Annotated in this window: 65 protein-coding genes (1 of these 65 only partly in view); 29 read left to right on the top strand and 36 right to left on the bottom strand. The window is 65.1% G+C overall.

Features of this window, described 5'->3' with window-relative positions:
- From V7066_RS18050 to V7066_RS18040, 3 genes are all read right to left on the bottom strand, one after another.
- On the bottom strand, nucleotides 1-442 hold the 5' portion of the coding sequence (locus V7066_RS18050) for a 3-deoxy-manno-octulosonate cytidylyltransferase family protein (RefSeq protein ID WP_334184371.1). The gene continues 368 nt to the left of window position 1, outside the view; only the first 442 of its 810 coding nucleotides appear in the window; it begins with the start codon at nucleotides 440-442; its stop codon lies beyond the left edge, outside the window.
- Between the two features lie 7 nt (nucleotides 443-449).
- Entirely contained in the window at nucleotides 450-1,487 is a 1,038-nt protein-coding gene (locus V7066_RS18045; protein ID WP_334184370.1) for a KpsF/GutQ family sugar-phosphate isomerase, read from the bottom strand.
- Between the two features lie 270 nt (nucleotides 1,488-1,757).
- Nucleotides 1,758-2,795, bottom strand: coding sequence for a phytanoyl-CoA dioxygenase family protein (locus tag V7066_RS18040; protein WP_334184369.1), 1,038 nt, complete (start codon nucleotides 2,793-2,795; stop codon nucleotides 1,758-1,760).
- A gap of 137 nt (nucleotides 2,796-2,932) precedes the next feature.
- Here V7066_RS18040 and V7066_RS18035 point away from each other — a divergent pair, with 137 nt between their 5' ends.
- From V7066_RS18035 to V7066_RS18025, 3 genes are read left to right on the top strand one after another with little or no spacing between them, the layout of a single operon-like run.
- Nucleotides 2,933-4,051, top strand: coding sequence for a DUF2279 domain-containing protein (locus tag V7066_RS18035; RefSeq protein WP_334184368.1), 1,119 nt, complete (start codon nucleotides 2,933-2,935; stop codon nucleotides 4,049-4,051).
- Nucleotides 4,052-4,090: 39 nt separating this feature from the next.
- The gene (locus V7066_RS18030) at nucleotides 4,091-4,939 is read left to right on the top strand and encodes an inositol monophosphatase family protein (RefSeq protein ID WP_334184367.1); all 849 of its coding nucleotides are present in this window, start codon (nucleotides 4,091-4,093) and stop codon (nucleotides 4,937-4,939) included.
- Entirely contained in the window at nucleotides 4,936-6,546 is a 1,611-nt protein-coding gene (locus V7066_RS18025) for a capsular polysaccharide export protein, LipB/KpsS family (protein WP_334184366.1), read from the top strand. Before V7066_RS18030 ends, V7066_RS18025 begins: the two co-directional genes overlap by 4 nt.
- 9 nt (nucleotides 6,547-6,555) lie before the next feature.
- Here the strand turns inward: V7066_RS18025 and V7066_RS18020 are convergent, their stop codons facing one another.
- Nucleotides 6,556-7,107, bottom strand: a complete 552-nt coding sequence (locus tag V7066_RS18020) for a hypothetical protein (RefSeq protein ID WP_334184365.1) — start codon at nucleotides 7,105-7,107, stop codon at nucleotides 6,556-6,558.
- A 95-nt stretch (nucleotides 7,108-7,202) separates the two neighbouring features.
- Nucleotides 7,203-7,514, bottom strand: coding sequence for a hypothetical protein (locus V7066_RS18015; protein WP_147219515.1), 312 nt, complete (start codon nucleotides 7,512-7,514; stop codon nucleotides 7,203-7,205).
- 700 nt (nucleotides 7,515-8,214) lie between these two features.
- Between V7066_RS18015 and V7066_RS18010 the strand changes: the two genes are divergently transcribed.
- The 3 genes from V7066_RS18010 (at nucleotide 8,215) to V7066_RS18000 (ending at nucleotide 9,462) form a co-directional block, all read left to right on the top strand.
- Nucleotides 8,215-8,445 (top strand): DUF2061 domain-containing protein, encoded by a 231-nt coding sequence (locus tag V7066_RS18010; protein WP_334184364.1) that lies wholly within the window; start codon nucleotides 8,215-8,217, stop codon nucleotides 8,443-8,445.
- A gap of 126 nt (nucleotides 8,446-8,571) precedes the next feature.
- Nucleotides 8,572-9,000 (top strand): OsmC family protein, encoded by a 429-nt coding sequence (locus V7066_RS18005; RefSeq protein WP_334184363.1) that lies wholly within the window; start codon nucleotides 8,572-8,574, stop codon nucleotides 8,998-9,000.
- 153 nt (nucleotides 9,001-9,153) lie between these two features.
- Nucleotides 9,154-9,462, top strand: a complete 309-nt coding sequence (locus V7066_RS18000; RefSeq protein ID WP_334184362.1) for an alkylphosphonate utilization protein — start codon at nucleotides 9,154-9,156, stop codon at nucleotides 9,460-9,462.
- A 237-nt stretch (nucleotides 9,463-9,699) separates the two neighbouring features.
- On the opposite strand, the gene V7066_RS17995 is transcribed toward V7066_RS18000, so the two are convergent.
- The gene (locus tag V7066_RS17995; RefSeq protein ID WP_334184361.1) at nucleotides 9,700-10,185 is read right to left on the bottom strand and encodes a COG3650 family protein; all 486 of its coding nucleotides are present in this window, start codon (nucleotides 10,183-10,185) and stop codon (nucleotides 9,700-9,702) included.
- 324 nt (nucleotides 10,186-10,509) lie between these two features.
- On the opposite strand from V7066_RS17995, the gene V7066_RS17990 reads away from it, so the two are divergent.
- Entirely contained in the window at nucleotides 10,510-10,791 is a 282-nt protein-coding gene (locus tag V7066_RS17990; protein ID WP_334184360.1) for a hypothetical protein, read from the top strand.
- 85 nt (nucleotides 10,792-10,876) lie between these two features.
- Here the strand turns inward: V7066_RS17990 and V7066_RS17985 are convergent, their stop codons facing one another.
- Entirely contained in the window at nucleotides 10,877-11,275 is a 399-nt protein-coding gene (locus V7066_RS17985) for a hypothetical protein (RefSeq protein WP_334184359.1), read from the bottom strand.
- A 160-nt stretch (nucleotides 11,276-11,435) separates the two neighbouring features.
- Between V7066_RS17985 and V7066_RS17980 the strand changes: the two genes are divergently transcribed.
- Nucleotides 11,436-11,957, top strand: a complete 522-nt coding sequence (locus V7066_RS17980) for a hypothetical protein (RefSeq protein ID WP_334184358.1) — start codon at nucleotides 11,436-11,438, stop codon at nucleotides 11,955-11,957.
- An 18-nt stretch (nucleotides 11,958-11,975) separates the two neighbouring features.
- On the opposite strand, the gene V7066_RS17975 is transcribed toward V7066_RS17980, so the two are convergent.
- From V7066_RS17975 to thiC, 7 genes are all read right to left on the bottom strand, one after another.
- Nucleotides 11,976-12,362 (bottom strand): YybH family protein, encoded by a 387-nt coding sequence (locus tag V7066_RS17975; protein ID WP_334184357.1) that lies wholly within the window; start codon nucleotides 12,360-12,362, stop codon nucleotides 11,976-11,978.
- Nucleotides 12,359-12,673 carry a YciI-like protein gene (locus tag V7066_RS17970; RefSeq protein WP_334184356.1) on the bottom strand — a complete coding sequence of 105 codons (315 nt, stop codon included), beginning with the start codon at nucleotides 12,671-12,673 and terminating at the stop codon, nucleotides 12,359-12,361. The genes V7066_RS17975 and V7066_RS17970 overlap by 4 nt, the downstream gene beginning before the upstream one ends.
- A 73-nt stretch (nucleotides 12,674-12,746) precedes the next feature.
- Entirely contained in the window at nucleotides 12,747-13,181 is a 435-nt protein-coding gene (locus tag V7066_RS17965; RefSeq protein WP_334184355.1) for a hypothetical protein, read from the bottom strand.
- 101 nt (nucleotides 13,182-13,282) lie between these two features.
- Nucleotides 13,283-13,891, bottom strand: coding sequence for a hypothetical protein (locus V7066_RS17960; protein WP_334184354.1), 609 nt, complete (start codon nucleotides 13,889-13,891; stop codon nucleotides 13,283-13,285).
- Nucleotides 13,892-15,061: 1,170 nt separating this feature from the next.
- Nucleotides 15,062-15,829 (bottom strand): DUF72 domain-containing protein, encoded by a 768-nt coding sequence (locus tag V7066_RS17955; protein WP_334184353.1) that lies wholly within the window; start codon nucleotides 15,827-15,829, stop codon nucleotides 15,062-15,064.
- Entirely contained in the window at nucleotides 15,826-16,122 is a 297-nt protein-coding gene (locus V7066_RS17950) for a hypothetical protein (RefSeq protein WP_334184352.1), read from the bottom strand. The genes V7066_RS17955 and V7066_RS17950 overlap by 4 nt, the downstream gene beginning before the upstream one ends.
- Nucleotides 16,123-16,249: 127 nt before the next feature.
- Nucleotides 16,250-18,133 carry a phosphomethylpyrimidine synthase ThiC gene (gene thiC / locus V7066_RS17945; RefSeq protein WP_334184351.1) on the bottom strand — a complete coding sequence of 628 codons (1,884 nt, stop codon included), beginning with the start codon at nucleotides 18,131-18,133 and terminating at the stop codon, nucleotides 16,250-16,252.
- A 233-nt stretch (nucleotides 18,134-18,366) separates the two neighbouring features.
- Between thiC and V7066_RS17940 the strand changes: the two genes are divergently transcribed.
- Complete coding sequence (locus tag V7066_RS17940) at nucleotides 18,367-18,996, top strand: SOS response-associated peptidase family protein (RefSeq protein WP_334184350.1); 630 nt, start codon at nucleotides 18,367-18,369, stop codon at nucleotides 18,994-18,996.
- 170 nt (nucleotides 18,997-19,166) lie between these two features.
- Entirely contained in the window at nucleotides 19,167-20,477 is a 1,311-nt protein-coding gene (locus tag V7066_RS17935; protein ID WP_334184349.1) for a sensor domain-containing diguanylate cyclase, read from the top strand.
- Between the two features lie 246 nt (nucleotides 20,478-20,723).
- Here V7066_RS17935 and pnp read toward each other — a convergent pair whose 3' ends face one another.
- The 5 genes from pnp to V7066_RS17910 form a co-directional block, all read right to left on the bottom strand.
- Nucleotides 20,724-23,039: a polyribonucleotide nucleotidyltransferase gene (gene pnp, locus V7066_RS17930; protein WP_334184348.1), complete on the bottom strand. Its 2,316-nt coding sequence runs from the start codon at nucleotides 23,037-23,039 to the stop codon at nucleotides 20,724-20,726.
- 231 nt (nucleotides 23,040-23,270) lie between these two features.
- On the bottom strand, nucleotides 23,271-23,540 hold the full coding sequence (gene rpsO / locus V7066_RS17925; RefSeq protein ID WP_132265086.1) for a 30S ribosomal protein S15: 270 nt from the start codon (nucleotides 23,538-23,540) through the stop codon (nucleotides 23,271-23,273).
- A 6-nt stretch (nucleotides 23,541-23,546) separates the two neighbouring features.
- Nucleotides 23,547-24,503 (bottom strand): tRNA pseudouridine(55) synthase TruB, encoded by a 957-nt coding sequence (gene truB / locus V7066_RS17920; protein ID WP_334184347.1) that lies wholly within the window; start codon nucleotides 24,501-24,503, stop codon nucleotides 23,547-23,549.
- 56 nt (nucleotides 24,504-24,559) lie between these two features.
- A complete protein-coding gene (locus V7066_RS17915; protein ID WP_334184346.1) occupies nucleotides 24,560-25,246 on the bottom strand; it encodes a site-2 protease family protein in 687 nt (228 codons plus the stop codon).
- 53 nt (nucleotides 25,247-25,299) lie between these two features.
- The gene (locus V7066_RS17910; protein ID WP_334184345.1) at nucleotides 25,300-25,890 is read right to left on the bottom strand and encodes a thymidine kinase; all 591 of its coding nucleotides are present in this window, start codon (nucleotides 25,888-25,890) and stop codon (nucleotides 25,300-25,302) included.
- 177 nt (nucleotides 25,891-26,067) lie between these two features.
- Between V7066_RS17910 and V7066_RS17905 the strand changes: the two genes are divergently transcribed.
- Nucleotides 26,068-27,597 carry a DUF1963 domain-containing protein gene (locus V7066_RS17905; protein WP_334184344.1) on the top strand — a complete coding sequence of 510 codons (1,530 nt, stop codon included), beginning with the start codon at nucleotides 26,068-26,070 and terminating at the stop codon, nucleotides 27,595-27,597.
- 30 nt (nucleotides 27,598-27,627) lie between these two features.
- Here the strand turns inward: V7066_RS17905 and rbfA are convergent, their stop codons facing one another.
- The 11 genes from rbfA to pspF all read right to left on the bottom strand — a co-directional run bounded on the left by rbfA (nucleotide 27,628) and on the right by pspF (nucleotide 38,024).
- Nucleotides 27,628-28,023: a 30S ribosome-binding factor RbfA gene (gene rbfA, locus V7066_RS17900; protein WP_334184343.1), complete on the bottom strand. Its 396-nt coding sequence runs from the start codon at nucleotides 28,021-28,023 to the stop codon at nucleotides 27,628-27,630.
- 89 nt (nucleotides 28,024-28,112) lie between these two features.
- The gene (locus tag V7066_RS17895) at nucleotides 28,113-28,646 is read right to left on the bottom strand and encodes a DUF1697 domain-containing protein (protein WP_334184342.1); all 534 of its coding nucleotides are present in this window, start codon (nucleotides 28,644-28,646) and stop codon (nucleotides 28,113-28,115) included.
- Nucleotides 28,647-28,882: 236 nt separating this feature from the next.
- Nucleotides 28,883-31,699 carry a translation initiation factor IF-2 gene (gene infB, locus V7066_RS17890; RefSeq protein ID WP_334184341.1) on the bottom strand — a complete coding sequence of 939 codons (2,817 nt, stop codon included), beginning with the start codon at nucleotides 31,697-31,699 and terminating at the stop codon, nucleotides 28,883-28,885.
- A 23-nt stretch (nucleotides 31,700-31,722) separates the two neighbouring features.
- Nucleotides 31,723-32,451: a DUF448 domain-containing protein gene (locus tag V7066_RS17885; protein WP_334184340.1), complete on the bottom strand. Its 729-nt coding sequence runs from the start codon at nucleotides 32,449-32,451 to the stop codon at nucleotides 31,723-31,725.
- Entirely contained in the window at nucleotides 32,432-34,051 is a 1,620-nt protein-coding gene (gene nusA, locus V7066_RS17880; protein ID WP_334184339.1) for a transcription termination factor NusA, read from the bottom strand. Before nusA ends, V7066_RS17885 begins: the two co-directional genes overlap by 20 nt.
- Before the next feature lie 3 nt (nucleotides 34,052-34,054).
- Entirely contained in the window at nucleotides 34,055-34,615 is a 561-nt protein-coding gene (gene rimP, locus V7066_RS17875) for a ribosome maturation protein RimP (protein ID WP_334184338.1), read from the bottom strand.
- A gap of 396 nt (nucleotides 34,616-35,011) precedes the next feature.
- Nucleotides 35,012-35,359 carry a JAB domain-containing protein gene (locus V7066_RS17870; RefSeq protein WP_334184416.1) on the bottom strand — a complete coding sequence of 116 codons (348 nt, stop codon included), beginning with the start codon at nucleotides 35,357-35,359 and terminating at the stop codon, nucleotides 35,012-35,014.
- Complete coding sequence (locus V7066_RS17865) at nucleotides 35,359-35,862, bottom strand: hypothetical protein (protein ID WP_334184337.1); 504 nt, start codon at nucleotides 35,860-35,862, stop codon at nucleotides 35,359-35,361. Before V7066_RS17865 ends, V7066_RS17870 begins: the two co-directional genes overlap by 1 nt.
- 30 nt (nucleotides 35,863-35,892) lie before the next feature.
- Nucleotides 35,893-36,213 (bottom strand): hypothetical protein, encoded by a 321-nt coding sequence (locus V7066_RS17860; RefSeq protein WP_334184336.1) that lies wholly within the window; start codon nucleotides 36,211-36,213, stop codon nucleotides 35,893-35,895.
- 65 nt (nucleotides 36,214-36,278) lie between these two features.
- Nucleotides 36,279-36,812, bottom strand: coding sequence for a helix-turn-helix transcriptional regulator (locus V7066_RS17855; protein WP_334184335.1), 534 nt, complete (start codon nucleotides 36,810-36,812; stop codon nucleotides 36,279-36,281).
- Nucleotides 36,813-36,944: 132 nt separating this feature from the next.
- Nucleotides 36,945-38,024, bottom strand: a complete 1,080-nt coding sequence (pspF, locus tag V7066_RS17850; RefSeq protein ID WP_334184334.1) for a phage shock protein operon transcriptional activator — start codon at nucleotides 38,022-38,024, stop codon at nucleotides 36,945-36,947.
- A gap of 159 nt (nucleotides 38,025-38,183) precedes the next feature.
- Here pspF and V7066_RS17845 point away from each other — a divergent pair, with 159 nt between their 5' ends.
- The 7 genes from V7066_RS17845 to V7066_RS17815 all read left to right on the top strand — a co-directional run bounded on the left by V7066_RS17845 (nucleotide 38,184) and on the right by V7066_RS17815 (nucleotide 40,977).
- Nucleotides 38,184-38,378 carry a hypothetical protein gene (locus tag V7066_RS17845; RefSeq protein WP_334184333.1) on the top strand — a complete coding sequence of 65 codons (195 nt, stop codon included), beginning with the start codon at nucleotides 38,184-38,186 and terminating at the stop codon, nucleotides 38,376-38,378.
- Nucleotides 38,375-39,229 carry a phage shock protein PspA gene (gene pspA / locus V7066_RS17840; RefSeq protein ID WP_334184332.1) on the top strand — a complete coding sequence of 285 codons (855 nt, stop codon included), beginning with the start codon at nucleotides 38,375-38,377 and terminating at the stop codon, nucleotides 39,227-39,229. The genes V7066_RS17845 and pspA overlap by 4 nt, the downstream gene beginning before the upstream one ends.
- Nucleotides 39,230-39,371: 142 nt before the next feature.
- Nucleotides 39,372-39,776 carry a PspC domain-containing protein gene (locus V7066_RS17835; RefSeq protein WP_334184331.1) on the top strand — a complete coding sequence of 135 codons (405 nt, stop codon included), beginning with the start codon at nucleotides 39,372-39,374 and terminating at the stop codon, nucleotides 39,774-39,776.
- 47 nt (nucleotides 39,777-39,823) lie between these two features.
- Nucleotides 39,824-40,108, top strand: a complete 285-nt coding sequence (locus V7066_RS17830; protein ID WP_334184330.1) for a hypothetical protein — start codon at nucleotides 39,824-39,826, stop codon at nucleotides 40,106-40,108.
- Nucleotides 40,105-40,389 (top strand): hypothetical protein, encoded by a 285-nt coding sequence (locus V7066_RS17825; RefSeq protein WP_334184329.1) that lies wholly within the window; start codon nucleotides 40,105-40,107, stop codon nucleotides 40,387-40,389. Before V7066_RS17830 ends, V7066_RS17825 begins: the two co-directional genes overlap by 4 nt.
- Nucleotides 40,390-40,402: 13 nt before the next feature.
- Entirely contained in the window at nucleotides 40,403-40,741 is a 339-nt protein-coding gene (locus tag V7066_RS17820; RefSeq protein ID WP_334184328.1) for a hypothetical protein, read from the top strand.
- The gene (locus tag V7066_RS17815) at nucleotides 40,738-40,977 is read left to right on the top strand and encodes a hypothetical protein (protein ID WP_334184327.1); all 240 of its coding nucleotides are present in this window, start codon (nucleotides 40,738-40,740) and stop codon (nucleotides 40,975-40,977) included. The genes V7066_RS17820 and V7066_RS17815 overlap by 4 nt, the downstream gene beginning before the upstream one ends.
- A gap of 178 nt (nucleotides 40,978-41,155) precedes the next feature.
- Here the strand turns inward: V7066_RS17815 and V7066_RS17810 are convergent, their stop codons facing one another.
- The gene (locus V7066_RS17810; RefSeq protein ID WP_334184326.1) at nucleotides 41,156-43,204 is read right to left on the bottom strand and encodes an NAD(+) synthase; all 2,049 of its coding nucleotides are present in this window, start codon (nucleotides 43,202-43,204) and stop codon (nucleotides 41,156-41,158) included.
- Between the two features lie 78 nt (nucleotides 43,205-43,282).
- On the opposite strand from V7066_RS17810, the gene V7066_RS17805 reads away from it, so the two are divergent.
- A complete protein-coding gene (locus tag V7066_RS17805; RefSeq protein WP_334184325.1) occupies nucleotides 43,283-43,714 on the top strand; it encodes a SufE family protein in 432 nt (143 codons plus the stop codon).
- Nucleotides 43,711-44,070 (top strand): YbaN family protein, encoded by a 360-nt coding sequence (locus V7066_RS17800; protein ID WP_334184324.1) that lies wholly within the window; start codon nucleotides 43,711-43,713, stop codon nucleotides 44,068-44,070. Before V7066_RS17805 ends, V7066_RS17800 begins: the two co-directional genes overlap by 4 nt.
- Nucleotides 44,071-44,077: 7 nt before the next feature.
- Here the strand turns inward: V7066_RS17800 and V7066_RS17795 are convergent, their stop codons facing one another.
- Nucleotides 44,078-44,599, bottom strand: coding sequence for a sterol desaturase family protein (locus tag V7066_RS17795; protein WP_334184323.1), 522 nt, complete (start codon nucleotides 44,597-44,599; stop codon nucleotides 44,078-44,080).
- 300 nt (nucleotides 44,600-44,899) lie between these two features.
- Here V7066_RS17795 and V7066_RS17790 point away from each other — a divergent pair, with 300 nt between their 5' ends.
- The 8 genes from V7066_RS17790 to V7066_RS17755 all read left to right on the top strand — a co-directional run bounded on the left by V7066_RS17790 (nucleotide 44,900) and on the right by V7066_RS17755 (nucleotide 49,765).
- Nucleotides 44,900-45,274, top strand: a complete 375-nt coding sequence (locus V7066_RS17790; protein WP_334184322.1) for a hypothetical protein — start codon at nucleotides 44,900-44,902, stop codon at nucleotides 45,272-45,274.
- A 117-nt stretch (nucleotides 45,275-45,391) separates the two neighbouring features.
- A complete protein-coding gene (leuC, locus tag V7066_RS17785) occupies nucleotides 45,392-46,825 on the top strand; it encodes a 3-isopropylmalate dehydratase large subunit (protein ID WP_334184321.1) in 1,434 nt (477 codons plus the stop codon).
- 7 nt (nucleotides 46,826-46,832) lie between these two features.
- Complete coding sequence (locus tag V7066_RS17780; RefSeq protein WP_334184320.1) at nucleotides 46,833-46,997, top strand: hypothetical protein; 165 nt, start codon at nucleotides 46,833-46,835, stop codon at nucleotides 46,995-46,997.
- Nucleotides 46,997-47,596: a 3-isopropylmalate dehydratase small subunit gene (gene leuD, locus V7066_RS17775; RefSeq protein ID WP_334184319.1), complete on the top strand. Its 600-nt coding sequence runs from the start codon at nucleotides 46,997-46,999 to the stop codon at nucleotides 47,594-47,596. The genes V7066_RS17780 and leuD overlap by 1 nt, the downstream gene beginning before the upstream one ends.
- Nucleotides 47,597-47,705: 109 nt before the next feature.
- Entirely contained in the window at nucleotides 47,706-48,023 is a 318-nt protein-coding gene (locus tag V7066_RS17770) for a DUF1476 domain-containing protein (RefSeq protein WP_334184318.1), read from the top strand.
- An 18-nt stretch (nucleotides 48,024-48,041) separates the two neighbouring features.
- Complete coding sequence (locus tag V7066_RS17765) at nucleotides 48,042-48,275, top strand: BolA family transcriptional regulator (protein ID WP_334184317.1); 234 nt, start codon at nucleotides 48,042-48,044, stop codon at nucleotides 48,273-48,275.
- 29 nt (nucleotides 48,276-48,304) lie between these two features.
- Nucleotides 48,305-48,634, top strand: coding sequence for a Grx4 family monothiol glutaredoxin (gene grxD / locus V7066_RS17760; RefSeq protein WP_147219469.1), 330 nt, complete (start codon nucleotides 48,305-48,307; stop codon nucleotides 48,632-48,634).
- Between the two features lie 336 nt (nucleotides 48,635-48,970).
- Entirely contained in the window at nucleotides 48,971-49,765 is a 795-nt protein-coding gene (locus V7066_RS17755) for an NUDIX hydrolase (protein ID WP_334184316.1), read from the top strand.
- A 1-nt stretch (nucleotide 49,766) separates the two neighbouring features.
- Here the strand turns inward: V7066_RS17755 and V7066_RS17750 are convergent, their stop codons facing one another.
- The 3 genes from V7066_RS17750 to V7066_RS17740 all read right to left on the bottom strand — a co-directional run bounded on the left by V7066_RS17750 (nucleotide 49,767) and on the right by V7066_RS17740 (nucleotide 51,970).
- A complete protein-coding gene (locus V7066_RS17750) occupies nucleotides 49,767-50,096 on the bottom strand; it encodes a PilZ domain-containing protein (RefSeq protein WP_334184315.1) in 330 nt (109 codons plus the stop codon).
- Between the two features lie 52 nt (nucleotides 50,097-50,148).
- On the bottom strand, nucleotides 50,149-51,147 hold the full coding sequence (locus V7066_RS17745) for a bile acid:sodium symporter family protein (protein ID WP_334184314.1): 999 nt from the start codon (nucleotides 51,145-51,147) through the stop codon (nucleotides 50,149-50,151).
- 148 nt (nucleotides 51,148-51,295) lie between these two features.
- A complete protein-coding gene (locus V7066_RS17740) occupies nucleotides 51,296-51,970 on the bottom strand; it encodes a type 1 glutamine amidotransferase domain-containing protein (protein WP_334184313.1) in 675 nt (224 codons plus the stop codon).
- 394 nt (nucleotides 51,971-52,364) lie between these two features.
- Between V7066_RS17740 and V7066_RS17735 the strand changes: the two genes are divergently transcribed.
- A complete protein-coding gene (locus V7066_RS17735) occupies nucleotides 52,365-52,553 on the top strand; it encodes a hypothetical protein (RefSeq protein ID WP_334184312.1) in 189 nt (62 codons plus the stop codon).
- Between the two features lie 142 nt (nucleotides 52,554-52,695).
- Here V7066_RS17735 and V7066_RS17730 read toward each other — a convergent pair.
- Nucleotides 52,696-53,421, bottom strand: a 726-nt coding sequence (locus V7066_RS17730; protein WP_334184311.1) for an IS4 family transposase, incomplete at its 5' end; no start/stop codon positions are given.

The raw sequence follows: 53,421 nt of genomic DNA, 5'->3' as shown, positions 1-53,421 counted from the left end.
CCAGATGTTCGTAGACCGTGCGCGAGGCGCGCACTGCCGGCGTCGCCATGATCGCCTCGGGGTCTTCGAGCAGGCGCGCCACCAGCGCGGGCACGACACCTGCCGGTGACAGCGGTGCATCGCCCTGGAGATTCACGACGACATCCGCCACCGGGCCGAGCTTCGCAATGGCTTCGGCACAGCGTTCGGTGCCGTTGGCGCAATCGGGAGAGGTCATCACGACCTGCCCGCCGAAGCTCTCCACTTCCGCGGCAATCCGATCGTCGTCGGTGGCGACCCAGACGCCGGCGGAACCGGGTACGCCCATGGCGCAGTCCCAGCTACGCCGGATCAGGCTGCGTTCCTCGCCGGTGGCTCCGGCCAGGCGCACGAGCGGCTTGCCCGGATAACGGCTCGACGCGAAGCGCGCCGGGATGACGATGGCAAAACTGGTCGAAGTCACGGAAAGGTCAGCTCAGCCCTGCGCGGAGGAAGTCGTGCAGATGGATGATGCCGACAGGAATCTGGTTGATCGTGGCGACCATCTCGTCCTCGACCACGGCGCAGTTCGGGCCGTCTTCGCCGACCACGAAAGCGCAGGTGATCTGGGCGTCGTTGAGGAAGCGCAGGGCATCCTCGGCCGCCATGTCGGCCCGCAGCATCTTCGGGCGCGGCGTCATCACTTCGCGCGCGCAGACCTGATCGAGCATCTTGAAGTGGCGGCGCAAGTCACCGTCGGTGATGATCCCGGCCAGACGACCGGCGGGATCGACGACACCGGCGATGCCGAAGCCCATCGAGGTCATGCAGGTGATGACATCGTCCATCGGCAGGTCGAGTTCGACCAGCGGCAGCTTGTCGGCGCCGTGCATGATCTGGCTGACCGAGGCGAGGCGCAGGCCGATCGAACCGCCCGGATGAAGCGCCTTGAGACTCTCGCGCGAGACGCCCTGCATGTCCATCAGCACCATCGCGATCGCGTCGCCAAGGGCAAGTTGCTGCGTGGTCGAACTGGTGGGCGCGATGTTGGCCGAGCAGGCTTCGGTCGCGACGGGCAGCAGCACGCAGACGTCGGAACGGCGCTCGACCAGCGAATCGGCGTAGGAGGTCATGCCGACGACGGGAATCTCACAGCGCTCGGTATGGTCGAACAGCACCTGGAGTTCGGCGGTATTGCCGGAATTGGAGATGGCGAGCACCACGTCGCCCTCGACCACCATGCCGAGATCGCCATGCGCGGCCTCGCCGGGATGGAGGTACATGGCGGGAGAACCAGTGGCGGAAAGCGTCGCCGCGATCTTGCGGGCGATATGACCCGACTTGCCGACGCCGGCAACGACGATGCGGCCGGTGGCACCGGCCAGAAGCTGGCAGGCCTTGGTGAAGCTCGTGCCGAGCGAGGCACCGAGTTCGTCCAGCGTGCGCGCCTCGATATCGATGACTTCGCGGGCGCGAGAGACGATGAAATTGCTAGCCCCGACGGCTATCGGGACAACGGAATTCGGCAACTTTACCCCCCTGGTGGCATGCTTTCGATTGCTGCGCATCGCCTATACCTTGCTTGTCGCAGTGCACAACGCCTGAGTCCTGACATGTATTGTTAGGCATCGGCACAATCCGCGACGTTGTGCTACGCAGCATGGCCAAGTCTGTAAACTCCGCAGGCCGGCCGATTTCCTCCACTTGCCGCAAATCAAGCACAGGCTCCGGCCAGTAGAAAGGCGCTATAGTTGACGGAAATTAATCGTGACATTTTTGCCGCAAGAAATTCGACTGGTTCAGTCCTGCGCGTCTACAGGACGACGCTTGCCGACGCGCTGCCAGGGCTGACCCGCCACTTTCTCGAACCGGTCCCGGATTCCCCAGAGCCAGCCGATGCGGCGCTCGGCAAGGCCGGGCAGGCTCAGCAGATCGCCGCCCAGCCAGGGCAGAAACGGATTGCGCCGCGAATAGGACCAGATCTCGACACGCTCGATCGGCCGCACCGAAGCCCCGCGCGCGTGAAAGCCCAGCGTATCGGCCACGACCAGAGTATTGCCCGGAACCGCCAGCGGCTTGGGTTCAGGCAGCCGCATCTCGGTCAGATCGGCAGCCCTCACTCGCGGCGAACCGCGCGCGGATAGCCGGTCGATCGCGCGCGGATCGGCAAGGCTGCGGCGGTGCTCCCAGTCCAGCCGTTCGCGGGTCAGGCGATGCGACCCCGGCACGAACGTGAAAGGCGCTTCGTCGGCGGTGACGGGATTGAGAAAGAGCCAGGCCTTCAACGAGGAATGAAAGGCATCGGCATGGAGCGATTCCTGCGGATCGGCCTCGTTGCTGGCATCGTGGGTGACGATAGTCTGGATATAGTGCACCGGCCTGATGCGGAAACCGGCGACATATTCGAACAGCGCATTGAGATCGCTGCGATCGAGCAGGCCGCGCAACTGCGGAATCGCCTGCAGCATGGCCGGGTCGATGGCGAGGCGGCGCGTTATCGCATCGCCCTGCCGCATCTCGCGCGCGTCGCCCTCGTAAGACAGGATCGCCGCACGCAAGGCCGCAAACTGCTCGGGCGGGATCACGTTCTCGATCGCGACATATCCATCCCGGTCGAAAGCCTCGCGCCAGTCCGTGCGGACCTTCTTCGCCAGCCGCCAGCGTCGCCACGCACAGAGTGCCCCGGCCAGTCGGACCCTTCCGCGATGAAGACCCAGACGGTTGAGTCGCTGCGAGCCGATCAGGGGATTGTCGAGAAAACTTTTGGCCGATGTCCCTAGCTGAAAGAGCCAGACAGGTGACAGGAGTAGCAATTTTATCGACTTCGGAACTCTCATAGGAAGGGCGCTACCGATTTCCCCGGAGCAGGGCAACAGCCCGCTTGGGAGATCGTCGGCAACGGATTTCGTCTTCTTCGGGGCGCTGAACGGGCTTGGCCGAATAACCGGCTCAGCTTTTCAGGATGAGAAGATTCATGAGGATGGGTTCTTCCAGCGGCTTCGCCCTGGCACTGGCCATCTGCCTTTCAGCGACACCGGCACGGGCAGATGAGTGGGATGGTTCGCCGCCCTTTTCGGCACCGGAAATCCCCGTAGCCGACACCGCGATCGGGCCTTTGCCAATCACCGTATCGAAATGGAATCTCGTCGATATCCCTGCGCCGGCTCCCTCGTCCGCCCTGATCGACCTGACTCCGGCGACGCTTGCCGAGCCCCCCGAAGAAGCGACCGACGCCTACGGCCCCACCCAGCCTTTCTCGCCCGGCAGCCGTCTCGACGGTTCGGGCCATATCCCGCGCGCATACGCCCCCTATCGCGGCGTTTTCCAGCAAGCCGGGACGATCAGGACCGAACTCGCGATCCTGTTCGTCTACATGGGTGCGCAGAGCATTCCCAAGCTGTTCAAGAAAACCGCGCCGTTCCATTTCAAGGACGAAGGCTGGTTCGGCAAGGACACGGCCAACATCGGCATGGACAAGCTCACCCACGCCTTCAACACCTACCTCATCGCCGACATTCTCCATGCCCGTCTGCACCGCAACACGCAGGGTTCGGAAGGCGATGCCGTCACGGCGGGGGTCCTCGCCGCCGGGGTGATGGCGCTCAACGAGATATCGGACGGTATCGAAACCGACAGCGGCTATTCGATGCAGGACATCGCCATGAACTTGACCGGCGCGACGCTCTCCGTGCTGCGCAACACGGTTCCGGGCCTGAAGGACAAGTTCGCCTTCAAGATCGAGATCATGCCGAACGAGCGGATCTACAGCCACGTCGGCAAGAAGCACTACGCCCAGCAACGCTTTCTCTTCGCCCTGAAAGGCGCAGGCTTCGAGGGACTCCAGCGCAGTCCGCTGCGTTTCCTCGATCTCCAGATCGGCTACTACGCCACCGACTTCCTCAACAGCGACCGCGCCAAGGGGATCGAACCCAAGCGCCACCTGTTCTTCGGCCTCGGCCTGAATCTGGGCGAGCTGCTGTTCGGACGCTCGGAGTCCCGTTTCGGCAAGGCAGCCTATTCGGTGCTCGATCACGTCCAGCTTCCCTATACCTCGCTGCGTGTCGACACGCGCGGCGACTTCGGCCATTGGTGACCCTTCGCTCCCCGTTCCGACCCTCAAGGCCCGCCGATCATGAACCGACATCTCACGCCTGCCGTCGAGCAGGCGATGCGCGAGGCGGCGCGTCTCGCCATCCTCCCGCGTTTCGGCACCGCAGGCGCCGCGCCGGTAGAGGACAAGGCCGAGAACCCCGGTGACAGTGAGCCGGTAACCGCCGCCGACCGGGAATGCGAAGCGATCCTGTCCGATCGTCTCGCAGGCCTGATCCCCGGCGCCCATGTCGTCGGCGAGGAAGCCGTGCACCACCGGCCGGAGCTGCTGGATCATCTCGGCTCCGGCACCTGCTGGATCATCGACCCGCTCGACGGAACCGCCAATTTCGCGGCGGGAACCGGCCCCTTCGGCCTGCTTGTGGCCTTGGCGCAGGACGGGATTCCGATCGGCGGCTGGATACTCGATCCGCTGTCCGGCCGCTTCTGCGCGGCGTTCTCCGGTGAAGGCGCAACGATCGACGGTACGCCGTTCCGCACGCCCTCCGCCGAACCGGCACGCCCGCTGGTAGCGGTGACGCGGCTCATTCCCGACAAGGACAGGCGCGCGCGGCTGCTCACAGCTCTCGCCGAAGATGCCGAAGTGCTCGACAGCCCCCGCTGCGCCGCCGACCAGTACCCCCGCATCGCAACGGGCGGCAACCATGCGACCCTGTTCACCCGCACCCTGCCCTGGGACCATGCGGCAGGCGTGCTGTTCCTCAACGAGGCCGGAGGCCGCGCCACCCGCCCCGATGGCAGCCCCTATCGCTGCGACGACCGCCGCGAGGGCCTGATCGCGGCCACCACGGAAAAGACATGGAACTGGGCGGCAGGCCGCCTCTCCGCGCTTGGAGATTCGCTGACCGTGCGGCTAGAGACCACGCGATGACAGTTCCCTTCCTGCGCATCCCGCCCTTCCCGGGCCACCGCGCCGCGGCTCTCGCCGAAGCCTCGCCAAGTCACCACGCGGAGGTCGAAGGCCTCGCCACCGCCCTGCGCGAGGCACGCGTCGGCGGCGCTTATTGGGGAACGGCGGCTTCACTGCCCGAGGGTCGCACTATCGTCGTTTCTGCGGCAAATCCCGAGATAGCCGACGAAGCCACCCGGTACTTGCGTGCGGCCGACCTGGAAACGCAAGCCATCTCGCGCGACCGCCTGCCCGCCGATGCCGATCCCTGGGGCCTCTGCGCCGGAGCCGATCTCGTGATCGCCGGTGCCGACGACGAACTGCTCCTGGTCGCCGCCCTCTGCGGCTGCCGGGTTCAGCCGCTCGGCGCGGGCCGGTTCGCCGCTCTGGGCGACCCCGCCACTCTGGAAGCGACGCTTGCCGCCGAACTCGGACGCTGGACCTACCGCGATCCCTTCACCGGCGACGTGCTAGAGCCGCGACAAGCAATCGCCATGCTCGCCAGCTGGCGCCGCCTGATCGACGCGAACCGTTCCGTCGCCGCCATCTACGGCATCGCGTCGTGGAAGCGCATCACCGCCGACGCCCTGCTGTGGGACGGCTCTGCCCCGGTGCGCCACGCCAAGGCCGCCGAGCTTCCCGCCCCGTTACCCTCCGGGGCCTCGCAAGTGCTCGCCTGGATCGCGCGCAGCGATGCCCGCACCCTGTCGCAACTCGAAGCGCGCGGCGTGCGGATCGGCGAGATCGAGGACGGCATGATCCGTTCGACCGGCCTCGGCGCCAATTGCGTGCCGCCGCTTTCGATCGTCGTCGACGCGCACGGCCCGCACTTCGACCCGGCCCAGGCGAGCGAACTGGAAGTCCTCCTCGAAACCGCAACGATTTCCGAGGACATGCTCCGACGCGCGGCATCCTTGCGCGAACGCCTCGTTTCCGGCGGAATCAGCAAATACGGGCAGGACACCGAACGCCCGGTTGCGTCCAGAGAGAACAGCCGCAAGCAAGTGCTCGTGACCGGGCAGGTCGCAGACGACCGCTCGGTGCTGCGCGGCGGCGGCGGGCTGGACAACCTTGCACTGCTGCGCCGCGCCCGCGCCCATGAGCCGGACGCGCACATCGTCTTCAAACCCCACCCCGATGTCGAGGCCGGCCATCGCAAGGGCCATGTTCCCGATGCCCAGGCTCTGGAATATGCCGACGAAATCGACCGCACCTCGTCGATCGCTGCGCTGCTGGACCGGGTCGATACGGTCCATGTCCTGACTTCGCTGGCCGGGTTCGAGGCGCTGATGCGCGGGCGCGAAGTCGTCACCCACGGCGTGCCGTTCTACGCCGGATGGGGCCTGACCCACGATCTCGGCGCCGTGCCCGCCCGCCGTACCCGCCGGCGCACGCTCGATGAACTGGTGGCGGCCACGCTCATTCTCTACCCGCGCTATCTAGACCCGGTCACCCGCCTGCCCTGCGAGCCGGAAACCCTGGTGGAACGGATCGCGGGGGGACAGGCCGAAGTCCGCTCCGGCCTCATTCGCCTGCGTGAAGCGCAAGGCCGGATCAAGCGCGTGCTGGGGTGGATCATGGGCCGATGACGAGGAGAACTAGCCGACGGAGCAGCCGTCGCCCTCGCTGACTTTCGAACCGTCCGGCTTGTACCAGGTGGCGATCGGCCCGGCCTGCTCGTCGTAATAGCAGACGGAGGACACCCGGTTAGTCGTCGCATCGACGTGGATCGCGTAGTTGCGGGCGCCGCAGTCGTGCTGTTCGCACTGCGAGGCAGCAATGTCGTTGTCCTTGCGCATGACCGGGCCGACCGGCCCCTTTATCGCCGCAATGGCGGCGAGGACCTTGGGATCGGCCACGGCGCGGGACAGGCCTTCCTGCACCACCGGATGCTGGAAGAACGCATAGTCGCCCACTTTGTCGAGCGGGTATTTGCCGACATAGGCAGAGAGGCTGGCTACCGCGCCTGTCGGTGCGGCGGTAACGGCTTCTTCCGTTACGGCTCCCTCCGTGGCCGCAGCGGTGCGCTCGGCAAGAACGGAGGACGGCACCGCGTCGGGCTCGGCACCCTTGTTGCAGCCTGTCAGGCCGCCAAGAGCGAGAACGAGAGCACCGCCCGCCACCAAGGCGCGCCAGTCAGGGTCAAGCATCCGGTATCCTCCGTCACGTTCGACTCCTGTCGAATCGCATTGGAGCATCGCCGGTTCCCGCCGCTACTGCAATCGCGCCAGAGGCGATCAAAGCGTCAGCCGCGGATAGCCGGGCGCAAGCGCATCGCGAAGGACAGCACAAAGGGCCAGAACAGCGTGGCGATCACATCGCCGATCGTATCGTGCCAGGCCCAGGAACCATGCGCGAGCCGGTCGATATACTCGTTTCCGAGTTCGAAGATCACCACCATGGCCAGCGGCCAGTTGGAGCTGAGCTTCTTCTTCATCAAAATTGCGGTGAGAAGCCATATCGTCAGGCCCGCGTAAGTATGCGCGAACTTGTCGGGGGCCGGGCACTGCGCGACGATCCAGGTGATCGCGCGCTCGTATTGGTGGACGAATTCCATGCCGCCTTATGCTGCGCCGCATCACCCCGGTCCAGCCGGAACGCAGCCGTGCGGTGACAATCGGCAAAACCGCCGAAGCCGCAACATCAAGGCGCGGCCGACCTCGGGGCCGCCGCGCCTTGACCTTCTCCCTTCCCTCGGCCTCTTGCGGCACCTGCCTGCAACGCTGGCGTGAAACGCCGTACTGCAGCACCGGGGCCGCCTCCCTGTCGTCAGACCCGCTTGCGCCGAAGTCCGACCGAGGGGCGGTCGATCACGTCGCGCCCCGTATTGCTTACCTTCCCCGAAAGACGATCCGCCCTCATCCAGGAACCAAACCGTCGCCACGCCGTTGCAAAACGGTCGGGGTGAATCCCGGCTTGGATTGGATGAGGGCGAAATCGTCCGCTCGGGGAACCGGGCTATCCTGCATGAGAGCGGCACCGATCATGCTCGGTGTCATCGCGGCGTCTCCTGTCTGCCTGAACGTAGAAAATCGGCTTTGATCCGATCTGCCGCGAACGGGACAAGTTCTTCCCGCAATACCGCCATGAATTGCTTCACGACGCCTTTAATCCTGGCCCTCTTCCCAGTCGGTACCGTCTCTTGCGGCCCGCCTCTCTTCTGTCTGGACACATAGCAGCCGATCAAAGAAATCGGAAGCGATCATTGGCGCAAACGCGCGGAATTCCGTTATTTTGCACTGCGAAAGGAATTCACCATGTCCCGCGATCTCACCAAGACGCTGACGTACTTGTGCCTCCACCTGACGGTCGGCTTCACCGTTGCCTATGTAATGACAGGTTCGCTGGCCCTCGCGGGCGGGATCGCGCTTGTGGAACCGTGCATCAACGCGGTAGCCTTCTGGTTCCACGAACGCGCCTGGAAACGATTCGATGCTGCATCCGCTAACGTCGAGAATCCGGGCTTTCGGGCACTACACCCAGCCTGAGCATCCGTTTGCACCATGAATAACGTCCGCGAATCGGGAACGACATCCGCGGCTTCGCGTTTGCCCAGGTTCGCGGCCCAAGCGCCCGCCCCCACCTTCCCGTAGATCCATGAAAGGAACACCGGCATGACGACGAACTCCGCCTCCGCCCGCTACACAGGCCTCGGCAAGGAGGGCAAGGGCGCGATCACGACGCGTTCGGGCGTCCTCAGCGACCAGCCCTACGGCTTCGGCACCCGGTTCGAAGGCCAGCCGGGCACCAATCCCGAGGAACTCATCGCCGCCGCCCATGCTGCCTGCTTCACCATGGCCACCAGCTTCGCGCTGGCCAAGGCGGGTTTTGCCGACGGTACGCTGGACACCCAGTGCACGGTCACGCTCGACAGCGCCGACGGTGGCTTTGCAGTCACCAAGTCCGCGCTGACGCTAAAGGCCAGCGTTCCCGGCATCAGCGCGGAGGATTTCGAGCGACTGGCCGATGAAGCCAAAGCCGGCTGCCCGATCTCCAAGCTGCTGAATTGCGAGATCACGCTCGAAAAGTCGTTGGAAAACTAAAGTATTTTCTCATCGGGTGGAATCACCCGGTGTACCGGAAAATGCGGCAAATCAAAAGCCTATGGCAGTTGCCCCGATGCAGCCGGGTTAGAAACTGTTCTAGGAAAAGTCACCGTCGCCTGCCATGGCCGCCTCTCCAACGAAAGGACGATCATGGCAGGCGACGACGAGGATTACGTCTACGATGAGGACAGCGGCGAATGGATGCCCGCGTCCGAACTGGCAAGCAAACGCGCCGCCGCGAATACGGTCGAAGTGCGCGATGCGGTGGGCAATCTGCTGGCGGACGGCGACCAGGTCACGCTGATCAAGGACCTCGAGGTCAAGGGCGCGGGTCAGACGCTCAAGCAGGGTACGCTCATCAAGTCGATCCGCCTGACCGGTGATCCGCAGGAGATCGACTGCAAATATCCCGGTATCAAGGGCTTGGTCCTGCGCGCGGAATTCGTGCGCAAACGCTAAGCAGGCGCGATCGGAACAGCCAGGAATTTCAGGCGTTTGAATCCCGGAAGGGGGCAATCGGAGAACCGCATTGCCGATGAAGACGCCAATGAAGCCCCCTATGCTCGGCGCAGTGGTCGCCGCCATCGCGATTGGAGTTCTGGCGGGCGCTTGCCTGCCCGCCGGCTCTCATGCGGACGATCCGCCGACAGCGCCCCAAAAGCCCCGCGAAGCAGCCTCTTCGCGGAGTTCCGACGCTCAGCGCGGCCTTGAGGGGTCCGAAGTCTCCCCGCCGCTCGGCCGCTGACGATCCGTCCAGGCACAGCCATTCCGGGTTTCTGCACCAATTTTCAACATCACCGTAAAGGGATAGACACGATCCGACATCCCGTCGCTGCATTGTCCCGGCGCGACCGCCAATGTCAGTTCGGCACCGCCGCGCATCCCGGTGAACGACAGCCCGCCGCGCCCGGCAAAGCGCGAGACCGGGAAAACCTCGCCCGCCCGCGATTCCGGCGTGGAATACGTCATCCGCGTGCCGGTGACATCACCACCCCAGAACGGCTCCGTGCCGAGGAAGTGAATGGTATCCTCAGCACCAATTTCGTGGAACGGCGCATGGTCCCGCGCATCTCCCGGCATGTCCTTTGCGCCGCCATGGCAGGCCGCCATTGCCAAAGCAGATCCCAGAGCCGCTAAGTATCCAAGCCCGGCACGTCGCATGGCTGCATGAGCTTTCTTCATGTCACGACCCTATCGCTCTCACGCAAATCGCGCAATCGGCCTCCTCCGAAGTCTCTTTTCCTCTTAGCCGGCCATCGATTCGCCCGAAAGAGAACGCCGGTCCCACGCTGGAATGAAGAAATTTTACGTCAGAACCATTTTTTTCGGCATTTCGGTTACCGCTAACACAATCAATCGTCGCAGGAATTTGCCAAGTTGCACTTTCTGCAACACCGGTGGCAAGTAATGCCATTGCGACGGCAGCCCCCTACAGACATGTTGCACTGCAACAAGATAAGGGGTGCCCAAGGCAATCTCCTATCGTTTCAGACTAAGGATTTTGCCATGCTGAAGACCGTTTTTGCCGCTGGCGCCGCTTTCGCCGCCGTTGCCGCCACCACTGCCTACGCCGAAGACTCGCGTGATTTCTCGCACGACGGCGTGCACTACAACTACACGACCGAGCAGAAGGGCAAGGTTACCGTGATCTCCGGCACCGCCCAGGGCCAGGTTCCCTTCCGTCTCTACGTTTCGGGCAACCGCGTGACCGGCACCTACAACTCGCGCAACGTCAACTTCCGCCTCGCCGACGCCAAGGGTGCTCTGGCCCAGGCTGCTGCCGAGTAAGGCACCTCATCAAGGCTTAGGCCTGCACGAAAAAGGGCGCTCCCCAGCCGGGTGAGCGCCCTTTTTGGTATCTGGAAGCCGACTTTCAATGCCGCTTCTGGAGCACTTCCTCGTGCCGGATGAGGCGGATTTCCAGATCGCCGCCTTCCTCGAAGTCGTGCTTGGCCGCAATCACGGCGCGCATGTCCTCGATGGCGAGTTCGTCCGCATCGGGCGGCACCTTGTAGCGGGCCAGCACCATCCCCTCCTCCACATCGATCACGCTGAAATGGCTGGAAATGCAGGAGGCGGCCAGAGCATCGAGATCGAGACCGTCGGCGAGGTTCCAGGTCTTGCCCTCGCGCGATCGGATGCGTTTTCGGCAATAGCGGCACGTGCAAATCAGCGTTCCGTCGTCCTCCCGCTCCCGTCGTCCATCGGGTTCGTGGACGCGCGAGAACCAGCAGGGCGTGAGCGAGTAGGCGTCTGACCGTTTCGTAAACATGCGTTCACCATGTCACCGGGATATGAACGGTTTCTTTTCGCAGATATCGGTATAATCCCCATTGCCCAGAGCATTCGCTCGCAAAGCATTCACCTCACCGACATCGGACCTCGGATAGTCCTATATTAGGAAGGTCGGGCTGGCGTGACGTGGAGTTGAGATGGGTTTCGGCAAATGGTTCCTGGTGCTGGCCGCGGGCGGCGTGGGCGCAGGTGTGGTCGTCGCGGGCATGACGACCGGCCGGATGCAGAAGTATCCGGAAGGCTATGCCCTTGGCGGCGAGGCCCGCCATTCTTCGCGCGGCGATCGCGCCGATGCCGAACAGGAAGAGCGCGGCTATGCCCTCTCCGACGACGACTATACCGGCAGCGACCACTCCGGTTTCGGCCCTCCGCGTGGGCGCATGGTCGTGCTCGGCGCGCCCGGCTGGGTCGATGACGGGTACTCCGCTTCCCCACCGCGCTGGCACGACGAGGACGGCGACGGCGATGCTTCCCCGTTCATTGCCGCCCCGCAGCGTGCGCTGCCCGGGCCGCAGGGCTACACGTCGCAGCAGGCCGCGCCTCGGAACTCCACCTCGGCAGGCCCTTCGCAGCCCTCTCGCGATTCCGCTGCCGAATCCGCCGCCCGTGCCGCCGGCGCCGCCGCCGATGTCCTCGCCGCCGAACGCGACGGCGCCTGAGAGATCAGGCGCCAACAATCAGGCCAGCGTCAGGAAGACTTCCGCCTCGATCACCCACTGGCCGCCCAGTTCGCGCCACTTGGCCGTATAGGTCCCGGATGCCGCCAGCACGTCGGAGGTGCTGTCTATGCCCTCCCAGCGGCCATGCTCCATCGCGATCGGTTCGACCGGAGAGACCGTGACCTGCTCCGGCGTGCGCGTATAGAGCAGCCGCGCCGAGCCTGCGAACTCCCGCCGCCAGACTTTCACCTGCCCCATCCGCCCGGAGATCAGCGCGCTGTCGGTGCCGGTCACCATCACGCAGTCGCGCGCGAGGATCGGCCCGATAGCGGCGGCGTCGCCTTCGGCAATGGCCCGGTTGAACGCCGCACGTCGCGTGCGGATCGCGAGTTCCGCCGCGCTCACGCCGCTCCCCCGCCGCGCACCGGATGGGCCGCCCGCTCGCCAACGACCGTGGCCCAGCGCCGCACCGTCCAGCGCTCGACGATGCCCTCGGTCACGTAAGGATCGGCGCGGGCGAAAGCCTCCGCGGCTTCCGGTCCCTCGCCCGCAAAGAGCAGCAGCGCCGTATCCACCGGATCCTCCACCGCCCCGCCGAACACCAGCTCCCCGCGCTCCACCGCCGCCCAGGCCAGCGCGAGATGCGGCTCGCGGTACTGCGGGCGGCGCTCCAGATAGTCCGGCGCCAGGTGATAGGTCAGCAGGTAGTGGTTCATCGCAAGGCTTTCGTGCTTCGGCGTGTGACCCTCGGCTTTACACGAAACGTGCAGAAAGTGTCGCCCCGCCCGCTCATTCCCACACCTTCGCGTCGAACGGCGCACAAGCCCGGTCGAGCCGCGCCATCAGCCGCAAAAGCGCGGAATCCCGCGCGACGAGCAGGCACCCGGCGTAACGCCCACGCCGCATCCGCACCCGCAGAACGCACCCGAGCGCCAGAGCCGGAAGGTCGGTTCCCGTGAACTTCCGCTGAGCACGATCGTGCGCGCCGACCGATGCCGCGAAGTCCCACGCCGCCGCGAAATGCTCGGCCCCGGCCTTGCGCCGCAGCCGATAGGCGCTTTCCCGCGAGCATCCCACCCGCGTAGCCGCCTCGGCCACCGATCCCGTCTGCGCCAGCCAGCCGACGAACTCGCCCTGCCGTACCGGCGTCCAGCCGTCACTTCGCGACCGGACGGGCACGGGGAGAAAGTCGGGAATGCGAAGGTAGGCGGGCCAGCGGGTCATCGCGCCGGTTTACGCGAGGACGGGACTTGTAGGAAAACGAAGAAAGGGACGCCGGTCGCTTTCTTCGTCACTGCGGCCTTATCAATGCCGGAACCAAGGCCTCAGGAACACCCCTCGACATAGCCGAGCACCGGCATCATCCCGATGTGGACCAGCCCGACCTTGCCGTCCTGCCCGATCTCGAACCGCAAGGCCGGATCGCCGCTCCCGGCGTTGGGCGCGGTGAGGTATTTCGCCGGGGCGGCCTCATACTTGTGCGGCTCCTCGCGGAAGCCGGCGAACCACTTCTTCACGTCCGCCTCACTGGAGCCGACGCCGATCCCTTCCACCAGCGTCACCTCGGACCGCTTGCCGAGCGTGATGCGCTGGACCTTGCCCTTCTCCACGATGGCATAGACGCCCGGATAGTCCGGCGACGTCACCGTCCGGCAGGCATTGGACTCCTGCGCCCCGCGCTCGGCCCAATGCGAACCGGCGGGCACGGCCTGCCCGATCTTCAGATCGCCCAGCCCCTCCAGCGAAAGCACCTTGGGATCGGCGGGTTCGGAGGCGGGAGCCGGGGACGTAGCGGCAGGCGTTTCGGAGACGGTTTCGTCCGGAACGGCGGAAGAGGTCGCTGCGTCCCCCGGCTGCTCCGGCGCCTTGGCAGGCTCGGACGAACAGGCCGCGAGAGCGACGGCGAGAACCGATGCGGTAAGAAGGCTTTTCATGGCGGCTAAAACGAAAGGAAGGGCGAGAGGTTCCGGATGGCGACACATCCCCTCACACCTTGCCCCTAGCGAACAGGAAGAAGATCCGATGAATGGCAGTTTTCAGAGAACCCGCTCATCTAAGCTAATGACCGAATTGGGTGGTAAGCAGACGGTCTTCATGGATATGGGCCAGACGTCTTCCGCAAGACTGGCTCGCTGATAACTGCGTCCAGCAGAAACACGAATGGTTCTTTAGAACCGCTCGGCGTCGTAACCTCAACAGTCCCTGTAAACTTTGCATAAGGCCATCGCCCCGCATCATCAGGCAATAGGCCGATGCTACCGCTGGTTGGCTCCTCCACTACAATGCTCTTGTTGCGACAGTTTTCCGCCGACACCGCAAGCGCTTCTAATGAAGGCATTCGAAAAGCAGAGAACTCGACGGATTTGCTCTGAAACCGCTGCGGGTTCGCCAAAATATCGCAGACGCTCGTTTGCATTGGTGGCGCAGCGGACGCGCATCCTACCGCAGGAACCAGCATTAGAGCAGCACGAAGAATGCATTTTCGGATCATATGCTGACAGTGCGCCAAGGCTAGAAAGTCAGCAAGGTGCTGCATTCCACACTCTAACGACATTGGTTAGCCGGAAGTTCAAATGACTGGGCAATGAGCCGGATGGCGGCTCTTGAGGTATTTCCATTCTACCTCTGATGCGTGCGTGAGCAACTTCACCCCGAGCACGATCCACATACGCGGCTGCAATGTCGAGCAAGGCCGGGCCACCCTCATAAACGGTGATGGGGAACCTGCAGCCGTCCTGTTGCACTTCCACGCGGTCGTGAGCGTCGATCTGGACCAATGAGACATCCAACTCGATCTCTTCATTTTGCAGGTCAGTGGCCACCGAGAGGTCAATGCAATTGATAGCCGTCGTGGGCTGGACTGCCTGTAGCATCATGAAGGCTGGCAGATAGAAAGGTGGCACGGACAAATGCTACCGCTGGTTTCTGATGTCCGCAACGGGGCGTCTCCGGTCAGGCTGCATTTCTTCCCGAGCGGTGGGCACCGGACAGGCGGCTATTAAGCGCGACCTTCCGATTCCTGAGGGGTCGGAAGGGAGCGGTTCCGGAATGGCTGGCTTCAGCTAAAAATCTGAGATTGCGGCCGGATCAAAAAAGCTTCCGCCTCATCGATCCGCGAGCTTCCCGATCAACTTCATCGCTGCCGCAGGAGCCCTCTCCTTCGCGCCGTTGATGAAGAACGTGAACACGTCGCGTCCGGCCTCGGACCATTCCCGGACACGTCCGGCCCAGCGGTCCAGTTCGGCGTCCGGGTAGCCCTGCTCGATCTCGGATTGCGCGTTCTGGAGACGGGCATAGATGAAGGGGCCTGCCTCGGCCGCGTCTTCGAAGGCCGGATACTTGGGGCTGTCCGCCAGGATGACGGCGACACCGGCCTTTCGCACGAGGTCCAGGAAAGCCGGGTCACGGAAGCTCTCGTGTCGGGGTTCGATGGCGTGGCGCAGCGCGAGGCCCTCGTGCCTGGACGGCAACAGGGCAAGGAAGGCGGCGATCTCGTCGGGGTCGAACTGCTTGGTGGCGGCCAGTTGCCAGTTGATCGGCCCGAGCTTGTCGCCCAGTTCGACGATGCCCTGCTCGACGAAATTGGTGACGCTCTCGCCCGCCTCGGCCAGGTTCTTGCGGTTCGTGCAGTAGCGCGAACCCTTGAGCGCGAACCGGAAGCCCTCGGGCACGGTGTCGCGCCACTTGGCGAAGCTGGCCGGTTTCTGGCGGCCGTAGAAGGTGGCGTTGATCTCGGTGCCAGTGAGGTGCTTGCCCAGATATTCCAGTTCGCGCGCCTTGGAGACGCCCTTGGGATAGAAAGTCTCGCGCCAGGGGTCGTAGCTCCAGCCGCCGATGCCGACGTGGACCTCCCCGGGCGCGCCCGCGGTCACCGCGTCTTCTGCCGGGAAAGGCGGCGGCGGTTGGCGGTCACGCGCTTGCGGTAGTGGCGAACGGCCTTGTGCGCGGTCTTTTCAGGGGAGGTCAGGCCTCCGGTAGCCAGCTTGATCGCCAGCTCGGCATTGGCCTGGAGCTTCTCGGTGACCATGAGCACGTTTTCGCGGTTGCTGCCCCGTCCGGTCATCATGTCGGTGGTGCGCATGCCCATGACCATCATGGACTCGGCCCAGAGCCAGTAGCTGTCGTGGGCGAGTTTGATCCAATCGCCATTGGCATTGCGGGACATGCGAAGGAAGCCTCCTGTTGGAGCGCGATCCTAGCAGCGTAAACCATTCCTGCGAAGGAGATTCGCCCTCGGCAGGGAAGGCCGTCGCCCCGGAGAGATCTCGGGGCGACGGCCCGCTTCGCGAAACTCAGTCGTGCTCGCGGCCCCCCGCGCCCATGTAGAGTTCGCTGCCGGTTTCCTTGAACACCTTGCTCATCTCGGCCATGCCCGCCTCGGCCTCGACGATGGCCAGCTTGCCGCCTTCCTCGGCGGCGATGAAGCCGGTCGAGGGCTGGTTCTGCTTGGCGGCGAAGTCCCGCACTTCCTGGCTGATCTTCATCGAGCAGAACTTCGGCCCGCACATCGAGCAGAAATGCGCGGACTTGGCGCCCTCGGCCGGTAGCGTCTGGTCGTGGTACTGCTCGGCGGTGTCGGGATCGAGGCTGAGATTGAACTGGTCGCGCCAGCGGAACTCGAAACGGGCGCGCGAAAGCGCATCGTCGCGGACCTTGGCGGCGGGGTGTCCCTTGGCCAGATCGGCGGCATGGGCGGCCAGCTTGTAGGTGACGACGCCGACTTTCACGTCGTCGCGGTCCGGCAGGCCGAGGTGTTCCTTGGGCGTGACGTAGCAGAGCATCGCCGTGCCGTACCAGCCGATCATGGCCGCGCCGATGCCGCTGGTAATATGGTCGTAGCCCGGCGCGATGTCGGTGACGAGCGGCCCGAGGGTGTAGAACGGCGCTTCGCCGCAAGCCTCAAGCTGCTTTTCCATGTTCTCCTTCACCTTGTGCATCGGCACATGGCCCGGACCCTCGATCATCACCTGCACGTCCTGCGCCCAGGCGCGCTTGGTGAGTTCGCCCAGGGTGTAGAGTTCGGCAAACTGCGCCTCGTCATTGGCGTCGGCGATCGAGCCGGGGCGCAACCCGTCACCCAGCGAGTAGGCGACGTCGTAGACCTTCATGATCTCGGTGATCTCGTCGAAGCGTTCGTAGAGGAACGATTCCTTGTGATGGGCGAGGCACCACTTGGCCATGATCGAGCCGCCCCGGCTGACGATCCCGGTCACGCGCTTCGCCGCAAGCGGCACGAAGGGCAGGCGCACACCGGCGTGGATCGTGAAGTAGTCCACGCCCTGCTCGGCCTGTTCGATCAGGGTGTCGCGGAAGACTTCCCAGGTCAAGTCCTCGGCAATGCCGCCGACCTTCTCCAGCGCCTGATAGATCGGCACGGTGCCGATCGGCACGGGGCTATTGCGGATGATCCATTCGCGGGTGTCGTGGATGTTGCGGCCCGTGGAGAGATCCATCACCGTGTCCGCGCCCCAGCGGATCGACCAGACCATCTTGTCCACTTCGCTCGCCACGTCCGAGGCGACGGCGGAGTTGCCGATATTGGCGTTGATCTTGACCAGGAAATTGCGCCCGATCGCCATCGGCTCGCTTTCGGGGTGGTTGATGTTGGAGGGGATGATCGCCCGGCCGCGCGCCACTTCCTCGCGCACGAATTCGGGCGTCACGTAGTCGGGGATGGCGGCGCCCCAGTCCTGACCGTCGCGCGCATACTCCTTGAGCATCGCGCGGCCGAGGTTCTCCCGCTCGGCGACGTATTCCATCTCCGGCGTGATGATGCCCCGGCGGGCGTAGTGCATCTGGCTGACGTTCATGCCCGGCTTCGCACGCAGCGGGCGCTTCACGACGTTGGGGAATGCCGGGACGCCGCCCGAGCGGTCCGGGCCGAGCTGGCCGTTGTCTTCCGGCTTCACGGCGCGGGCGGCGTAGTCCTCCACATCGCCGCGTGCGAGAATCCAGTCGCGGCGCTTGGCGGCAAGACCAGCGGCGATATCGATGGTGACATTCGGATCGGTGTAGGGGCCGGAGGTGTCGTAGACACGCACAGGCGCCTCGCCCGACCCCGGCTCAAGATGAATTTCCCGCATGGCGACGCCGAGCGGCCCGACGTGAATCTTCTTCGACCCGCGAATGGGTCCGGTAGTAACGCCGATTTCCAATTTGGAATTGATGTCGGCCATAAGCGATTTTCCTTCGGCTTATGGACGAAAGAAAGGTCGCGACAGAAGTGTCCTGTGGCCCGCCCTTCCCTCCGCCCGTGTTAACGGGTTCAGGTTCAACGGGTCGGGCAGCGTGACCTGCCCCTCTCAGCCATTTGTTTCCGTCCGGCTTTTAAAAGCCTTGGGCACAAGCTCCCCGGGGATGGCCGAACGATAGACGTGGCTTGGCCACCCGTCTAGGGCCTGAAACAGACATGCCGATCATCTATCGCCTCGACGCCCCCGCCCGCGAAGTCGCCCGTGCCATGGGGGCCGAGGCGGGGAACGATCCCTGGCCCGGCGGTTCGGTCTCGGGCGGCGGCTTTGCGCCGGTCATCACCATGGGGCGCGAGTTCGTGGCGGGTCCCCGGCCGGAAAAGCGCCTGCCGCGCCGGATGATCCCGCGCCTCTGGGGCGTGCCGCCACCCCCTGCCGCCTTCGATCAGCGCCGCCACGGCATCCTCACCGTGCGCAATCTCGAAAGCCCGTTCTGGATCGGCAACTTGCGCAACAGCGAGTTCCGTTGCCTGGTGCCCGCCACCGCCTTCATGGAATGGGGCAGGACAAGCCCGACCGACGGCAAGCGCCGCCAGAACTGGTTCGGCACCGCCGACCAGCCCCTGTTCGCGATGGCGGGCGTGTGGAAGGACAGCGAAGTGCCCAGCTTCGCCCTGCTCACCTGCGAGGCCAACGCGGCGTTGCGCGCCGAAGGCCGCGACACGATGCCGGTGATCCTTCCGCCCGAGGCGCATGACCTCTGGCTGCGCGGCGACTGGAAGCGGGCTGCCGAGCTGGTCGCGCCTTACAGCTCTTCACGTATGACTTTGCGGGTCGCAGGCGCGTAGAAACGGTTCCAACAGACGAAAAAGAAACCGCCAAGCATACCAATCCAAGCCCACGCAATGACCCAATTACTTGAAGTTAATCGATAATAACTCCATCTTAATGCTGTTTGTTACGGTTCGTTAGCTGTCAGGCGATTACCTTGCCCGTTCCGAGCGGAAGCAGGGTGCAGATGGGGAATCTCGACAGTATAATATCGCCCGGCCCGGTATCGTCTGGCGGGGCGACGACCATGGCGCGGCGGATGGCGGTTCACGCGGTTCAGGTCGCCAGCGCGGTCTGTGCCGCCGGAAGCTTTCTGGCCGAGGGCACGCCCGCACGCGTTCTCGCAGGAATCGCCGCCATGACGGCGCTGTTCACGCTGGCTATCGGCATTCGCTATGGGCGGCGCGCCGTCGCCGAACTCGACGGACATCTCACCCTGGCGGCCGAAGCCAGCGCCGCGCGCAGCCAGGTCGAAGAGCTGTTCGCGATGACCGACATGCTGCAGGCCGCCGACGACCACGAGGATGCGGCAGCGGTGCTCATGGCCAGCGCGGAACGGCTGCTGCCCGATCTCGACGGCGCTCTCTACCTCTTCAACAATTCACGCGACCGGCTCGATCTGGCGCAATCGTGGAGCCGCAGGCCGGGCTTCGCCCCCGCTGCCACCCTGTTTCCCGAGAACTGCTGGGCGCTCAAGCGCGGCAAACCGCATCTCAACCACCGCGAGGATGACAACAACGGGCGGGGAAAATCGCTCTGTTGCCCGCATGCCGTGGGCAAGGCTTCCAGCATCGAAGTACCGATGATGGCACGCGGGCAGGTCTTCGGGCTGCTCATTCTCGCCAGCGAGGCCGCCGATGCCCATGCGCAGTTTCAGGACGTCACCCGGATCGCCCGGGCCCTGGCGGATTCGATCTCGCTCGCGCTGTCCAACATCGCCCTGCGCGAGAAGTTGCGCACCCAGTCGCTGCGCGATCCGCTGACCGGCCTCTACAACCGGCGCTACATGGAAGATGCGCTGGAACGCTACATCAACCTGGCGCAGCGCACAGGCACCTCGATCTCGGTGCTGATGATCGACCTCGACAACTTCAAGCGCCTGAACGACGACCACGGTCACGCCAAGGGCGACGCCGTGCTGCGCGACGTGGCGGGCCAGCTTGTCAGCACCTTGCGGCCCTCGGACGTGATCGCGCGCTACGGCGGCGAGGAACTGCTGGTCATCATGCCCAAGTGCGGCCTCGAACATGCCGCCGCCAAGGCCGAACTGCTGCGCCAGCGGGTCGAGGCGCTGTCCGCCGCGCACGGCGCGCAAGTCAGCGCCTCATTCGGCGTCGCCACGGTTCCGGAAACGGCGACGGGCGCGGGCGACGTCGTCACCATGGCCGACACGGCCCTCTATGCCGCCAAGCAGGCCGGCAAGAACCGCGTGACCACCGCGCCGCGCCGCAAGCGCGGCGAGGACAAGGCCGCCCCCAGGCTCGCCGCCGCCAACTGAAGGGGAACAGCCCTCTGGCCGCGCGGCGCGCCAATGCCCCGCTCGTCATTGCAAGGAGGTGAAGCCGACGCGGCGATCCTGAGCGTTGGTCCAAAGCCGCCCTGGATTGCTTCGCTTCGCTCGCAATGACGAAGTCTGGGGGCGAAGACTTGGCAACGAAGATCGGGACTTTTCACAACGAGCACGAAAAAGGGGCCGCATCGCTGCGGCCCCTTCTTATTTTTGGCTCATGAAAGCGCTGAAGGATCAGTCTTCCTTCAGGAACGCCGGCATGTGGTCGGGATCGCCACCGCCGTTGTTGTCGCCGCGCGGACCGCGGGGACCGCGATCGCCACGGGGACCACGGTCGTTGCCGCCACGGCCGCCGTCACGGCGCGGACCACGACGGTCGCCGCCGCGATCCTCGCGCGGGCCACGATCGCCGCGCGGTTCGCGCGGTTCGCGGGCCGGACGGGTGTCTTCCAGCTCGGCGCCGGTTTCCTGGTCGACGACGCGCATCGACAGGCGAACCTTGCCGCGCGGGTCGATCTCGAGGACCTTGACCTTAACTTCCTGGCCTTCCTTGACGACATCGGTCGGCTTTTCGACGCGCTCGTTCTTCATTTCGGAGACGTGGACGAGGCCGTCCTTGCCACCCATGAAGTTCACGAAGGCACCGAAGTCGACGATGTTGACGACCTTGCCGGTGTAGATCTTGCCGACTTCCGCTTCCTCGACGATGCCGAGGATCCACTTCTTGGCGGCTTCGATCTGGGCGATGTCGGAGGACGAGATCTTGATCACGCCTTCGTCGTCGATGTCGACCTTGGCGCCGGTTTCGGCAACGATCTCGCGGATCACCTTGCCGCCGGTGCCGATGACGTCACGGATCTTCGACTTGTCGATCTGGATCGTCTCGATGCGCGGTGCGTGGGCCGAAAGTTCGGTGCGAGCCGAACCCAGGGCCTTGGTCATCTCACCCAGGATGTGCGCGCGACCGGCCTTGGCCTGTTCCAGCGCCTTGGCCATGATCTCGCGCGTGATGCCCGCGATCTTGATGTCCATCTGCATCGTGGTGATGCCGGCTTCGGTGCCCGCAACCTTGAAGTCCATGTCGCCGAGGTGATCTTCGTCACCCAGGATGTCCGACAGGACGGCGAAGTCCTTGCCTTCCAGGATCAGGCCCATGGCAATGCCCGAGACCGGACGGACCAGCGGCACGCCAGCGTCCATCATCGACAGCGAACCGCCGCAGACGGTGGCCATCGAGGACGAACCGTTCGACTCGGTGATGTCCGAGAGAACGCGGATCGTGTAGGGGAAGTCTTCCTTCGAAGGCAGCACGGGGTGCAGCGCGCGCCATGCCAGCTTGCCGTGGCCGACTTCGCGGCGGCCCGGAGCGCCGAAGCGACCCACTTCGCCGACCGAGTAGGGCGGGAAGTTGTAGTGCAGCATGAACGACGAGTACGACAGGCCTTCGAGGCCGTCGATCATCTGTTCGGCGTCCTTGGTGCCCAGGGTGGTGGTGCAGATCGCCTGCGTTTCACCGCGGGTGAACAGCGCCGAACCGTGGGTGCGCGGCAGGAAGCCGACCATCGATTCGATCGGGCGGACCTGCTCCAGCGTGCGGCCGTCGATGCGCTTGCCGTCCTTGAGGATGGCGCCGCGAACGATTTCCGCTTCCAGCTTCTTCATGGTCTTGATGGCGACCATCTGCGTCTGCGGCGTTTCGTCCGCGAAAGCTTCCTTGGCCTTGGCGCGCGCGGCGTTCAGGGCGTTGGAGCGCTTCGACTTGTCGGTCAGCTTGTAGGCAGCGGTGACGTCCTTGCCGACGGCCTTCTTGAGCTTCGCCTTGATGTCGGCGGTGTTGTCCGACAGGTCGACATCCCAAGGTTCCTTGGCGGCAACTTCGGCCAGGTCGATGATGAGGTCGACGACCTTCTTGATCTCGTCATGCGCGAACACGACGGCACCAAGCATCTCTTCCTCGGTCAGCTCCTTGGCTTCCGATTCGACCATCATCACGGCATCGCCGGTGGCGGCGACGACGAGGTCCAGGCGGCCGTCGGTGAGAGCGGCGGTCTGCTTCGGGTTCAGCGTGTATTCGCCGTCGACGAAGCCGACGCGAGCGGCGCCGATCGGGCCCATGAAGGGCACGCCCGAGATGGTCAGTGCGGCCGAAGCGGCGATCATCGCAACGATGTCGGCCTCGGTTTCGCCGTCAAAGCTCAGGACCTGGGCGATGACGTTGATTTCGTTGTAGAAACCTTCGGGGAACAGCGGGCGGACCGGACGGTCGATCAGGCGGCTGGTCAGCGTTTCCTTTTCGGTGGCGCCGCGTTCACGCTTGAAGAAGCCACCCGGAATGCGGCCGGCGGCCGAAAACTTTTCCTGGTAGTGCACGGTCAGCGGGAAGAAGTCCTGGCCTTCCTTCACCGACTTGGCGGCGGTAACCGCGCAGAGCACGACCGTTTCGCCGTAGGTGGCGAGGACCGCGCCGTCGGCCTGACGGGCCACGCGGCCGGTTTCGAGAGTGAGGGTCTTGCCGCCCCACTCCATGCTTACGGTTTTGACGTCGAACATAAGAGGTTTTCCTCAGCCCACCGGCCCTATTGCGCGGCGGGGTTTACTGCCGGGTATGCCGTCCCGGTCCGGTGTGGAGCCGCTTTGGGCTTCCTGGGTCCTCCGCCGGATTGCGGACGTACCCTTGGTTTTTGTCTTGCCGCGTTTTCCGAGTCATCAGGTGATCCCACCCGATTAGAAAACGCTCCTAATGCAAGAAGCGGCCCGCTAGGGGCCGCTTCCCGTTAAGTCTTACTTACGCAGACCCAGCTTCTGGATCAGCGAGTTGTACCGCGCGACGTCCTTCTTCTTCAGGTAGTCGAGCAGCGAGCGGCGCTTGTTGACCATGGCCAGCAGACCGCGACGCGAGTGGTTGTCCTTGTGGTGAGCCTTGAAGTGCTCGGTCAGGTTGCGGATGCGCTCGGTGAGGATCGCGACCTGAACTTCCGGGCTGCCCGTGTCGCCAGCGACGCGTGCGTTGTCCGAAATGATGTCCTGCTTCTTTTCAGCGGTAACCGACATAGTACTTTACTCCGCGACATCCGATAGGTTGAACCCTCTGACGACGCGGGCTTCTCCGCCCGAAAGCTCCATCAGCGCGACGGGAGTGATCCCTTCTCGCGCCCAGTAGAGCCCGTCTTCATGGGGCAGTTCGGTCAGAACACGGCCCTGGCGGACCGCTCTTGCCTGCTCCGAACCGAGGTCGATGGCCGGGATGTCGTCCAGCCCCACCTCAAGTGGCAAGAGTATCTGTTCAAGCGCAGCGCCCTTGCCGATTTCGTTCAATTTGTCCAGCGAAATCGCGTGAGACAGGTCGAACGGACCGGCCTTTACGCGGCGCAGCATGGTGACATGACCCACCGTGCCAAGAGCCATTGCGATGTCGCGCGCGAGGCTGCGAATGTAAGTTCCCTTGGAAACTTTCACCCGCAACGTAACGTATTGCTCGCTGGCATCCCATTCACCGACGAAGCCCTCGGCGAGGTATTCCCATTCGAAAATCGTAACCCTGCGAGACTTGAGTTGCACCTCTTCCCCGGCCCTGGCCAAGTCATAGGCTCTCTCTCCATCGACCTTGATCGCCGAGTATGCTGGCGGAATCTGATCGATTTCACCCGTGAAGCGCTCTTGCACGATTGATTCGACAGCACCGAAACCCGGCTGAAAGTCGCTCGTAGCCACGACCTTGCCTTCGAGATCCAAGGTGTCGGTCTGTCGGCCGAACTGAATGGTAAACTCGTAGATCTTGCTGGCATCGAGCATCCGACCCGCCAGCTTGGTTGCCTCGCCCAACGCCACGGGCAGGATGCCGGTGGCCAGCGGGTCGAGCGTGCCGCCGTGGCCGACCTTCACCTTCTTGCCATAGCCCGCCTCGCGCAAGTTGCGCTTCACGGCGGCGACCGCCTGCGTGGAACCGAGGCCAAGCGGCTTGTCGAGGATGATCCAGCCATGAGGGGCCGGGCGGGTTGCGGGAGCGGAAGTCATGCCCCTCCCCAAGTCGTGCGGGCCGGTTTTGTCAACGCCTGCGATCGCGCCGGGCGTCAAACCCCCGCTACGAACTGGGCCAGCGCGAAGTAGTGTCCCGTCGCCCACATGACCGGCGGCACGACCAGCCTGCCGACGATGCCCCACTGCGGAAAGAAGTAGGGCACCACCAGCAGCAGCACGATCAGCAGCGGGAACCCGTAAGGGCGCAGCCGCGCATAGCCTTCGGCCAACCCGCGCGGCAGCAGCCCCTCGACGATGTGCGACCCGTCGAACGGTGGGATCGGCAGCAGGTTGAACAGCGCGAGGAACACGTTTACCCTAATGAAGTTGAAGAAGTTCTTGGCGATGAACTCCAGCACCGCGCTGTCCGCCGATCCCGCGAACCGCACCACCAGCCCCAGCAGCACCGCGCCGACCGCCGCCAGCACGAGATTGGACCCCGGTCCCGCCGCCGCCACGACCATCATGCCCCGGCGCGGATCGCGCAGGCGCCAGCGATTGACCGGCACGGGCTTGGCCCATCCGAAGATCGGCGCCCCCGCCAGTGCGAGAGTGCCCGGCAGGATCACCGTCCCGAACGGATCGACATGCCGCAGGGGATTGAGCGAGAGGCGGCGCTCTTCCTGCGCGGTCGGATCCCCCAGCGCCAGCGCGGTCCAGCCATGCGAGACTTCATGGAAGACGATGGCGAGGATCAGGGGAACGATGAGCGCGGCAGCGTCCAGCAGGGTCTGGTTCATGCTCGTGATCTAGGTGTGCAGAGGGCCGTGCGCAATGCGTTCGACGCCCTCCTTCATCGCCCCATGGCCTCGCCGAAATGCTTGCGGCAGAGCGCGACGTAGCGGTCGTTGCCGCCGATCTCGGTCTGCGCGCCCTCGCGCACCGCGGCGCCTGCGCCATCGACGCGCAAGTTCATCGTCGCCTTGCGGCCGCAGTGGCACACGGCCTTCAACTCGATCAGGGCATCGGCGATACCCAGCAGTACCGCCGATCCGGGGAACAGCTCGCCCCGGAAATCGGTGCGCAGGCCATAGCAGAGCACCGGAATGTTCTCGCGATCGGCGACATGGGCGCATTGCCACGCCTGCTCCGGAGTGAGGAACTGCGCCTCGTCCACGAGGATGCAGGACAGCGGCTCCACCGCGTGAGCGGCGCGAACCTGGGCGACCAGATCGGTATCCGGCTGGAAGCGATGCGCCTGGGCATGAAGGCCGATGCGGCTCTCGATCGCGAAATCCTCGCCGCGTTCGCCGCTGCGGTCGTCGATCCCGGCGGTCCACAGCATCGTGCGCATGCCCCGCTCGTGATAGTTGAAGTTCGCCTGAAGCAAAGTCGCCGACTTCCCGGCATTCATGCTGGCATAGTAGAAATAGAGTTTAGCCATCGTTGTTGGGGATAACATGCCCCTTGCCGCCCCGCACCGCACTTGCGGCGATTGTCCCCGCTTGAATGAAAATGCCCGGCGTTATCTAATCCCGCAGGCCCGAAGTTGCGGCCACGGGTTCCGGCCATAGGTTCGGGCGGATCAAGGTCCGGAAGCGAGCTTGACGGGGAGTTGGGCATGATAAGGTGGATCGCCGTCGCCGTGATCGTCACGCTGGCCGGACTGGTTTCCGGCTACGTCATCGATGCCCCGCTCGCCTCCTCGGCCGCAGGCGGGTGGCGGGAGACGGCGACTTTCCTCGATGGCGGCGCGGCAGGCCTCGTGGCGATCCTCGGCTACAAGGGCGCCGTCGCCGGACCGCTGGTGCTGGGCGCCCTGCTCTGCCTGCCGGTACTGGCCCTGCCGCTTCGTTCGGGGCCGGGCCGCCGAGGCCCCGTGCCCCTGCCCGCGCCGGTCTGGAGGCCTGAACCGCTGGCCACCTCCCTTGGCGATGAGCACCGTATCGGCCGTCCTCAGGGCGCCGATACGAAAGTAGCGCTTTCCCGCCCGATCGTGCTGGTCCGCAAGCCGCGCCTGCGCTCCCGCGACTGGTTCGGCGATCCCAGTTGGCTGGGCGGCCTGCCCCGACTGGGAAACGCCCCCTGGCCGCGTGACCGCGACGGGACGGCGCTTCCGTTCGCCGCCCAGATCGATCTGGCGGAAATCGCCGGAGCCTGCCCCGAAGCGCCGCTGCCCCCCGCCGGTTCGCTGGCGTTCTTCCTCGGCACCGGCGCGGTGGTGCCGGTGCCTGCCGGGAATCACGATTTCACCAGCCCGCCGGAAGACTTCGAGCATGGCTTCTTCCCGTTCTGGCCGGTCGACCCGTCTGCCGTCGACCTGCCGGACGACGGGCGCGCGGCCGGACCGGCAGGAAACGAGGAGGCCGTGGCGCAAGCGATCTCCGCCTGGCTGGCCCGGCGCTATCCGCTGCGCGGCGGCCCCTTGGCGGCGGCCGAGCCGGTCGATCGGATCTGGTGGCACGGCGCGATCCAGCTTGCGGACTGCTATCGTCTCGCGCTCCACGCAGCCTTGCGACTGGCCGACAGGCGCATGGCCCGCACGAGCGATGCGCGCGAGGATCTGGAACTGCTCGGCGCAGATCCCGCGGCAACGGCCTTGCTGCTCGAAACCGCACAGCGCGCATTCGACCGCGAGGGCGCCCGCCTAAAGGAGCACAGGACACAACAGGAAGCGCTGGCCGAAGTCTCGGACGCAATGGACCGCTTCACGGAAGACCGCGATCCCTGGGTGCCGCTGACGAGCGAGGAATTCGCCGTGCTTCGCGACGTGCTGGCCCATGTCGAGCGTGACTGCGCCGACCTGGTGCGGGCCTATGCGCCGAAAGACCTGCCGGAACTGGCGACGCTTACCTTACGCGCCATGATCTCCGGTCCTCCGGAGGCGCTGGCGCACATCAGCGATGCGGAACTGGCGCGCATCAATGCCGGATACCGGCTTGCGGGCCGTCACCAGCACGGCCTGTTCTGCCCCGGCGGCCGCGCCGCACAGGAGGACCGGCATGGCGACGTGTTGCTCCTGCAACTCGCCCATGACGACATGATGGAATGGAACTGGTCCGAAACCGGGCTCTACCAGTTCCGGATAAAGCCCGCCGATCTGGAGAGGCACCGCTGGGACCGCGTCAGCCTGAGCTTCGAGACCGGCTGAGGTTCGAGACCGGCTGACGCCGGCTAGGCCTCAATTCTCCTCGAGATCCCGCTTCACGCGCGGATCGTTGAGCAGCGCATCGATACGGCTGGCTTCGTCGAAGGTCTCGTCCGGAAGGAAGCGAATCTTGGCGGCGAACTTGAGCTTCAGCCGCTGCGCGACTTCGCGCTGGAAAAAGGCCGTATGCGTACGCAGCGCCTTGAGCACCACTTCCTCGTCCTCGCCCAGCAGGGGCTTCACATAGACCGTCGCAATGCGCAGATCGGGCGTCATGCGCACTTCGGTGACGGACACCGAATGCGCGCTCAGCGTGGCGTCGTGGACCTGCTGGCGCATGAGGATTTCGGAAAGGACGTGACGCACCTGTTCACCCACCTTCAGAAGGCGGACGGAGTGCTGCTCGGGCGTGACTTGCTGGCGTACCATGGCTTTGTCCCATGTGGGCGGATCACCGCATTTTGCAACAAGTGATTACGGCTCCAGACCGCTCCGGTCCGGTTTGATACACCGTTTTTTCACATTTTGGCGACGATCCGCGCCAGCGAGCGCACGTTTCGCGCCGTACCGCGACAGCCGAGGCGCTTCTCGATGAAGTCCATCGTCAGCAGGCTCTCCGCAGGCGGACGGGCATAATCGACGAACAGGCAACGCGTGCCCAGCGCCAGACGCTCGCCGCCCAGCGAGCCGTGATCGGCCACGAGCCGATCGAACCGATCCTGATTCGGCTGGCCGGACAGCAGCACGGTGTGCACGAAACTGTCGCCGCTCTCCCCCGCGAACGGGTTCGCCTCCACCGACAGGCGAATCTCCTCGCGCGTGCGCACCGCGACGAAGGCCTGCATGTCGAACCGGTCGCGCATCAGATAGGCCAGCAGGTCTTCCAGACCCTCGCTCGGCCGATCCTCGTAATCGAACAGGACATTGCCGCTGGAGATCACCGTCTCGGCATTCTCCAGTTCCTCACGCTCGAAGGCATAGCGCAAGTCCGCCATCGACAGACGATCGCCGCGAACGGTCAGGGATTCGAAAAAGGCGCAGTAGCGGGTCATCGCAGTATCATCAGTCCTATTGGCGTTAGTATCGTCACGCAGGTGAGCGCTCCCAGACAACCGCATCCGGCCCGCGTCACCGCTTCATCGACAAGAGCGTTGGCGAACGCTCTGCCTATGCGACGCCCTTTCCCCGAACCGCGCCCGAAACGAAGGCGGCCACCGCCGGGCTTGTCGCCCGACGATGGCCGTCCTTGAGCTTTCGGCCGGCGCCCGCTTGATACGGGCACCGATTATCAGCCGACGGTACGCTCGCGGTGGCTGACTTCGAAGACTTCGAGGTGGTCGCCCGCCTTGATGTCGTTCGTGTCGGCCAGCACGACACCGCATTCCAGACCGGCGCGCACTTCGTCCACGTCGTCCTTGAAGCGGCGCAGCGAGGAGATCGTCGTGGCCGAAACGATGACGTCGTTGCGGGTGAGACGCGCGCTGAGACCCTTGCGGATGTAGCCTTCGACCACCAGCAGACCTGCCGCCTTGTCGCGCTTGCCGGCCGGGAAGACCTGCTTGACTTCGGCGCGGCCGACGACGGTTTCGATCCGCTCGGGACCCCAGATGCCGGCCATCTGCTTCGCGACCTCGGCGGTCAGCTCGTAGATGACGTCGTAGTACATCATCGGCGTCTTGGTCTTCTCGATCTGCTCGCGCGCCTTGGCGTTCGGGCGGACGTTGAAGCCCACGATCGGCGCGCCCGAGGCCGAAGCCAGGGCCACGTCGGTTTCGGTGATGGCACCGACGCCCGAGTGCAGGATGCGGACCTTGATCTCGTCGTTCGACAGGGCGTGAAGCGCCGAGTTGATCGCTTCGACCGAGCCCTGCACGTCCGCCTTGACCACCACCGGGTACTCGATGACGTTCTGCTTGGCAGCCAGTGCCGAGAACATCGTGTCGAGGCTGGCGGGCGCCGTGGCGGTGCGCTTGGCGGTCGCCTGTTCCTGACGGTAGGACGAGACCTCGCGGGCACGCTGTTCGCTTTCGACCACGGTCAGCAGGTCGCCGGCCATCGGCACGCCGCCGATACCGAGGACTTCGACCGGCATCGACGGCGGAGCCGCCTTCACCTGACGGCCCTTGTCGTCGAGCATCGCACGCACGCGGCCGCTCTCGGTGCCGACGACGAGGATGTCGCCGACCTTCAGGGTGCCGCGGTTGACCAGCACGGTCGCCAGCGGGCCCTTGCCCTTGTCGAGCTTGGCTTCGATCACGGTCGCCTCGGCCTCGCGGTCGGGGTTGGCCTTCAGCTCCATGAGTTCGGCCTGGAGCAGGATCTTCTCGATCAGTTCGTCCAGACCCTTGCCGGTCTTGGCCGAGATCTCGACGTCCTGCACGTCGCCCGACATCGCCTCGACGACGACCTCGTGCTCAAGCAGACGCTCGCGGACGCGCTGGGCGTTGGCTTCGTGCTTGTCGATCTTGTTGATCGCCACGATCATCGGCACGCCGGCGGCCTTGGTGTGATTGATGGCCTCGATCGTCTGCGGCATGATGCCGTCGTCGGCGGCGACCACCAGGATCACGATGTCCGTCACGTTGGCACCGCGCATACGCATCTGCGTGAAGGCGGCGTGGCCCGGCGTATCAAGGAAGGTGACGAGATCGCCGCCCTTGGTCTTGATCTGGTAGGCGCCCATGTGCTGCGTGATGCCGCCGGCTTCGCCCTTCACCACGTCGGTGCCGCGCAGGGCATCGAGCAGCGAGGTCTTGCCGTGGTCGACGTGGCCCATGATGGCGACGACGGGCGGACGCGACTTCAGGGTTTCGGGTGCATCGACGTCCACCGAGGTATCGATGTCGACATCGCTGTCCGAAACGCGCTGGATGTTGTGGCCGAATTCGGTGACGAGCAGTTCGGCGGTATCCTGGTCGATCGTCTGGTTGACGGTGACCATCATGCCCATCTTGAACATCGCCTTCACCAGGTCGGCGCCCTTTTCGGCCATGCGGTTCGCCAGTTCCTGCACGGTGATCGCCTCGGGAACGATCACGTCGCGGACCTGCTTTTCACGCTGCTGCGACTGGCCGCCGAAGTGCGCACGGCGTTCCTTCTCGCGGGCGCGCTTGAGCGCGGCGAGCGAACGGGCGCGGGCGCCCTCGTCGTCGTTCAGCGCACGGTTGACCGTGAGCTTGCCCGACTGACGGCGGTCGCCGCCCTTGCGGTCACGCTCAGGGGTGCTTCGCGGCGGCGGAGCGCTGGTCTTCTTGACGCCGGCAGGCGCCTTGGGCGCGGTGGAACCGCCGGTATTGGCGGCCGGCGCGGCGGGGCTTGCAGCAGCCGGAGCCGAGGCCGGAGCTGCCGGAGCGGCAGCGGGAGCCTCGGGCTTGCGCACCGGCTGAGGGCGCGCGACCGGAGTGAAGCGGCGCGGCGCGGGCGCCGGAGCGGCCACGGGTGCGGCCGGAGCCGGAGCCTTGGCGGCAGGCGCCTCGGTGGCGGGAGCCTTTGCGGGAGCCTCGGTGGCAGCTTCGGCAGCAGGCGCGGGCGTTTCGGCAACGGGTGCCGGAGCTTCCGGAGCAGCAGCCTCGGCGGGCGCTTCGGCCGGGGCTTCCGGGGCAGCGGCAGGCGCTTCCTGGGCAGCCTGAGCTTCGGCCGCGCGGGCAGCCTCTTCTTCCACGCGCTTGCTTTCCTGGGCGCGATTTTCTTCGGCGCGGCGCTTCTCTTCCTCGATGGCGCGCACCTTCTCTTCGTGCTCGCGACGATTCGCTTCCTCAAGCGCGGCGAGACGGGCTTCCTCGGCCTCGCGCTGAAGACGAGCGACTCGTTCCTGCGGAGTCTCGTTCGAGGGAATCGGGCGGCGCGGCGGAGCCGGCGGCGGCGCGGGGCGCTGCGGGGCAGGCTGCGGTGCGGCAGCCTGCGGCGCGGGCGCCTGCGGAGCCGGAGCGGCCTCGACGGCGCCCTCGGAACCGGACTTGCCGAGCACCTTGCGGCGCTTCACCTCGACCACCACCTTGTTGGTGCGGCCGTGGCTGAAGGTCTGCTTGACCTCACCGGCTTCCACGGAACGCTTAAGCCCCAATGGCTTGCGGCCCAGGGTCGGTTTGTTGTCGGTCTCGCTCATATCTCTCGTCGTGCCCTTCGATCTCAATTCGTCGCCGCCGGTGCAGCGCGATGCGCCGGTCCGGTGCCACCATCCATACCGTCCCCGTCCGCCTCGGCGCGGGGCTGCCCCTGGAAATGCAGAAGGCGCTGCAACTGCGCCGCGACTCGTTTGGCCGAGCCGCGATCGTTGAGCGCCAGGTGAACGACGTTGTCGCGGCCCAATGCCACAGACAGCGTCTCCCGGTCCAGAGGCAAGCGTGTGCCCTTGAGACCGCTTCCTTCCGCCTCGCTCCCGACTCTCCAGGCCTGGTCGAGCTTGCGCGAGCCGTCTTCGCTCGCATCGGCGGCATGGGCAAGCCAAGTGACCCGGCCCTCACGCGCGTTCTGCGCGATCCGGTCGGACCCCATGAGGAGCTTGCCCGATTTCAGTTCGAGGCCCAGCCGGTCGGTCAGGGCGCGGATCAGCGCCTGTTCGATCCTGTTGGCGAGGTCTTCGGGGATCGTGAGCGCGGCGCCTTTGTAGGCACGCGCCAGCGATCCCTTTAGTTTGCCCTTATCGAGCGAAATTTCAAGGTCCGAACGAGAAACGCCGATCCACGCGCCGCGCCCGGGGGCACGCGCGTGGATGTCGGGTAAGACCAATCCGTCCGGCGAGATCGCCAGACGGATGTAGTCTTCACGCGCACCGATCTCTCCGGAAAGGATACATTTCCTCTCCGGACCGGTGCCGTCGATGTCGGAGCTTACGCGCTCATTGCGAGGATTCCGCATCGGCGGCCTCCTCGGTTGCCGGTTCGTCTTCGAACCAGTGGGCGCGGGCTGCCATGATGATTTCGTTACCCTGTTCTTCGTTCAGGCCGTACTCGCCGAGCACGCCGCCCTTGTCTTCGTCGCGTCCGCGGCGATTCACCGAACCGTCGCGGCGACGCTGTTCCGAACGCTTCTTGGCGATCAGTTCGTCGGTGGCCAGATCGGCCAGGTCGTCGAGCGTCTTGATGCCCGCCTTGCCGAGAACCACCAGCATCGCCTCGTTGAGGTGCGGCAGTTCGGCCAGCGCATCTTCGACGCCAAGCGCGCGGCGCTCTTCGCGGCTCGCCTCTTCGCGGCGATCCAGCGCTTCCTGGGCACGGCTCTGGAGTTCCTCGGCGAGTTCCTCGTCGAAGCCCTCGATCGCGGCCAGTTCGTTCAGCTCGATATAGGCGACTTCTTCCAGCTCGCTGAAGCCTTCGGCCACCAGCAGCTGCGAAAGGGTCTCGTCGACGTCCAGCTCTTCCTCGAACATCTTCGAGCGCTCGGTGAATTCCTTCTGGCGCTTTTCCGAAGACTCGGCCTCGGTCATGATGTCGATCTGCGAGGCGGTCAGCTGCGAGGCAAGGCGCACGTTCTGGCCGCGGCGGCCGATCGCCAGCGAAAGCTGGTCATCGGGCACGACGACTTCGATGCGGCTCTCTTCCTCGTCGATGACGACGCGGCTGACGGTCGCGGGCTGGAGCGCGTTGACGACGAAAGTCGCGGTATCCTCGCTCCAGGGAATGATGTCGATCTTCTCGCCCTGCAGTTCCTGCACGACGGCCTGGACGCGGCTGCCCTTCATGCCGACGCAGGCGCCGACCGGGTCGATCGAGTGATCGTTGCTGATCACGCCGATCTTGGCGCGCGAGCCCGGATCGCGGGCAGCGGCCTTGATCTCGATCACGCCGTCGTAGATTTCGGGCACTTCCTGCGCGAAGAGCTTCTTCATGAAGTCCGGGTGCGCGCGGGAAAGGAAGATCTGCGGGCCGCGGTTCTGGCGCTCGACGCGCAGGACCAGCGCGCGGACGCGCTCGCCGACGCGGGCGGCTTCGCGGGGGATCTGCTGGTCGCGGCGGATCACGCCCTCGGCGCGGCCGAGGTTGACGATCACGTGGCCGAACTCGACCGACTTGATCACGCCGGTGATGACTTCACCCGCGCGGTCCTTGAATTCCTCGTACTGACGGTCGCGCTCGGCATCGCGGACCTTCTGGAAGATCACCTGCTTGGCTGACTGCGCGTCGATGCGACCGAGGTCCACCGGGGGCAGCGGGTCAACGATGAAGTCGCCGATCGCGGCGCCCTTCTGGAGCTTTTCGGCCTGCTTGAGGTCGACCTGCTTGAAGTAGTCCTCGACATGCTCGACCACTTCGACGACGCGCCACAGGCGCAGGTCGCCGGTGCGCGGGTCGAGCTTGGCGCGAATGTCGTTTTCCGCACCGTAACGGTTGCGGGCCGACTTCTGGATGGCTTCTTCCATCGCTTCGATGACGATCGACTTGTCGATCATCTTCTCCGAAGCGACGGAGTTCGCGATCGCGAGCAGCTCGGCGCGGTTGGCGGAAATCGCACTGGCCATGGCTTAGTCTTCCTGTTCCTCGACAATCTCGTCGGCCCCGCTGACATCCAGCGGGCGGGTTGCGGCGATCAGCTTGTCCGTGAGGACCAGCCTTGCGGAATGAATGATGCCCAGCGGGAAAGTCACCCGGCCGGACTTCTTGTCGTCTACCGTGACCTGGTCGCCGTCGATGCCGACGAGTTCGCCGGTCAGCCCCTTGCGGTTGCCGTCCACCGGCTCCGAGAGGTTCACCTTGACCTCGTGACCGGCCCAGTTGGCGTAGTCCTTGGGACGAGTCAGCGGACGGTCGATGCCCGGCGAGCTGACTTCGAGACGATAGGCTTCCTCGATCAGCACGTCGCCGGCTTCTTCAAGCGCGTCCATGCGATCGGAAATGCGGTGCGAGAGCTTCACGCACTCTTCGATCACGAGCTGACCGGTGGCCGGGTTCTCGGCCATGATCTGCAACGCGATCTCGTCGTCGCCGACTTCGCTCTTGCCGAAGATTCGCACGCGCACGAGATCAAATCCCAGGGCCTTGACCTCAGGTTCGATGACTTCGGTGATGCGTGCGATGTCGGCCAAGCCCAGTTCTCCGGTGCGTTTCGTGATGCTGCAAGCGACATTCGGTGCCACGCAGTTTCGCGCCGGCCCCTTCCGGCGCCAGCCCGAACCTTGTTTCACCAATGTCGGGATGAGGCGCAGATAAGCGCATCGCGGTTAAAATGCAAGAGAGGAGTCTGGCGCCGTGTTTGCCGCCGGGCAAAACGAGCCAAGCCCTTGCCCGGCACGCCTTCGGCATCATCAAAGGCTTGCGGCGGCCCCCACAAGGAAGCCCTTAAGGAAATCGAGCGGACGCCCGTTCCGGTCCAAAAGTCGGGTTGGACAAAAAAGCAGGCCGGGCGAGTGTTCGGGTGGGGGGGGGTGCTCGCCCGGCCTGCGTCCGGCGGCGGAAGAACCGCCTGCCGGTAAGTTTAGGAGTCACGTCACGCCGCGACTCAACAGCCCGGCCCGTCGCATGGAGACCGCGCTGCGTCCACCGACCACCAGGTGGTCGTGGAGCTCGATTCGCGAGGCTGCGCACAAGGCCGCAAGCCGCCGCGTGGCGATCACGTCCGCCCGACTGGGCTGCGGATCGCCGGAAGGATGGTTGTGCACGAGCACCAGGCCCACGGCCCGCTGTTCCAGCACACGTTTCAATACGGACCGGCAGCCCGCCCGGATCGCCGCTTCGCAACCCGTCGTGCAGGCCACCTGGCCGATCAGCCGCCCTTCGGCATCGAAGGGCAATTCCAGCATCACCTCGCGGCGCAGGCACCCGAGATGCATCACCAGGGTTTCGAGTACGCTCCGCGAGAGGGGCCGTACCCGAGTGCAACCCGGGACCAGTCCTGCCACGAGGGATCGCTGCCATGCCGCCGCCTGCGCCAGACATGCAGGATCGTACCGACCGCAATCGCCGAGAGCGCCAGGAACGTGGGCGTTCCCCGCATGACCGCGTAGACCGTCGGCGGGATTCCGATATCCGCCCACCGCGCGAAGTGCGCGCTCAGGCTGAGCAGCTGCAACGAGGTTGCCCATAGCGGCCATATCCTCCGGGCCTGAAGAGCGAGATAGCCGAACCCGGCCGTCCCCACGGCATCGGTCATGAGCGAAGAGGGATCGACACTCCTGAAACCGCTGGGCAGCAGGCTTTCTCCTCCCGCCTGGAGCAGGACCATCGCCAGGATGACCCCAGCCCCCCAGCGCTCTGGCGCGCCGCCCTGCCAGAAGGCAAGGGCGATCGCCACCGCGAGCAGCAGGAAGAAAGCAAGCTGTTCAACATTTCCCAAAGGCATATTCCACTTCGAACGGACTGCGTATCAGGCCGCCAGTTCGGCCAGCACTTCGTGCTCGTCCTCGGCCTTGTCCGGGCAGCGGATGGGAATATCCATGGTCTCGGCCAGCTTCGACAGGTCGCTGTGCGCCCGCACCAGTTCCGAGCGCGCTTCGATCAGGCTGCGCTGCATGGCCGCCACGCGGGCCATCGGCCGCTGGGTGCTATGGGCGTTCTCGACGATCGCAAGGCGACCGCGAGCGATCTCGACCATGAGTTCGCTGGCCTTGGCGAGAAGCTCATCCATGTCCTTCTCGACCGACTGAATGCTCCGGGTGATCCGCATTCCGACAATATCCGGTGTCATATTCGTCGCCTCCCACGGGGAAAATCCGAGATGAAGGCACTCGATGCTCGGTGGATCATGGCGACCTAGAGCAGTTTTCCCAACGTTTCCGCGATCGCCAGCGTGGCCGCAAGGGTCACCGCCATGATCAACGCCAGTACGAAAACCGCTCCTACGCGCCCTGCCCTTCCGAACTTCGCATCGAATGCCTCCAGGCCCGCCGGCTGTGCGACCCGGGTATCGAACCATTCCGGATGCCCGACCATGGGAGCCATGGGGCGGGCATCGGAAAGAACGAAGACCGGATCGACCGACAAGTCCTGGTCGCTCTCTTCCCCCTCATCCGGCCCGGCGTCGACACGGGAAAAGCCATATGTGGATTTGCCACATAGTTCGAGAAGCTGGCCGTAAAGGCGGGCCGTATCCTTGCGGTTTACGGTTCCCCACTTATCCCGCACGCCGTTGATGCGCTGATCGACGGTATTGGGGGCAATACCGAGTTCGCGGGCGATTTCCTTGGTGGTGCGATGCATCAGCAGCCGGTCGAGCACCTCGACCTGCTTGACCGTCAGGTTTTCCAACAGCTCTGTCGCCACGGAAGTGTCGGTTATTTCTCGCACATCGGCCCTCATTCGCGCCCGCCGTGCACTATAACGGCAAATCTCTCTAGGAGAAATTATAGAGAAAACCGCTCCGGAGGTTTCCCTAAGACCTCCTTAATCCTTATTGTTTACCGCTACTTGGCCGAAAAATCAGGCTGGAGGATCGCTTTCGGAACGCCGCCCGGTTTCCGAAAGGCGGTGTTTTTTCATACAATGGCGCAACTGGTCGTACGTCAGCCCGACCGCCCCGGCCGCACGCCGCTGGTTCCAGCGATGCCGGTCCAGCGCCTCGACGAGCAATTCGCGCTCGTAAGCCTCCACGGATTCGCGAAGCCCCTGTCCGGACGGCCGGGCCACCTCCGCCGGCACGGACGCGGCAACCGGAAGCGCGGCCACCGGCGCGGGCGCCGACGCGGATGGGGCGCGTTCCGGTGCGGCCGATACCGCTGCCGTCTTCCACGGACTTTCGAAGGGATCGAAGACGATCTCGGCGATCGCGTCATATTCGTTGGCCCAGCGATAGACCGCCCGCTCCACGACATTGCGCAACTCGCGCACGTTGCCCGGCCAGTCATGCGCGTCCAGCACCGCCATCGCCTCGGCAGAGAAGCCCGGCCAGCTATCCCATTCCAGTTCCGTCGCCATGCGCCGCCCGTAATAGTCGGCCAGTTCGAAAACATCCCCCTCTCGCGCGCGCAGCGGCGGCAGATTGATGACCTCGAAACTGAGGCGATCGAGCAGGTCGGCACGGAAAGTGCCCTCCTCCGCCATGCGCGGCAGGTCGGCATTGGTGGCGGCGACCACCCGGACATCGACCTGGACCGGGCGCGAGGCGCCGATCCGCGCGATCTCGCCATATTCGATCGCGCGGAGCAGCCTTTCCTGCGCCGCCATCGACAGGGTGCCAAGCTCGTCGAGAAACAGCGTACCCCGGTCCGCCTCCTCGAAACGCCCTGCCCGCGCCCGCACCGCGCCGGTGAAGGCTCCGGCCTCGTGGCCGAACAGTTCGGCCTCGATCAGGGTTTCCGGCAAGGCGGCGCAGTTCATGGTGATGAGCGGCTCGCCCCAGCGCGGCGACAGGTGGTGAAGCCGCTGGGCGATCAGTTCCTTGCCGGTCCCACGCTCGCCGATGACCAGCACCGGGCGCCGCACCGCAGCCGCGCGACTGGCGCGCTCCACCGCATCGAGGAAAGCGGTGGACTGACCGATGAACTGAACATCTCTCTCCATTCCCAAATATTAGCGAATTTTCCCATTCATTGGCAATTCATCTTTTTCGCACCGCGCCTTCAAACCTCTGAAATCGCGGAAATCCGCGCCTTTCTGAAATTGGCACGCCCTTTGCGAAGCTATGGGCAAATTCACGAGATCCGACAGAGGAACACCAAGATGTCCTTCCAGAACGCCAGCATCGTAGCCAGCCATCAGAGCAAGCAGCCGGCCCATGGTCGCGAACGCAGCAAGCTCGACTGGGCGATCATCGCCGCCGTGCTCGCGATGGGCACGCTGAACCTCTTCGCGATGAGCGACCGGATCGCCCCCCCCGCCCATGCGGCGCCGGTCTGCGGAGCGCCGCTCCAGTGAGCAGGCTCGACGCCGAAATCGAAATCCTGCAAGGATCGGCGCAGGACACCCCGGCCTTTCAGCCCCCCCACTTCCAGGCTGGCAGCACCCGCCCGTTCGACACCGGGGCTTCCCGCTTCAGCCCGGCCCGCAAGTTCAATCCCACCTCGATAAAAGGAAATGCCAGGATGGGTATCTTCTCCCGCACGCGCGACATCATCGCCGCCAACTTCAACGACATGTTGGACAAGGCCGAAGATCCCGGCAAGATGATCCGCCTCATCATCCTGGAGATGGAGGAAACCCTGGTCGAAGTGCGCACCAGCAGCGCGCGCACCATCGCCGACCAGAAGGAACTGCGCCGTCACGTCGGCAAGCTGGACCAGCTTCAGCACGACTGGGGCGACAAGGCCCAGCTCGCGCTGAGCAAGGACCGCGAGGACCTGGCCCGCGCCGCCCTGCTCGAAAAGAAGAAGGCCGCCGACATGGCCGAGCAGCTTCGCACCGAGATCGCCGTGCTCGACGATGCCCTGCGCGCTTACGAAGAGGACATCGAGAAGCTCCAGAACCGCCTGCGCGAGGCCCGCAGCCGCCAGTCCTCGATCGCCGCTCGCTTGCAGAGCGCCGAGAATCGCGTCAAGCTGCGCACCCTGCTGTCGAGCGAGCGCGTGGACGAAGCCCTGGTGCGCTTCGACCAGCTCGAACGGCGCGTCGACTATGCCGAAGGCCGTGCCGAGGCGATGAGCCTGGGCGACAGCCGCCAGCCGACGCTCGCCGAGGAAATCGCCGCGCTCCAGGACGGCGACACGATCGATGCCGAACTGGCCGAGATGAAGCGCGCCATGAGCGCGGGCAAGGGTACGGCGGAATAACGGCGGCGCACCTGAAATCCCGGCAGGTGCATGCAGCCCGCGAAGGGCCATGACCGGGAATGCGGGTCCCAGCGACCCGAACCAGCGTCATAACGGGAAGCCCGGCTTCGTTCCGGGCCTCCCCAGGGAAAGGGAAAAACCAGTGTCACGCGGACAATTCTATCTCGACAAGTCGAACGCCAAGCTCGCCGGGGTCTGCTCGGGCATTGCCGACTACACCGGGGTCGATACGCTCTGGGTACGCATCGCGGCCGTGCTGCTCACCTTCTTCGTCTCCTTCGTGACGATCCCGATCTACATCGCGGTCGCCCTGATGGCGGACAAGCGGCCGATGAGCCTCTACAGCGAAGCCGAGGAAGAGCGCCTGCTGCGCCGCATGGAACGCCGCAGGAACCGCCAGGGCTATGGCCTCATGCGTTCGGCACCGAACCGCTCGGGCCGTCTGCGCAGCGAACTCTCGGACATCGACCGCCGCGTCGCCGAGATGGAAGCGCACTACACCAGCAGCAATTCACGCCTCGCCGCCGAAATCGACAGCCTGCGCTAAACCGCAGGCCCCGAAGACGAACAACGGGTAACAGGGACACACCCAAGATGGACTCGCACACTCTCGCCCTCCTCATTCCGCTGGCCCCCTTCATGATCGCGGGCTTCGCGATCTGGACGCGGCACCAGCGCCGGATGGCCGAACTCCAGGTGACGGCGACCGCCGAGAAGGCCGCGCAGTACGCCTCTCACTCCCGCGAACTCGAAGAGCGCGTGCGGGTGCTGGAACGGATCATCACCGACGGCGGCTACAACACCGCCCTCCAGATCGAGGCGCTTCGCGACACCCGCGATGTGGAAGCCGAGGAACAGGCGAAGGAAACCCGCCAGTGAGCTTCGGGGACTTCATGGGGCTGACCGCAGTGATGGGCGCGATGATCGCGATCGTCGCCATCCTCGCCGGGGTCTACAAGCGCCGCCTCGCCTTCCTCGAACGCAAGCTGGAGATCGCAGCGGGCCAGACGGCCGAGAAAGCGGCGCAATACGCCACGCACAACGCCGGGATCGAGAACCGCCTGCGCGCGCTTGAAACCATCATCACCGACGGCGCCTGGGACACCGCGCGCCAGATCGAATCGCTGCGCGCCGCCGATGGCGAGCCGCGCGCGAACTGAACGGGGGGCCGACATGGACTACGCAACGCTCGAAGTGCTCTCGCCGGTACTGGTCACCGCCACGGCGCTGGGCATCGGCGGCTGGATCTTCAACAACTGGCTGCGCATGCGCCACGGCTATCCGCTGGAGAATTCGTGGGGCAAGGCCGTCTACCCCAAGGACAACGAGGCGCAGGCGCGCGTGCAACTGCTCACCCAGGAGAACGCCCAGCTTCGCGCCGAGATCGGTTCGATCAAGGACCGCCTCGCCAGCGTGGAGCGGATTGTCACCGACCAGGGTTATGATGTAGCCCGCCAGATCGAAGGCCTGCGGGAAGCCCGCAACGGGATCGGCCATGAGGTGACGCAATGAGTTTCTGGACCGCCGTAGTCGTCATTTTCGCGATCGCCTCGATCACCTGGCTGCGCGCGCAGAAAATTCGCGGCGAAAAGCCGGGCTTCCGCCTGGAAGGTCACAGCGAGCGCGAGCACGAACTGGAAAGCGAAGTCGAGAACTTGCGCAAGCGCATCGCCGTGCTCGAACGCATCGCCACCGACGACCGCCGCGAAAAGGACCTCGCGCGCGAGATCGACGCCCTGCGCGACTGATCCTCCCCGAACCGGGGAGGGGGACCATGCGCAGCATGGTGGAGGGGCACTCTCGCATTACATGAGATGAGGGAAGGCGGCCTGCCCCGCTCCGGGCATACGCTACCCGCGTTACGGAAGCCGCCTGTGCCCCTCCACCACCCTGCAGGTGGTCCCCCTCCCCCGGTGGGGGAGGAACTTACGGCACCTTGGCATCCAGTTCCGCCAGCCATACCGCTGCGCTGGCATCGGAGGGGGCGCGCCAGTCGCCGCGCGGGCTGAGTGCGCCGCCCGACGAAACCTTCGGCCCGTTCGGCACCGCAGAGCGCTTGAACTGGCTGAAGGCGAAGAAGCGGCGCAGGAACTTCTCCAGCCAGGAACGGATCGTGGCGAGGTCGTATGCGTTCTTGCGCTCTTCCGGGAAACCGGCGGGCCACGATCCCGCCGCCGCCTCGCGCCAGGCGTGGAGCGCCAGGAACGCCACCTTCGACGGCTTCTGACCGAAACGCACGATATGGTGCAGGAAGAAGTCGTTCAGCTCGTAAGGTCCGATCTTCGCCTCGGTGCTCTGGATCGCGCCGTCCGCCCCGGCGGGGACGAGTTCGGGCGAGATCTCGGTGCCGAGGATGGCGAGCAGCACCTCCTCGGTCTCGGTGCTGAACTGGTCGGTCGTCGCGCACCAGCGGATCAGGTACTGGATCAGCGTCTTGGGCACGCCGGCGTTGACCGTGTAGTGGCTCATCTGGTCGCCGACGCCGTAAGTGCACCAGCCGAGCGCCAGTTCGGACAAGTCGCCGGTGCCGATCACGAAGCCGTCGTGCTGGTTGGCCAGACGGAACAGGTAATCGGTGCGCAGGCCCGCCTGCACATTCTCGAAGGTCACGTCATAGACGGGCTCTCCGTTCGAGAAGGCATGGCCGATGTTCTGGAGCATCGTCGTCGCCGTGGGGCGGATGTCGATCTCTTCGGCGGTAATGCCGACGGCGTTCATCAGCTTCCAGGCGTTGGACTTGGTGCCCTCGCTGGTGGCGAAACCGGGCATCGTGTAGCCGCGAATGAACGTGCGCGGCAGGCCCAGCCGGTCACAGGCACGGGCAGCGACGATCAGGGCCTGGGTCGAATCGAGTCCGCCCGAAATGCCGATCACCATCGACTTGGCGGCCGTAGCCTCGATGCGGCGCATCAGGCCGTCGACCTGGATGTTGAACGCCTCGTAGCAGTCGGCATCGAGCTTGTCGGCGCGCGAGGGCACGAAGGGGAAGCGCGAGACCGGGCGGATCAGGCCGATGTCGCCGCCCGCCGGGGCGTGGCGGAAGCGCACGGTGCGGAAAGTCTCGTCGGGATTGCCCGCCACTTCGGCGGCGTCGTTGAACGTCGGCACGCGCATGCGGTCCATGACGATGCGGTCGACATCGACGTCGGCGATGCAGAGTTCCGCCTCCAGCGAGAAGCGCTCGCTTTCGGCCAGCAGGTCGCCCAGTTCGTAGACGATGCCCTGCCCGTCCCACGCGAGATCGGTCGTGCTCTCGCCGTGACCCGCCGCCGAGTAGATGTAGGCCGCCGTCGCACGCGCCGACTGCGAGCGGCACAGCAGATGCCGCTCGTCCGACTTGCCGATGACGATGTTGGAGGCGGAGAGGTTGCACAGGATCGTCGCCCCGGCGAGCGCGCCGTGCGAGCTGGGCGGGGTGGCCGCCCAGATATCCTCGCAGATCTCGATGAAGAAGCGGAAGTTCGGCAGCACTTCGGAGGCGAAGACCAGATCGACGCCGAAAGGCACCTCCTGCCCGTTCACGCGGATGGACTGGTCCGTGATCGTCTTGCCGCTGGCGAACCAGCGCTTCTCGTAGAACTCGCGGTAGTTGGGCAGGTAAGACTTGGGCACCACGCCCAGCAGCCGCCCATGCGCGATGGCGAGCGCGCAGTTGTAGAGCCGCCCCTTGTGCGGCAGCGCCGCGCCGATCAGCAGCACGGGGGAGAGATCGGCGCTGGCGTGGACGATTTCGACCACGGCAGCTTCCACCGCCTCGATCATCGCCGCCTGCAAGTGCAGGTCGTCGATCGCGTAGGAGGAGAGGCACAGCTCGGGGAAGACCAGCAGGTCGACATGCGCCTCATGCGCGCGCCGCGCCTCGGCCAGCACGGCGTCGCGATTGAAGGCGACATCGGCGGTGCGGACCTTGGGCGTGGAGGTGGCAACGCGCACGAAGCCGTGTTCGTGCATGGCGAAAAAGGGATGTGCACTCATGGACAATTCCCTGACAGGATCGGAAGCGAGAGGCAACTTCCCCTTGCCCTCCCCCGCGCCGCGCTTAAATGGCAGGTCATGCGCAGCCTCGACGACATCCGCGAAGAATACGAGTTTTCCGAAGGCGATGAACGCTATCGCCTGCTGATCGGCCTTGGCGCCGAACTCGATCCCATGCCCGACGCGCTGAAGACGGACGCCACCAAGGTGCGCGGCTGCTCGGCCAGCGTCTGGGTCTACCCGATGGCGCGTGAGGACGGCACGCTGCACTTCCTGGCGGACAGCAACGCGGCGATCACCAAGGGCATCGTCTCGCTGGTGATCTCCGCCGTGCAGGACAAGCCCGCCGCCGAAGTCGCGCAGACCGACATCGCTGCCGCGCTGGAGCCGTTCGACCTAAAGAACCAGCTCTCGTCCAACCGCACGCAGGGCGTACCGAACATGATCGCGCTGATCCGCGAGACGGCGGCGCGCTATGCGCAAGACGCAGGAAGCGCGGGAACCGCATGAAGAACGCCAGCCGCCCTCTCTGGCTGGCGGCGGGACTGTTCTTCGTCGCCCTGGGCACGATCGGCGTCTTCCTGCCGGTGATGCCCACTGTGGTATTCTACCTGCTGGCCGCCTGGTGCTTCGGCAAGAGCCACCCCGAATGGGCGGAGCGGCTCTACAACCACCCCACCCACGGCCGCCACTTGCGGGACTGGCGAGACCGGCGGGCGATCAGCCGCAAGGGCAAGGTCTCCGCGATCCTGGCCATGACGGGTTCGATCCCGTTCACGTGGTTCACGGCGGGCTGGCCCTGGGTTCTGATCCCGGTCGGCGTGCTCGTGGTGATCGGCCCGTGGATCTGGACGCGGGCGGAGTAGCGCGCGCTCAGCGCTCCTCCACGGCCTCGCGCAGCACGGCGATGCCCTGCTCGCGCTGACGGCGCAGTTCCTGCTTCAGCACCGCCGGATCGCGGGCAACCACGAAGCCGAAGCTCACCCCGCCCTCCTTGCCGATCGTCGCGTGATGGAGCTTGTGCGCCTGCACCAGCCGCTTCGCATAGCCGCGCTTGGGCACCCATTTGAAATAGCGCTGGTGGACGAGGCCGTCGTGGATCAGCGTGTAGATCACGCCGTAGAGCAGCACGCCCAGCCCGATCCAGGTCCCCGGCTCCCAGGCCTGCGCGCCCATGACCAGCGGCGATCCCACGGCGAACATCGAGATGCTGATCGCCGCGCCGACCAGCGCGTAGAGGTCGTTCTTCTCCAGCAGGTTGTCGTGCGGCTCGTGATGGTCGCGGTGCCAGGCCCAGCCGAAGCCGTGCATCACATACTTGTGGCTGGCCCAGGCGATGAATTCCATCGCGGCGGCGGCAGCGATCACGATCAGGGCGGCAGACAGGAAGGACATGGCCCGCCTTCTAGACCTTCACGGCTGGAATGTCAGGTGCCGGAATGTCAGGTTGAGGCAAGATCGGGAATGCAGATGCAGCCGCGACGACGCGGGGTGGTACACGGCTGCCCTGCATTCCTCTTATCTTTCAGGCGCCCTCTCCCGTCGGGTCGCAGGACAGGCTCTACAGATTTCGCCATGCGACACTTAGTTACAAATGCCGACAGGACTGTGACCTCTGAGTCTTCTCCCGTTCATGTTCACCCTCCTAAATCTGAATGCACGGAACAAACGCCGGTAACGAGAAGGAAAAGTCCCATGCGCAAGATTGCCCGTTTCATCGCTCCCGCCCTGGTCGCCACGCTCGGTCTCTCGGCCATCGCACCGGGCATCGCCGAAGCCGCCGCACCGCATCACCAGGCCGCCCGCATCACGCCCAATCGTGAAGCGAAGATTCGCACCGAGATCGCCGGCCTGCGCGGCCAGATCGATCGCGCCGCCGCCCGCCGCACGATCAGCCAGCGCGAAGCCCAGGGCCTGCGCAACGATGCGGCGCAGATCCAGCGCCTCCACACCGCCTATGCCCGCGGCGGCCTGACCCCGCGCGAGGTCCAGACGCTCCAGGCCAAGATCGACCGCGTCCATGCCGCGCTGCGCGCCGAGCGTAACGACCGCAACGGCCACCGCCGTTGAGCTGTCGCCGCTGATAGCCAGAAGCCACGGTTGACCGCATAGCGAATAATGTTGCGCGAAAAGGCGCGCCGGTTCCCCTTGAATTGCGGGGCCGGCGCGCCTAATCGCGCTTTCACCATGACCATGAACCCGCGCACCCTCTACCAGAAGATCTGGGACGCCCACGTCGTCGACACGCGCGACGACGGAACCAGCCTCATCTATATCGACCGTCACCTCGTGCACGAAGTGACGAGCCCGCAGGCCTTCGAAAGCCTACGCGTGGCCGGTCGTCCGGTGCGCCGTCCCGATCTTACCCTCGCGGTTCCCGACCACAACCTGCCGACCACGGCGCGCAAGGATGCCGCAGGGCACGTCCTGCCCATCGCCGATCCCGAAAGCGCCCAGCAGCTGGCCGCGCTGAAGAAGAATGCGCCCGAATTCGGCATCCGCTACATCGACGCCACCGATGCCGAGCAGGGCATCGTCCACGTCGTCGGCCCCGAGCAGGGCTTCTCGCTGCCCGGCGCGACGATCGTCTGCGGCGACAGCCATACTGCGTGCCACGGCGGCATCGGCGCGCTGGCCTTCGGCATCGGCACCAGCGAGGTCGAGCACGTGCTCGCCACCCAGACCCTGATGCTCAAGCAGTCGAAGAGCTTCGAAGTGCGGGTCGACGGCAAGCTGGGCACCGGGATCACCCCCAAGGACGTGGTCCTGCACATCATCGGCGAGATCGGCACCGCCGGCGGCACCGGTTATGTGATCGAGTTCCGCGGCAACGTCTTCGAGGAAATGTCCGTCGAAGGCCGCCTGACCGTCTGCAACATGGCGATCGAAGGCGGCGCCCGCGCCGGCCTGATCGCTCCGGACGAAACGACCTTCGCCTATGTCGAGGGCCGTCCCTACGCGCCGCAGGGCGAGGACTGGGACAAGGCCGTGGCCTGGTGGAAGAGCCTCGCCACCGATGCGGGCGCGACGTTCGACAAGACCGTCTCGATCCGCGCCGAGGATATCCAGCCGACCGTCACCTGGGGCACCAGCCCCGAGGATACTTCGGCGATCGGCGGCGTGGTTCCCGCTCCGGAAGACTTCGCCGACGCCTCCAAGCGTGATGCCGTCAAGGTCAGCCTCGACTACATGGGCCTGACGCCCGGCACGAAGCTGACCGAAGTGGAAGTGCAGAACGTCTTCATCGGCTCGTGCACCAACAGCCGCATCGAGGACATCCGCGCCGCCGCCGAAGTGCTCAAGGGCCGCCACAAGGCCGAGAACGTCAAGTGGGCGATCGTCGTCCCCGGCTCGGGCCTGGTCAAGGCGCAGGCCGAGGCCGAGGGTCTCGACAAGATCATCATCGCCGCGGGCCTCGAATGGCGCGAACCGGGCTGCTCGGCCTGCCTCGCGATGAACCCCGACAAGGTTCCGGCGGGCGAGCGCTGCGCCTCGACCAGCAACCGCAACTTCACCGGGCGCCAGGGGCCCGGCAGCCGCACCCACCTGATGAGCCCCGCCATGGCCGCCGCCGCCGCGGTGACCGGCAGGCTCACCGATGTCCGCGAACTGGTAGGATAAGCAAGACATGTCGAACGATTCGGAAAACAACCTGGCCGGCAAGGCCGCTCTCGCTGCCGGTGCCGCCATCGGTTCCGCCGCGATCGCCGCGGCGATGCTCTTCGTGAAGCGCCGCAAGGCCCGCCAGAGCGAAAAGCCGCTGCACCCCGAACAGGCTCCCGAGACCGATTGATGAAGGCGATCTCCCACGTTGCCGGACGGGCCATCCCGTTCGGCCGCAAGAACGTCGATACCGACGTCATCATCCCGGCGCACTGGCTCAAGACCATCACCCGCGAAGGCCTCGGCAAGGGCGCTTTCGAGGCGGTTAAGAAGGAACCCGGCAACGTGTTCGAGAACCCCGAGTTCTCGGGCGCGCCGATCCTGATCGCGGGCGACAACTTCGGCTGCGGCTCCAGCCGCGAACATGCCGCCTGGGCCCTGCTCGACATGGGCGTGACCAGCGTGATCGCGCCGAGCTTCTCGGACATCTTCTCCGGCAATGCCTTCAAGAACGGTATCCTCACCGTGGCGCTGCCGCAGGAAGCGATCGACCGGCTGATGGAAGTCGCGCAGACCGACCCGATCGACATCGACCTGGAGACCCAGACCGTCACCACGCGGTTCCAGGATCGCTATTCCTTCGAGATCGATCCCTTCCGCAAGCACTGCCTGCTGGGCGGTCTCGACGAAGTGGGCCTGACCATGGCGCAGGACGATGCGATCGCCGCCCATGAAGCCAAGGCGCGCGACGCTCTGCCGTTCCTGGCGAAGACGCCCGCGACCATCTGAAATCGCCACCCGTCCCGGACACGATCCGGGGCGGGTGCACAAAACGGCATTGCCCCCGCCCGCTTCGCCCCCTATCGGCAGGGTGAAGTGCTATTCCCGAGGGTATCCGATGACGAGTTTCCAGGATCGCGAGCGCGCCGAAGAAGCGAAGTTCGTGCATGATGCCGACACCCAGTTCCGCATCCAGGCACGGCGCAACCGCTTGCTGGGCGAATGGGCTGCCGCGCGCATGGGGCTCTCTCACGCCGAAACCGAAGCCTATGCCAAGGCCGTCGTCCAGGCCGACTTCGAGGAAGCCGGCGACGAGGACGTGATCCGCAAGCTGCTCGGCGACCTCATCGCCGCCGGCGTCGATGCCTCCGAACCCGAGATCCGCGCCGCGCTGGAAGCCAAGCAGGTCGAAGCCCGCCGCGCTTTCCTCGGCTGAATTCAAGGAACTGTTCCCATGGCCATGCCAGCCAGTGAAATCGAAGAGATGATCCGCGCCGCCCTGCCGGATGCAACGGTGGAGATCACCGATCTTGCCGGAGACGGCGACCACTATGCCGCGCGCGTCACCAGCGCCGCCTTCGCGGGCAAGCCCCGCGTCGCCCAGCACAAGATGGTCTACGAAGCGCTGGGCGGCCGCATGGGCGGCGTGCTCCACGCCTTGCAACTCACCACCGCCGTCCCCAAGTGATGTCGGCACAGTCTGAAGGTTTAACTGAAATGTCCGACGCCAACGCCCGTATCGACGAGATTGTAAAGAACAACGACATCGTCCTGTTCATGAAGGGCACCCCGCTGTTCCCGCAGTGCGGCTTTTCCAGCCGCGCTATCGCGATCCTCGAACAGCTCGGCGCGCCTTACGAGAGCGTCGACGTGCTTCAGGACATGGACATCCGCCAGGGCATCAAGGCCTATTCGGATTGGCCGACGATCCCGCAGCTCTACGTGAAGGGCGAATTCGTCGGCGGCAGCGACATCATGATGGAGATGTACGAAGCCGGCGAACTGCACCAGCTGTTCATCGATACCGGTCTCGCCACCCAGGGCTAAGCCCTTGGGGCTGAACCGCCCGATCGAATGACATGCGAAAAGGCGTCCGCGGGAAACCTCGGGCGCTTTTTCGTATGGAGGCAAGGTTGCCCGGCGGCTCGGGAGAGACGGGGCCGGGAGACTTTCGGCCCCGTCTCGGTCGAGACTGCTCTCGGGGTACGTTATCCTATAAGCACGAGCCGTGCCATTCGCGGAAATCCGCGATTTCCGGAGACGGGCCAAGCCACCCCAAGGCCAGACTGTAAAGTCTGCCGACAGCCGCGATACCTCGCGGCATAACCGCGTCTCGTCACAATTCCGCTTGCCTCTCCCGCCACGAACCGCAAACTCGCGGCCATGACCCCCTACCCGCCCAGCAACGAGCCGATGCCGACGGACGGCCCCAAGGTGATCCCCGCAGCGACTCTCGTGATCTTCCGCAACGCGGCGGATGGCGGGCCTCCGGAACTGCTGATGGTCCAGCGCGCCCGCGAGATGCGCTTTGCGGGCGGCGCGGCGGTCTTCCCCGGCGGGCGCGTCGATCCCGCCGACCGCGAGCTTGCCGCCGCGCTGCTCCCCGAAGAACCGATCGAACTGGCGGCCGCCCACATCGCCGCGATTCGCGAGACGCTGGAGGAGACCGGCCTGATGGTCGCGACCCACTATCCGGTCAGCGCCGCCGAAGCCGCCGAAGGCCGCCTGCTGCTGCTCGAACGCGGCGCACTCGCGCCGGTGCTGGACCAATTCGGCTGGGCTCTCGCGCCTGAACGCCTCGCCCTCTATGCCCATTGGTGTCCGCCCTGGGACAAAGGCTTCGATACCCGCTTCTTCGTGACCGACCTCGGTACCGGCGCTGTCGACGTGACGGTGGATGCCACCGAGAACACCCGCCTGTTCTGGACCTCTGCCGCCGCGGCGCTGGATATGGCTGGTCGCGGAGAGATCGCGGTGATCTTCCCCACGCGCCGCAATCTTGAGCGCCTCGCCCGCTTCGCCAGCCATGCAGAAACTCTGGCCGATATCGAACGTCACCCGGTCGAGCGCATCCACGCCACTCTCGAAACGGTGGACGGCGTGGAGTGGCTGACGATTCCGGACGGCCACGGCTATCCGGTGCTCGGGCAACCCAGAACGAGCGCCGAACGGGGCTGAACTATCCTACCGCGCGCCGCTCGGGCGTGAACGTGGTATGGAGCCGCACCAGATGATCCACCACGGGTCCATAGAGCGGGCGATCGAACTCGATACCGGCGCAATCAGCGCTGATCCAACGGACGATGCCGGTCAGCCCTTCGAGCGTCTGCGGGCGAATCACCACGCGCATCCCGACGCCGAGCAGCAGGCCGGTGGTCCGCACGCAGCAGCCTTCGGCGGTGATGTCCGAAATCTCGCCCTGGTCGCGCAGCCCGTTGGCGGTTCGGCACTGCGCCGCCAGCGAAACCGGATGCCGTCTGGATCGACGCGGAAGGAAGGGGCGGTTCATGCGCCGATCATGAGGCAAACCGGTTGACCAACCTTTAACCGTCTCGCCATTCTCAGGCCGTCGCCCGTTCGCCGAGCTTTTCCTCGTGATCCCGCCCCTGCGCCGCGAGCCTGCGGGCCAGCACCGCGCAGACCATCAGCTGGATCTGGTGGAAGAACATCAGCGGCAGGATGATCGCACCGACTTGCGCCGCCGGGAACAGCACGCCCGCCAGCGGCACGCCGGTTGCCAGGCTCTTCTTCGAACCGCAGAACAGGATCACGATGCGGTCCTCATGGCTGAACCCCAGCATCCGGCCCATCACATTGCCGATCACCATGATCGCCGCCAGCACCGCCAGCGAAAGCGCCGCGATCAGCGCCAGCTCGCCAAGCGTCACCTTGTGCCACAGGCCTTCGAGCACGGCGGCCCCGAAGGCGGTATAGACCACCAGCAGGATCGAGCCGCGATCGGTATAGCCGAGCACTTTCTTGTGACGATGGACGAAACCGCCGATCCACGGCCGCAGCAGGTGTCCGGCCACGAACGGCAGCAGCAACTGCACCGAGATCGAGATGATCGGGCCGGTCGAGAAGCCCTGCGTCTTGCCGGTAATGAACAGGGCCGTCAGCACGGGAGTGATGAAGATACCGGCGAGGTTGGAGAACGAGGCGCTGCACACCGCCGCCGCGACGTTCCCTCCGGCGATCGCGGTGAAGGCGATCGAGGATTGGACCGTCGAAGGCAACAGGGTCAGGAACAGCACCCCGGTCGCCAGCGAAGGTTCGAGCCCTGGAATCGCCCGCACGCCAAGGCCCAGGATCGGAAAGATCACGAAGGTCAGGCAGGCGACCGTCAGGTGCAGCTTCCAGGCCCGCGCCCCGTCGAGGATCGCCTCGCGAGAGAGCTTGGCACCGTGGAGGAAGAACAGCAGCGCGATGGCCGCATCGGCCACCCCGCCCGCGACCCCGGCCCATATCCCCCGCGCCGGCAGGACCGAGGCGAGGCCCACGGTCGCGAGCAGCAGCAGCAGGTAAGGATCGATGTTCAGGCGAGCGAGCAGGCGGTTCATGCCGCCCTGTCTAAGGCCTCGGAGCGAAGAGCAAAAGCCCCCGGATCGCGCTGCGGGCGCACAAAATCTTGAAGCGTGGCGCGCACTTGCAGCAGCGTTCGAACCGTTCCTTCGCCGCAGGGCCATCATCCCCGACGGAAGGACCGGATCATCCCGCCGCCAGCATTGCCTTGGCAACGCCTTCGCTGCTGGCCGGGTTCTGGCCGGTAATCAGGCGCCCGTCCTCGACGACGAAGGGCGCCCAATCGGCGCCTTTCTCGTACAGACCGCCAAGCGCCTTGAACTCGTCCTCGACCAGGAACGGCACCACATCCGTCAGTCCGACGCCTTCTTCCTCGCCATTGGTGAAGCCCGTGACCCGCCGACCTGCCACCAGCGGCTTGCCATCGGCCGCCTTGACGTGGCGAAGCACGCCGGGCGCATGACACACGAAGCCGGTGATCTTTCCGGCGCGCTCGAAAGCCTCGATAAGGGCGATCGACACTTCGGATTCGGCAAGGTCCCACAAGGGCCCGTGTCCGCCGGGATAGAAGACGGCATCGAAGTCTTCCGCACGAACTTCGTCCAGCTTTACGGTGTTGGCGAGCACGGCCTGCGCGTCGGCATCGGCACTGAACCGCCGGGTCAGCTCGGTCTGAAATTCGGGAAGGTCGCTCTTGGGATCGAGCGGCGGCTGGCCACCGGCCGGTGAGGCGACCTCGATTTCGGCCCCGGCATCCTTGAACGTATAGTAAGGTGCCGCGAATTCCTCCAGCCAGAAGCCGGTCTTCCGGCCGGTGTCGCCAAGGGCATCGTGCGATGTCAGGACGATCAGTACTTTCATAAGCGCTCTCCTGCTCTGGTCGTGGGATATTCCGCGGCGCCCGCTTTCCACCAGACAAAAAAGCAAAAGGCCGCAATCACCGCCGGGATAGTGCCAGTTCGAACCGGGATAGAGAAGAGTGTCCTTCGACAGAACGTCTGGCCCGATTTCACGGGAAATTTAGCGTGTTTGTCACGCGTAGCGACACTTGAATGGCCCGAAGTTTAAGTTTGGGGCATTAGACTGGCCCGACGTTGGAAAAATCGCGGAATTCCGCCGCTCCGGATTTGCAATTCCGTCGATTGGGGGCAGAGCCGCAAGGACGATATAATCCCAGCCGTAGTGCCCGAACGGGCGATCTGTTACAAACTGGTGGAATGGTAGGCGAGTTTACGCCGAATTGGTGGAGCACCCTGTGGGTATCGGCTACTACGACCCCGTCGAGAGAATGGCGGAAAAAGCCCGCGCTCGAGCGGCTCTGGACGAAGCGCTCGCTTCTGGCCGCCTTTCCCCGGCTGAGGCCAACCGACAGAATTTCCTGTTCGCTGGTGTCGATTTTTCGAAAGCCCGTATCCTGATCAAGGATCCGCCTCCTGAATTGTGATCGGCATTTGCTATGACCATGCTGCAAGTGCCGGTCCATCCCGGCGAAAACCTCAAATACGAATTCCTCAACACGATGGGCATGAGCGCTGGGAAGTTTGCCAAGCATATAAATGTGTCGCGGATCTCATGAATCCCCTCATTCAAATGATCCCGAAAGTCCGTTTGAGGAGCTGATGGTCGCGGATAAGGTTTTCGAACTGTAGGATGAGAGGGCGTAGTCTTTCGTCGGGCATGTTGGGGATCAGTTGATAGTACATCACGCCCTGTCGGAAGAGTGAATGTACACGCCGCGATGTCGTGCTGGTGCGCAGATGGCGGTCGTAGCCGATGGCCTCGCCGGCGGCGCCGAGCACGGTGAGGAGCACGATGGCGAGAGCGGCGATCAACCACAGCCTGTCGCGCCGAGCGGGGGTGGAGACGCGGGTTGCCGACATGCCCATCCCGAACCGCCAATCCTTGGCATCGCGAAACGAGCACTCGATGCCCCAGCGCCGCGCGTAGAGATCAATGAGGGTCTTGGCCGTCACCGTGGTCAGGCTGGTCGCGAGGCACCACGGCTCTTTCATGTCCTTGGCGTGGACGCACACGACCGCCCCGACCGGGCAGCCTCGCGCCGTGACTGTCGCCTCGCGCAGCAGCCTCGCACGTCCCGAGGGGCCGATCCACTCCTTCGCCGGACGGCTCTCGCCGGCGGCCGTCACCTTGATGTTGCCGCGAAAGCGGATGACATAGTCGAAGTGCAGCTCGTCCTTGAGGACGCCGTAGAGCTTGGCGTCGCCAAAGCCGCGATCGGCGACGAGCAGCACCTTCACTTCTATCGGCAAAAGCTCGGCAAGCCGGGTAACGATCCAATATTCATAGTGATT

This window comes from Novosphingobium sp. (genome assembly GCF_036820275.1).
GTDB lineage: Bacteria > Pseudomonadota > Alphaproteobacteria > Sphingomonadales > Sphingomonadaceae > Novosphingobium.
The sequence above is the reverse complement of the archived record's forward strand: the minus strand, read 5'-3'. Positions and strand labels throughout refer to the sequence as shown.

Excerpts from the sequence above, each read along its gene's own strand:
- V7066_RS18040 (WP_334184369.1), bottom strand. The coding sequence starts at position 2,795 with ATGAGAGTTCCGAAGTCGATAAAATTGCTACTCCTGTCACCTGTCTGG.
- V7066_RS18035 (WP_334184368.1), top strand. The coding sequence starts at position 2,933 with ATGAGGATGGGTTCTTCCAGCGGCTTCGCCCTGGCACTGGCCATCTGC.
- V7066_RS18030 (WP_334184367.1), top strand. The coding sequence starts at position 4,091 with ATGAACCGACATCTCACGCCTGCCGTCGAGCAGGCGATGCGCGAGGCG.
- V7066_RS18025 (WP_334184366.1), top strand. The coding sequence starts at position 4,936 with ATGACAGTTCCCTTCCTGCGCATCCCGCCCTTCCCGGGCCACCGCGCC.
- V7066_RS18020 (WP_334184365.1), bottom strand. The coding sequence starts at position 7,107 with ATGCTTGACCCTGACTGGCGCGCCTTGGTGGCGGGCGGTGCTCTCGTT.
- V7066_RS18015 (WP_147219515.1), bottom strand. The coding sequence starts at position 7,514 with ATGGAATTCGTCCACCAATACGAGCGCGCGATCACCTGGATCGTCGCG.
- V7066_RS18010 (WP_334184364.1), top strand. The coding sequence starts at position 8,215 with ATGTCCCGCGATCTCACCAAGACGCTGACGTACTTGTGCCTCCACCTG.
- V7066_RS18005 (WP_334184363.1), top strand. The coding sequence starts at position 8,572 with ATGACGACGAACTCCGCCTCCGCCCGCTACACAGGCCTCGGCAAGGAG.
- V7066_RS18000 (WP_334184362.1), top strand. The coding sequence starts at position 9,154 with ATGGCAGGCGACGACGAGGATTACGTCTACGATGAGGACAGCGGCGAA.
- V7066_RS17995 (WP_334184361.1), bottom strand. The coding sequence starts at position 10,185 with ATGAAGAAAGCTCATGCAGCCATGCGACGTGCCGGGCTTGGATACTTA.
- V7066_RS17990 (WP_334184360.1), top strand. The coding sequence starts at position 10,510 with ATGCTGAAGACCGTTTTTGCCGCTGGCGCCGCTTTCGCCGCCGTTGCC.
- V7066_RS17985 (WP_334184359.1), bottom strand. The coding sequence starts at position 11,275 with ATGTTTACGAAACGGTCAGACGCCTACTCGCTCACGCCCTGCTGGTTC.
- V7066_RS17980 (WP_334184358.1), top strand. The coding sequence starts at position 11,436 with ATGGGTTTCGGCAAATGGTTCCTGGTGCTGGCCGCGGGCGGCGTGGGC.
- V7066_RS17970 (WP_334184356.1), bottom strand. The coding sequence starts at position 12,673 with ATGAACCACTACCTGCTGACCTATCACCTGGCGCCGGACTATCTGGAG.
- V7066_RS17965 (WP_334184355.1), bottom strand. The coding sequence starts at position 13,181 with ATGACCCGCTGGCCCGCCTACCTTCGCATTCCCGACTTTCTCCCCGTG.
- V7066_RS17960 (WP_334184354.1), bottom strand. The coding sequence starts at position 13,891 with ATGAAAAGCCTTCTTACCGCATCGGTTCTCGCCGTCGCTCTCGCGGCC.
- V7066_RS17950 (WP_334184352.1), bottom strand. The coding sequence starts at position 16,122 with ATGTCCCGCAATGCCAATGGCGATTGGATCAAACTCGCCCACGACAGC.
- thiC (WP_334184351.1), bottom strand. The coding sequence starts at position 18,133 with ATGGCCGACATCAATTCCAAATTGGAAATCGGCGTTACTACCGGACCC.
- V7066_RS17940 (WP_334184350.1), top strand. The coding sequence starts at position 18,367 with ATGCCGATCATCTATCGCCTCGACGCCCCCGCCCGCGAAGTCGCCCGT.
- V7066_RS17935 (WP_334184349.1), top strand. The coding sequence starts at position 19,167 with ATGGGGAATCTCGACAGTATAATATCGCCCGGCCCGGTATCGTCTGGC.
- pnp (WP_334184348.1), bottom strand. The coding sequence starts at position 23,039 with ATGTTCGACGTCAAAACCGTAAGCATGGAGTGGGGCGGCAAGACCCTC.
- rpsO (WP_132265086.1), bottom strand. The coding sequence starts at position 23,540 with ATGTCGGTTACCGCTGAAAAGAAGCAGGACATCATTTCGGACAACGCA.
- truB (WP_334184347.1), bottom strand. The coding sequence starts at position 24,503 with ATGACTTCCGCTCCCGCAACCCGCCCGGCCCCTCATGGCTGGATCATC.
- V7066_RS17915 (WP_334184346.1), bottom strand. The coding sequence starts at position 25,246 with ATGAACCAGACCCTGCTGGACGCTGCCGCGCTCATCGTTCCCCTGATC.
- V7066_RS17910 (WP_334184345.1), bottom strand. The coding sequence starts at position 25,890 with ATGGCTAAACTCTATTTCTACTATGCCAGCATGAATGCCGGGAAGTCG.
- V7066_RS17905 (WP_334184344.1), top strand. The coding sequence starts at position 26,068 with ATGATAAGGTGGATCGCCGTCGCCGTGATCGTCACGCTGGCCGGACTG.
- rbfA (WP_334184343.1), bottom strand. The coding sequence starts at position 28,023 with ATGGTACGCCAGCAAGTCACGCCCGAGCAGCACTCCGTCCGCCTTCTG.
- V7066_RS17895 (WP_334184342.1), bottom strand. The coding sequence starts at position 28,646 with ATGACCCGCTACTGCGCCTTTTTCGAATCCCTGACCGTTCGCGGCGAT.
- infB (WP_334184341.1), bottom strand. The coding sequence starts at position 31,699 with ATGAGCGAGACCGACAACAAACCGACCCTGGGCCGCAAGCCATTGGGG.
- V7066_RS17885 (WP_334184340.1), bottom strand. The coding sequence starts at position 32,451 with ATGCGGAATCCTCGCAATGAGCGCGTAAGCTCCGACATCGACGGCACC.
- nusA (WP_334184339.1), bottom strand. The coding sequence starts at position 34,051 with ATGGCCAGTGCGATTTCCGCCAACCGCGCCGAGCTGCTCGCGATCGCG.
- V7066_RS17870 (WP_334184416.1), bottom strand. The coding sequence starts at position 35,359 with ATGCATCTCGGGTGCCTGCGCCGCGAGGTGATGCTGGAATTGCCCTTC.
- V7066_RS17860 (WP_334184336.1), bottom strand. The coding sequence starts at position 36,213 with ATGACACCGGATATTGTCGGAATGCGGATCACCCGGAGCATTCAGTCG.
- pspF (WP_334184334.1), bottom strand. The coding sequence starts at position 38,024 with ATGGAGAGAGATGTTCAGTTCATCGGTCAGTCCACCGCTTTCCTCGAT.
- V7066_RS17845 (WP_334184333.1), top strand. The coding sequence starts at position 38,184 with ATGTCCTTCCAGAACGCCAGCATCGTAGCCAGCCATCAGAGCAAGCAG.
- V7066_RS17830 (WP_334184330.1), top strand. The coding sequence starts at position 39,824 with ATGGACTCGCACACTCTCGCCCTCCTCATTCCGCTGGCCCCCTTCATG.
- V7066_RS17820 (WP_334184328.1), top strand. The coding sequence starts at position 40,403 with ATGGACTACGCAACGCTCGAAGTGCTCTCGCCGGTACTGGTCACCGCC.
- V7066_RS17815 (WP_334184327.1), top strand. The coding sequence starts at position 40,738 with ATGAGTTTCTGGACCGCCGTAGTCGTCATTTTCGCGATCGCCTCGATC.
- V7066_RS17810 (WP_334184326.1), bottom strand. The coding sequence starts at position 43,204 with ATGAGTGCACATCCCTTTTTCGCCATGCACGAACACGGCTTCGTGCGC.
- V7066_RS17805 (WP_334184325.1), top strand. The coding sequence starts at position 43,283 with ATGCGCAGCCTCGACGACATCCGCGAAGAATACGAGTTTTCCGAAGGC.
- V7066_RS17800 (WP_334184324.1), top strand. The coding sequence starts at position 43,711 with ATGAAGAACGCCAGCCGCCCTCTCTGGCTGGCGGCGGGACTGTTCTTC.
- V7066_RS17795 (WP_334184323.1), bottom strand. The coding sequence starts at position 44,599 with ATGTCCTTCCTGTCTGCCGCCCTGATCGTGATCGCTGCCGCCGCCGCG.
- V7066_RS17790 (WP_334184322.1), top strand. The coding sequence starts at position 44,900 with ATGCGCAAGATTGCCCGTTTCATCGCTCCCGCCCTGGTCGCCACGCTC.
- leuC (WP_334184321.1), top strand. The coding sequence starts at position 45,392 with ATGACCATGAACCCGCGCACCCTCTACCAGAAGATCTGGGACGCCCAC.
- V7066_RS17780 (WP_334184320.1), top strand. The coding sequence starts at position 46,833 with ATGTCGAACGATTCGGAAAACAACCTGGCCGGCAAGGCCGCTCTCGCT.
- leuD (WP_334184319.1), top strand. The coding sequence starts at position 46,997 with ATGAAGGCGATCTCCCACGTTGCCGGACGGGCCATCCCGTTCGGCCGC.
- V7066_RS17770 (WP_334184318.1), top strand. The coding sequence starts at position 47,706 with ATGACGAGTTTCCAGGATCGCGAGCGCGCCGAAGAAGCGAAGTTCGTG.
- V7066_RS17765 (WP_334184317.1), top strand. The coding sequence starts at position 48,042 with ATGGCCATGCCAGCCAGTGAAATCGAAGAGATGATCCGCGCCGCCCTG.
- grxD (WP_147219469.1), top strand. The coding sequence starts at position 48,305 with ATGTCCGACGCCAACGCCCGTATCGACGAGATTGTAAAGAACAACGAC.
- V7066_RS17755 (WP_334184316.1), top strand. The coding sequence starts at position 48,971 with ATGACCCCCTACCCGCCCAGCAACGAGCCGATGCCGACGGACGGCCCC.
- V7066_RS17750 (WP_334184315.1), bottom strand. The coding sequence starts at position 50,096 with ATGAACCGCCCCTTCCTTCCGCGTCGATCCAGACGGCATCCGGTTTCG.
- V7066_RS17745 (WP_334184314.1), bottom strand. The coding sequence starts at position 51,147 with ATGAACCGCCTGCTCGCTCGCCTGAACATCGATCCTTACCTGCTGCTG.
- V7066_RS17740 (WP_334184313.1), bottom strand. The coding sequence starts at position 51,970 with ATGAAAGTACTGATCGTCCTGACATCGCACGATGCCCTTGGCGACACC.